The sequence below is a fragment of the Catellatospora methionotrophica genome, from assembly GCF_011297335.1.
GTDB lineage: Bacteria > Actinomycetota > Actinomycetes > Mycobacteriales > Micromonosporaceae > Catellatospora > Catellatospora methionotrophica.
This window is the reverse complement of record NZ_JAAOTJ010000012.1, coordinates 56,939-112,617: the sequence shown is the minus strand read 5'-3', so window position 1 is coordinate 112,617 and position 55,679 is coordinate 56,939. Positions and strand designations below refer to the sequence as shown.

Annotated in this window: 56 protein-coding genes and 1 pseudogene (2 of these 57 running past the window's edge); 34 read left to right on the top strand and 23 right to left on the bottom strand. The window is 71.2% G+C overall.

The window, feature by feature from the left end; all coding sequences use genetic code 11:
* Positions 1–189, bottom strand: the 5' end (the start) of a protein-coding gene (locus HAV40_RS24690) for an endonuclease/exonuclease/phosphatase family protein (protein ID WP_166385325.1). It extends 852 nt beyond the left edge of the window; the window shows 189 of its 1,041 coding nt (coding positions 1–189); its start codon is at positions 187–189; its stop codon lies off the left edge, out of view.
* A 247-nt stretch (positions 190–436) separates the two neighbouring features.
* Between HAV40_RS24690 and HAV40_RS24685 the strand changes: the two genes are divergently transcribed.
* Positions 437–1,153, top strand: coding sequence for an alpha/beta fold hydrolase (locus HAV40_RS24685; protein WP_166385178.1), 717 nt, complete (start codon positions 437–439; stop codon positions 1,151–1,153).
* Positions 1,154–1,222: 69 nt separating this feature from the next.
* Positions 1,223–1,882 carry a TMEM175 family protein gene (locus HAV40_RS24680; RefSeq protein ID WP_166385176.1) on the top strand — a complete coding sequence of 220 codons (660 nt, stop codon included), beginning with the start codon at positions 1,223–1,225 and terminating at the stop codon, positions 1,880–1,882.
* On the opposite strand, the gene HAV40_RS24675 is transcribed toward HAV40_RS24680, so the two are convergent.
* On the bottom strand, positions 1,822–3,174 hold the full coding sequence (locus HAV40_RS24675) for a flavin monoamine oxidase family protein (RefSeq protein WP_166385173.1): 1,353 nt from the start codon (positions 3,172–3,174) through the stop codon (positions 1,822–1,824). The genes HAV40_RS24680 and HAV40_RS24675 overlap by 61 nt on opposite strands.
* A 45-nt stretch (positions 3,175–3,219) precedes the next feature.
* Between HAV40_RS24675 and HAV40_RS24670 the strand changes: the two genes are divergently transcribed.
* From HAV40_RS24670 to HAV40_RS24660, 3 genes are read left to right on the top strand one after another with little or no spacing between them, the layout of a single operon-like run.
* Positions 3,220–3,591 carry an RDD family protein gene (locus HAV40_RS24670; RefSeq protein WP_166385171.1) on the top strand — a complete coding sequence of 124 codons (372 nt, stop codon included), beginning with the start codon at positions 3,220–3,222 and terminating at the stop codon, positions 3,589–3,591.
* Entirely contained in the window at positions 3,588–5,150 is a 1,563-nt protein-coding gene (locus HAV40_RS24665; RefSeq protein WP_166385169.1) for a hypothetical protein, read from the top strand. Before HAV40_RS24670 ends, HAV40_RS24665 begins: the two co-directional genes overlap by 4 nt.
* 43 nt (positions 5,151–5,193) lie before the next feature.
* Positions 5,194–6,396, top strand: a complete 1,203-nt coding sequence (locus HAV40_RS24660; RefSeq protein WP_166385167.1) for a hypothetical protein — start codon at positions 5,194–5,196, stop codon at positions 6,394–6,396.
* Between the two features lie 118 nt (positions 6,397–6,514).
* On the opposite strand, the gene HAV40_RS24655 is transcribed toward HAV40_RS24660, so the two are convergent.
* Positions 6,515–6,658 carry a GPGG-motif small membrane protein gene (locus tag HAV40_RS24655; RefSeq protein WP_166385165.1) on the bottom strand — a complete coding sequence of 48 codons (144 nt, stop codon included), beginning with the start codon at positions 6,656–6,658 and terminating at the stop codon, positions 6,515–6,517.
* Positions 6,659–6,743: 85 nt separating this feature from the next.
* Positions 6,744–7,271: a hypothetical protein gene (locus HAV40_RS24650; RefSeq protein ID WP_166385163.1), complete on the bottom strand. Its 528-nt coding sequence runs from the start codon at positions 7,269–7,271 to the stop codon at positions 6,744–6,746.
* A 147-nt stretch (positions 7,272–7,418) separates the two neighbouring features.
* On the opposite strand from HAV40_RS24650, the gene HAV40_RS24645 reads away from it, so the two are divergent.
* Positions 7,419–8,495, top strand: a complete 1,077-nt coding sequence (locus HAV40_RS24645; RefSeq protein ID WP_166385161.1) for a PHP domain-containing protein — start codon at positions 7,419–7,421, stop codon at positions 8,493–8,495.
* 1 nt (position 8,496) lies between these two features.
* Here HAV40_RS24645 and HAV40_RS24640 read toward each other — a convergent pair whose 3' ends face one another.
* Complete coding sequence (locus tag HAV40_RS24640) at positions 8,497–8,904, bottom strand: low affinity iron permease family protein (protein ID WP_239085725.1); 408 nt, start codon at positions 8,902–8,904, stop codon at positions 8,497–8,499.
* A 171-nt stretch (positions 8,905–9,075) separates the two neighbouring features.
* On the opposite strand from HAV40_RS24640, the gene sigJ reads away from it, so the two are divergent.
* Together sigJ and HAV40_RS24630 are read left to right on the top strand one after the other, a co-directional pair.
* Positions 9,076–10,020, top strand: coding sequence for an RNA polymerase sigma factor SigJ (gene sigJ, locus HAV40_RS24635; protein WP_166385159.1), 945 nt, complete (start codon positions 9,076–9,078; stop codon positions 10,018–10,020).
* Positions 10,021–10,111: 91 nt separating this feature from the next.
* Positions 10,112–11,296, top strand: a complete 1,185-nt coding sequence (locus HAV40_RS24630; RefSeq protein WP_166385157.1) for an NAD(P)/FAD-dependent oxidoreductase — start codon at positions 10,112–10,114, stop codon at positions 11,294–11,296.
* Positions 11,297–11,416: 120 nt separating this feature from the next.
* On the opposite strand, the gene HAV40_RS24625 is transcribed toward HAV40_RS24630, so the two are convergent.
* Positions 11,417–12,100 carry a DNA alkylation repair protein gene (locus tag HAV40_RS24625; RefSeq protein WP_166385155.1) on the bottom strand — a complete coding sequence of 228 codons (684 nt, stop codon included), beginning with the start codon at positions 12,098–12,100 and terminating at the stop codon, positions 11,417–11,419.
* Between the two features lie 311 nt (positions 12,101–12,411).
* Here HAV40_RS24625 and HAV40_RS24620 point away from each other — a divergent pair, with 311 nt between their 5' ends.
* Complete coding sequence (locus HAV40_RS24620; RefSeq protein ID WP_166385321.1) at positions 12,412–13,023, top strand: YdcF family protein; 612 nt, start codon at positions 12,412–12,414, stop codon at positions 13,021–13,023.
* Here HAV40_RS24620 and HAV40_RS24615 read toward each other — a convergent pair whose 3' ends face one another.
* From HAV40_RS24615 to HAV40_RS24605, 3 genes are all read right to left on the bottom strand, one after another.
* Positions 13,024–13,758 carry an XRE family transcriptional regulator gene (locus HAV40_RS24615; RefSeq protein ID WP_239085726.1) on the bottom strand — a complete coding sequence of 245 codons (735 nt, stop codon included), beginning with the start codon at positions 13,756–13,758 and terminating at the stop codon, positions 13,024–13,026.
* Positions 13,759–13,984: 226 nt separating this feature from the next.
* Complete coding sequence (locus HAV40_RS24610) at positions 13,985–16,507, bottom strand: DUF4132 domain-containing protein (protein ID WP_166385153.1); 2,523 nt, start codon at positions 16,505–16,507, stop codon at positions 13,985–13,987.
* Between the two features lies 1 nt (position 16,508).
* Positions 16,509–16,922 carry a hypothetical protein gene (locus HAV40_RS24605; protein ID WP_166385151.1) on the bottom strand — a complete coding sequence of 138 codons (414 nt, stop codon included), beginning with the start codon at positions 16,920–16,922 and terminating at the stop codon, positions 16,509–16,511.
* A 256-nt stretch (positions 16,923–17,178) separates the two neighbouring features.
* Between HAV40_RS24605 and HAV40_RS24600 the strand changes: the two genes are divergently transcribed.
* From HAV40_RS24600 to HAV40_RS24585, 4 genes are all read left to right on the top strand, one after another.
* Positions 17,179–17,325, top strand: a complete 147-nt coding sequence (locus tag HAV40_RS24600; RefSeq protein ID WP_166385149.1) for a hypothetical protein — start codon at positions 17,179–17,181, stop codon at positions 17,323–17,325.
* A 183-nt stretch (positions 17,326–17,508) separates the two neighbouring features.
* Positions 17,509–17,811 (top strand): putative quinol monooxygenase, encoded by a 303-nt coding sequence (locus HAV40_RS24595; protein ID WP_166385147.1) that lies wholly within the window; start codon positions 17,509–17,511, stop codon positions 17,809–17,811.
* Positions 17,812–17,842: 31 nt separating this feature from the next.
* On the top strand, positions 17,843–18,595 hold the full coding sequence (locus HAV40_RS24590) for an AraC family transcriptional regulator (RefSeq protein WP_166385145.1): 753 nt from the start codon (positions 17,843–17,845) through the stop codon (positions 18,593–18,595).
* A gap of 213 nt (positions 18,596–18,808) precedes the next feature.
* Complete coding sequence (locus tag HAV40_RS24585) at positions 18,809–18,955, top strand: hypothetical protein (RefSeq protein ID WP_166385143.1); 147 nt, start codon at positions 18,809–18,811, stop codon at positions 18,953–18,955.
* A 69-nt stretch (positions 18,956–19,024) separates the two neighbouring features.
* Here the strand turns inward: HAV40_RS24585 and HAV40_RS24580 are convergent, their stop codons facing one another.
* Positions 19,025–19,660, bottom strand: a complete 636-nt coding sequence (locus HAV40_RS24580; protein WP_166385141.1) for an NADPH-dependent FMN reductase — start codon at positions 19,658–19,660, stop codon at positions 19,025–19,027.
* Positions 19,661–19,770: 110 nt separating this feature from the next.
* Between HAV40_RS24580 and HAV40_RS24575 the strand changes: the two genes are divergently transcribed.
* Entirely contained in the window at positions 19,771–20,268 is a 498-nt protein-coding gene (locus tag HAV40_RS24575; protein ID WP_166385139.1) for a MarR family winged helix-turn-helix transcriptional regulator, read from the top strand.
* A 65-nt stretch (positions 20,269–20,333) separates the two neighbouring features.
* Complete coding sequence (locus HAV40_RS24570; protein ID WP_166385137.1) at positions 20,334–20,825, top strand: DUF4383 domain-containing protein; 492 nt, start codon at positions 20,334–20,336, stop codon at positions 20,823–20,825.
* A 21-nt stretch (positions 20,826–20,846) separates the two neighbouring features.
* On the opposite strand, the gene HAV40_RS24565 is transcribed toward HAV40_RS24570, so the two are convergent.
* The 5 genes from HAV40_RS24565 to HAV40_RS38965 form a co-directional block, all read right to left on the bottom strand.
* Positions 20,847–21,020 carry a hypothetical protein gene (locus tag HAV40_RS24565; protein ID WP_166385135.1) on the bottom strand — a complete coding sequence of 58 codons (174 nt, stop codon included), beginning with the start codon at positions 21,018–21,020 and terminating at the stop codon, positions 20,847–20,849.
* 105 nt (positions 21,021–21,125) lie between these two features.
* Positions 21,126–23,642, bottom strand: a complete 2,517-nt coding sequence (locus HAV40_RS24560) for a DUF4832 domain-containing protein (RefSeq protein ID WP_166385133.1) — start codon at positions 23,640–23,642, stop codon at positions 21,126–21,128.
* A gap of 74 nt (positions 23,643–23,716) precedes the next feature.
* Positions 23,717–26,389 carry a fibronectin type III domain-containing protein gene (locus HAV40_RS38970; RefSeq protein WP_166385131.1) on the bottom strand — a complete coding sequence of 891 codons (2,673 nt, stop codon included), beginning with the start codon at positions 26,387–26,389 and terminating at the stop codon, positions 23,717–23,719.
* Positions 26,390–26,497: 108 nt separating this feature from the next.
* Positions 26,498–27,862 carry a DUF4832 domain-containing protein gene (locus HAV40_RS24550; protein ID WP_203670959.1) on the bottom strand — a complete coding sequence of 455 codons (1,365 nt, stop codon included), beginning with the start codon at positions 27,860–27,862 and terminating at the stop codon, positions 26,498–26,500.
* Between the two features lie 68 nt (positions 27,863–27,930).
* Positions 27,931–30,819: a fibronectin type III domain-containing protein gene (locus tag HAV40_RS38965; RefSeq protein WP_166385129.1), complete on the bottom strand. Its 2,889-nt coding sequence runs from the start codon at positions 30,817–30,819 to the stop codon at positions 27,931–27,933.
* Between the two features lie 257 nt (positions 30,820–31,076).
* Between HAV40_RS38965 and HAV40_RS24540 the strand changes: the two genes are divergently transcribed.
* The 7 genes from HAV40_RS24540 (at position 31,077) to HAV40_RS24510 (ending at position 38,738) form a co-directional block, all read left to right on the top strand.
* A complete protein-coding gene (locus tag HAV40_RS24540) occupies positions 31,077–31,958 on the top strand; it encodes a carbohydrate ABC transporter permease (RefSeq protein ID WP_166385127.1) in 882 nt (293 codons plus the stop codon).
* A 14-nt stretch (positions 31,959–31,972) separates the two neighbouring features.
* On the top strand, positions 31,973–32,857 hold the full coding sequence (locus tag HAV40_RS24535; RefSeq protein WP_166385125.1) for a carbohydrate ABC transporter permease: 885 nt from the start codon (positions 31,973–31,975) through the stop codon (positions 32,855–32,857).
* A gap of 28 nt (positions 32,858–32,885) precedes the next feature.
* Positions 32,886–34,235, top strand: coding sequence for an ABC transporter substrate-binding protein (locus HAV40_RS24530; protein ID WP_166385123.1), 1,350 nt, complete (start codon positions 32,886–32,888; stop codon positions 34,233–34,235).
* Between the two features lie 82 nt (positions 34,236–34,317).
* Positions 34,318–35,814, top strand: coding sequence for a glycoside hydrolase family 36 protein (locus HAV40_RS24525; RefSeq protein ID WP_166385121.1), 1,497 nt, complete (start codon positions 34,318–34,320; stop codon positions 35,812–35,814).
* A gap of 172 nt (positions 35,815–35,986) precedes the next feature.
* The gene (locus tag HAV40_RS24520) at positions 35,987–37,156 is read left to right on the top strand and encodes an ROK family transcriptional regulator (protein WP_166385119.1); all 1,170 of its coding nucleotides are present in this window, start codon (positions 35,987–35,989) and stop codon (positions 37,154–37,156) included.
* A gap of 261 nt (positions 37,157–37,417) precedes the next feature.
* Positions 37,418–37,945: a GNAT family N-acetyltransferase gene (locus tag HAV40_RS24515; RefSeq protein WP_239085727.1), complete on the top strand. Its 528-nt coding sequence runs from the start codon at positions 37,418–37,420 to the stop codon at positions 37,943–37,945.
* A gap of 43 nt (positions 37,946–37,988) precedes the next feature.
* Positions 37,989–38,738, top strand: coding sequence for a DUF427 domain-containing protein (locus HAV40_RS24510; RefSeq protein WP_166385115.1), 750 nt, complete (start codon positions 37,989–37,991; stop codon positions 38,736–38,738).
* Between the two features lie 7 nt (positions 38,739–38,745).
* Here the strand turns inward: HAV40_RS24510 and HAV40_RS24505 are convergent, their stop codons facing one another.
* Genes HAV40_RS24505 through HAV40_RS24495 form a run of 3 tightly spaced genes read right to left on the bottom strand, consistent with a single transcriptional unit; the run spans position 38,746 to position 40,924 of the window.
* A complete protein-coding gene (locus tag HAV40_RS24505) occupies positions 38,746–39,603 on the bottom strand; it encodes a 5-oxoprolinase subunit C family protein (protein ID WP_166385113.1) in 858 nt (285 codons plus the stop codon).
* Entirely contained in the window at positions 39,600–40,223 is a 624-nt protein-coding gene (locus HAV40_RS24500) for a 5-oxoprolinase subunit B family protein (RefSeq protein WP_166385111.1), read from the bottom strand. Before HAV40_RS24500 ends, HAV40_RS24505 begins: the two co-directional genes overlap by 4 nt.
* On the bottom strand, positions 40,220–40,924 hold the full coding sequence (locus HAV40_RS24495; protein WP_166385109.1) for a GntR family transcriptional regulator: 705 nt from the start codon (positions 40,922–40,924) through the stop codon (positions 40,220–40,222). Before HAV40_RS24495 ends, HAV40_RS24500 begins: the two co-directional genes overlap by 4 nt.
* Before the next feature lie 199 nt (positions 40,925–41,123).
* Here HAV40_RS24495 and HAV40_RS24490 point away from each other — a divergent pair, with 199 nt between their 5' ends.
* Genes HAV40_RS24490 through HAV40_RS24475 form a run of 4 tightly spaced genes read left to right on the top strand, consistent with a single transcriptional unit; the run spans position 41,124 to position 44,730 of the window.
* Positions 41,124–41,918, top strand: coding sequence for a putative hydro-lyase (locus HAV40_RS24490; RefSeq protein WP_166385107.1), 795 nt, complete (start codon positions 41,124–41,126; stop codon positions 41,916–41,918).
* Entirely contained in the window at positions 41,915–43,171 is a 1,257-nt protein-coding gene (locus HAV40_RS24485) for an aldehyde dehydrogenase family protein (RefSeq protein ID WP_166385105.1), read from the top strand. Before HAV40_RS24490 ends, HAV40_RS24485 begins: the two co-directional genes overlap by 4 nt.
* Positions 43,172–43,186: 15 nt before the next feature.
* Positions 43,187–44,008: a hypothetical protein gene (locus HAV40_RS24480; protein ID WP_166385103.1), complete on the top strand. Its 822-nt coding sequence runs from the start codon at positions 43,187–43,189 to the stop codon at positions 44,006–44,008.
* Positions 44,005–44,730, top strand: a complete 726-nt coding sequence (locus tag HAV40_RS24475; RefSeq protein WP_166385101.1) for a hypothetical protein — start codon at positions 44,005–44,007, stop codon at positions 44,728–44,730. The genes HAV40_RS24480 and HAV40_RS24475 overlap by 4 nt, the downstream gene beginning before the upstream one ends.
* A 1-nt stretch (position 44,731) precedes the next feature.
* Here HAV40_RS24475 and HAV40_RS24470 read toward each other — a convergent pair whose 3' ends face one another.
* Positions 44,732–45,370, bottom strand: a complete 639-nt coding sequence (locus HAV40_RS24470; RefSeq protein ID WP_166385099.1) for an NAD(P)-dependent oxidoreductase — start codon at positions 45,368–45,370, stop codon at positions 44,732–44,734.
* 75 nt (positions 45,371–45,445) lie between these two features.
* On the opposite strand from HAV40_RS24470, the gene HAV40_RS24465 reads away from it, so the two are divergent.
* The 3 genes from HAV40_RS24465 to HAV40_RS24455 all read left to right on the top strand — a co-directional run bounded on the left by HAV40_RS24465 (position 45,446) and on the right by HAV40_RS24455 (position 48,825).
* Positions 45,446–45,922: a MarR family winged helix-turn-helix transcriptional regulator gene (locus tag HAV40_RS24465; RefSeq protein ID WP_166385097.1), complete on the top strand. Its 477-nt coding sequence runs from the start codon at positions 45,446–45,448 to the stop codon at positions 45,920–45,922.
* Positions 45,923–46,071: 149 nt separating this feature from the next.
* Entirely contained in the window at positions 46,072–48,066 is a 1,995-nt protein-coding gene (locus HAV40_RS24460) for a sulfatase (RefSeq protein ID WP_166385095.1), read from the top strand.
* Positions 48,067–48,129: 63 nt separating this feature from the next.
* A complete protein-coding gene (locus tag HAV40_RS24455) occupies positions 48,130–48,825 on the top strand; it encodes a hypothetical protein (protein ID WP_166385093.1) in 696 nt (231 codons plus the stop codon).
* On the opposite strand, the gene HAV40_RS24450 is transcribed toward HAV40_RS24455, so the two are convergent.
* Positions 48,819–49,394 (bottom strand): hypothetical protein, encoded by a 576-nt coding sequence (locus HAV40_RS24450; protein WP_166385091.1) that lies wholly within the window; start codon positions 49,392–49,394, stop codon positions 48,819–48,821. The two genes, HAV40_RS24455 and HAV40_RS24450, sit on opposite strands and share 7 nt — an antisense overlap.
* Before the next feature lie 109 nt (positions 49,395–49,503).
* On the opposite strand from HAV40_RS24450, the gene HAV40_RS24445 reads away from it, so the two are divergent.
* Positions 49,504–50,547 carry a questin oxidase family protein gene (locus tag HAV40_RS24445; RefSeq protein WP_166385089.1) on the top strand — a complete coding sequence of 348 codons (1,044 nt, stop codon included), beginning with the start codon at positions 49,504–49,506 and terminating at the stop codon, positions 50,545–50,547.
* A gap of 3 nt (positions 50,548–50,550) precedes the next feature.
* On the opposite strand, the gene HAV40_RS24440 is transcribed toward HAV40_RS24445, so the two are convergent.
* From HAV40_RS24440 to HAV40_RS24430, 3 genes are all read right to left on the bottom strand, one after another.
* Positions 50,551–50,730, bottom strand: a complete 180-nt coding sequence (locus tag HAV40_RS24440; RefSeq protein ID WP_166385087.1) for a hypothetical protein — start codon at positions 50,728–50,730, stop codon at positions 50,551–50,553.
* A gap of 69 nt (positions 50,731–50,799) precedes the next feature.
* Complete coding sequence (locus tag HAV40_RS24435) at positions 50,800–52,005, bottom strand: RNA polymerase sigma factor (protein WP_239085744.1); 1,206 nt, start codon at positions 52,003–52,005, stop codon at positions 50,800–50,802.
* Positions 52,006–52,064: 59 nt separating this feature from the next.
* On the bottom strand, positions 52,065–52,421 hold the full coding sequence (locus tag HAV40_RS24430; protein ID WP_166385083.1) for a YciI family protein: 357 nt from the start codon (positions 52,419–52,421) through the stop codon (positions 52,065–52,067).
* 378 nt (positions 52,422–52,799) lie between these two features.
* Here HAV40_RS24430 and HAV40_RS38960 point away from each other — a divergent pair.
* The 4 genes and pseudogenes from HAV40_RS38960 to HAV40_RS24415 form a co-directional block, all read left to right on the top strand.
* Positions 52,800–53,774, top strand: a pseudogene (locus tag HAV40_RS38960) (glycoside hydrolase family 11 protein); the annotation flags it as partial.
* A 75-nt stretch (positions 53,775–53,849) separates the two neighbouring features.
* Positions 53,850–54,707: a polysaccharide deacetylase family protein gene (locus HAV40_RS38590; protein WP_239085745.1), complete on the top strand. Its 858-nt coding sequence runs from the start codon at positions 53,850–53,852 to the stop codon at positions 54,705–54,707.
* 272 nt (positions 54,708–54,979) lie between these two features.
* Positions 54,980–55,417: a VOC family protein gene (locus tag HAV40_RS24420; RefSeq protein WP_166385079.1), complete on the top strand. Its 438-nt coding sequence runs from the start codon at positions 54,980–54,982 to the stop codon at positions 55,415–55,417.
* Between the two features lie 97 nt (positions 55,418–55,514).
* On the top strand, positions 55,515–55,679 hold the 5' end (the start) of the coding sequence (locus HAV40_RS24415; RefSeq protein ID WP_166385077.1) for an iron chaperone. Its footprint extends 288 nt past the window's final position; the window shows 165 of its 453 coding nt (coding positions 1–165); its start codon is at positions 55,515–55,517; its stop codon lies beyond the right edge, outside the window.

The window sequence follows — 55,679 nt, the reverse complement described above, 5'->3', positions numbered from 1 at the left end:
CTCCACCAGGCTGCCGAGGTTCCCGATCCGGTTCGGGACCAGGCCGTGCAGCAGCATGAGCAGACCCAGCAGCACCGCCAGCCCCGCTAGCACCAGGCCTCGCCGCCAGGCGTCTGGCCGACCGGCGGCGCGCCGCAACCGGTCGAGCCTTCTGCCCGAGCCGATCTCCTTCGGCTCGGCCGCCACCATGTCCACCTGCGTCATCGGCTGTCCCTGTTCACTTGCCCGGTCACTGCCGCCCACTTCATCACGCTGCGTGTTACCGGGCTGTGAGCAGCCCCGACAAGGGGGCTCGACGCACGGCTGCGCGACGACACCCGTTAACCGAACCTTGGACGCACGCACCGTAGTGATCGATGTCACGCTCTGTCACAGTCTTCGAGGTTGCCCTGTCTTAGCTGTTTGAGCAGGGCAAACCTTACGAACGGAGAAGCACATGTCCGACCAGAAGCCGACCGTCGTCCTGGTGCACGGCGCCTTCGCCGAATCCGCGAGCTGGTCCGGTGTCGTCGAGCGGTTGCGGGGCCGGTCCATCGACGTCGTGGCCGCCGCGAACCCGCTGCGCGGCGTATCGGGCGACGCCGCCTACGTACGCGACGTGGTGGCGGCGATCAGCGGGCCGGTGGTGCTCGTCGGCCACTCGTACGGCGGCGTGGTCATCACCGAGGCCGCCTCGGGCAGTGACAAGGTCCGGGGGCTGGTCTACGTCTGCGGGTTCGCGCCCGAGCACGGCGAGTCGGCGATCGCCCTGTCGGGCATGTTCCCCGGCAGCACGCTCGGCCAGGCGCTGACCGGCTACCCGGTCTCGACCGGCGGCAACGAGCTGGCGATCCGGCCGGACGCGTTCCACCAGCAGTTCGCCGCCGACGTGCCGGCCGCGCGGGCCGCCGTGATGTGCGCGACGCAGCGCCCGGTCACGGAGCAGGCGCTGGCCACGGGACTGCCGACCGCCGCACCGGCGTGGAAATCCCTTCCGTCGTGGTTCGTCATCGGCGACGACGACCGGTGCATCCCGGCGCAGCTGCAGCGGTTCATGGCGACGCGGGCGGGCGCGAAGGGCGTCAGCGCGGTGCCCGGTGCGTCGCACGCGATCGCCGTGTCGCAGCCCGACGTCGTGACGGCGGCGATCGTCGAGGCCGTGGAAGCGGTCTGACCTGATCCGGGGTGGGGCCGTGGCTGTCTCCTCGGGCCCCACCCCCTACCCGAAAAGGAGGGCAGTGCGGTGAGAACCAGTCGGGTGGAGGCGTTCAGTGACGGCGTGCTCGCCATCATCATCACGATCATGGTGCTGGAGCTGCGGGTGCCGGCGGGCCACGAGCTGTCCGACCTGCTGGGCATGACCGGTACGGGACTGCTGACGTACCTGCTCAGCTTCGTCTACATCGGCATCTACTGGAACAGCCACCATCACATGTTCCACCTGGTGCACCGGATCGGCGGCGGGGTGCTGTGGGCGAACCTGGCGCTGCTGTTCTGCCTGTCGCTGTTCCCGTTCACGACGGCGTGGGTGGACGAGTCGGGGTTCGCGCAGACCCCGGTCGTGCTGTACGGCGTCAACCTGTTCGGCGCGGCGCTGGCGTACGTCGTGCTGCAGAACGTGATCATCAAGGGCCAGGGTGCGGATTCGCCGCTGCGCCGGGCCGTGGGGAGCGACCGCAAGGGCAAGGGCTCGCTGGTGCTGGACGTCGCGGGCATCCTCAGCGCCGTGCTCATCGGCGGGCGGGTCGGGGTGTGGATCGCGCTGGCCTGCTACGTCGCCGTCGTGATCATGTGGGTCGTCCCCGACCCGCGCATCGACCGGATCGTGCGCGAGCACGCCGATCAGGCCGACAGCACCTCCGCCGCGGCCCGCTCGCCGGAGGAGATCGCCCCGTCGATGTAGCCGCACCACCGCTCGGCGGTCTCGGTCCCGGCCCAGTGGACGCGGCCGACCGGCTCGCGCAGGGCCGCGCCGACCTGGGTCCACGCGCCGGGCGGCAGGTGCGCGCCGTAGCAGCCGCGGGTCCACTCCTCGGCGTTCCAGTCGCGCTCCAGGAACGCGACCGGATCCAGGGCGCGCGGGCCGACGAAGCGGGTCAGCGAGCGCAGCACCTCGTCGCGCCGCTGCTCGGGCGGCAGCTCGCCGAGGCGCAGGGACTCGGGGCCGTCGAGGAAGGCCAGCAGGATGCCGGGTGCGCCGTCGCCGGGCGGGGTGGCGTCGAAGGCGACCTTCACCGGGCCCCGGTCGCTGGCGGCCTCGGCGGACAGGCCGTCGGCGCGCCAGAACGGCTCGGCGTACACCGCGTGGCACTTGATGATCCCGCCGTGTGGCGCACGCTGGGTGAGCTGGTCGCGGCGCGCGGGCATGGCCGGGGTGTACGCGATCCGCCCGGCCAGCGTCGGCGGCACCGCCACGACGAGCCGCGCGGCGGTCAGCTCGCCGGTGTCGGTGCGCACCCGCACCCCGTCGGCGTCGTGGGACACGGCCCGGACCGGCGTGTTCAGCCGGACCCGGTCGCCGAGGTGCGCGGCGAGCCGGACGGCGAGGGTGCCCATGCCTTCGGTGACCCGGTCCTGCTGCGCACCGCCCGTCGTGGTGATCAGGTTCTCCAGGCTGGTGCCGCTGGCGGCATAGAACAGCGCGTGCAGCAGCGACAGGTTCGACGGCAGCGTGGCGAAGACGGCCTCGCAGGCGGTGCGGAAGAAGTCGCGGCCGCGCTCGGTCCAGCAGACGCGGCGCAGCCAGGTCTCGAAGGTCTGCCCGTCGAGCTGCTCGGCGCGCGGGGTGCGCCACGGCGCGGCCAGGTCGACGGTGCGGGCGAGCCGGTCGAAGCGCAGCTGAGTCTGCCCGACGTCGGCCAGCGTCAGCGGGTCGAGCTTCGGGATGCGCCCGGTGTACCGGCGGGCCTTGCCCCGGAACACCACCACCGCCGCGCCCCCGCCGGACTGCTGGGCGTACGTGGTCAGCCCGAACCGGGCCAGCTCCTTGTACAGCAGGTCCTGGCCGGGTCCGGCCCACTGCCCGCCCTGGTCGACGACCTGGCCGGGGAAGCCGGGCACGTCGGCGGTGAGGGTGCGCCCGCCGACCCGGTCACGGGCCTCCAGCACCAGCACGCGGCGGCCCGACGCGGCCAGCCGGTCGGCGGTGACGAGCCCGGCGACACCGGCTCCGACCACGATCACGTCTGCGTCCATGGTGGGGGATGGTATGCGAAGCATTCTCGCTATAGGGTCCTCCGCGTGACCGAGTCAGTGATCATCCCTGCGGGCCTGGGCAGGCGGCTCGCCGGCTTCGCGCTGGAACTTCTGCTGTGCGCCGCGACCCTGGTGGTGGGCTGGCTCGTCTGGTCGGTGCTGGAGTGGCGGCACGGGCGCACCCCCGCCAAGCGGCTGCTCGGCCTGCGCGTCGTCGACGCGGTCACCGCCGAACCCGCCGACCTGCGGACCATGGCGCTGCGCCAGGGGGTGTACGCCATCGGTGTGGTCGGCCTGTTCGGCGCGGCGACCCTCGGCCTCGGCCTGGTCATCGCGGCCCTGTTCGCCCTCTCCCCCACCCGCCAGGCGATGTGGGACCGCCTGGCCTTCACCTCCGTCGTCCGGGCCGACGCGTGAGCAGCGGCGACGCCGCGGCTCGGCGGCGCATCTCCGCGCCTCTGGGCCGGGGCGGACGGTTCGCCCGGCTGCTGGCGCTGCTGGTCGTGGTGCCGTGGACGCTGGTCGCGCTGAGCAGCCACGGTCCGGCGCTGGTGTCTGCGCTGTCCGGGACCGCCACGGGCACGGGCCGCCCGAGTGCCGCCGAGTGCGCCTCCTACCGCTCGCCGGGACGGGTGCCGGTCACCGGGCACCAGGCGCCGGGGGCGAAGCTGCGCGTGTTCGCGGTCGGCTACCACCTGAACCTCGACCACGCGGCGTCGTACGCGACCTGGCGCACCGCGATGCGCTGCCTGATGGAGGACACCGTCGTGCCGCACCTGTCGCCGGGTGTGCCGACGCTGGTGGTGTTCCCCGAGGACATCGGTCTGCCCACGATCGGTGTCGGGGCCCGGGGCGCGGGTGTGCGCGCGCAGGCGGGCAGTCCCGCGCGGGCCGCCTCCGACGCCGTGCCGCTGGGCATGGCCGGGGCGCTGGCGCAGCTCAACATCGCCTACGCGCCGCAGATCGCGGCATACCAGCTGCGGTTCGGCGGGCTCGACCCGCGCAAGCAGGCGATGCTCGCCGCGACCGACACCTTCGCCCGCGCCTTCAGCCGGACCTTCTCCGAGATCGCCCGCGACTACGGCGTGTACGTCGTCGCGGGCAACAACCAGGCCCGCTACCGGGTCAGCCGCGACCCGGCCGAGGTGGCGCTGTTCGCCGACCCGGCACTGAAGAGCACCGGCGTCGCGTACGTGGCGACCTCGGCCCGGGTCACCAACAGCACGTTCCTGTGGGGGCCGCGCGACGTCGACGCCGCCGCGCCGCAGTTCGAGACCAACCTGCTGTTCCGCAACGAGAAGGTGCCGCTGACCGCGCTGGAGCTGGACCTGCTCGGCCTGGACGAGGGCCCGGCCACCGGGCCTGCCGCGCTGGCCAACGCGAGCGGCGTGGACGTCGCCGGGTTCACCGTCGGCTTCGCCACCTCGCTGCCCGCGTTCGCCTACGGCTACCCGTTCGGGCAGCGCCCGGCGGGCTTCGACCCGTGCGCGGACCTGCGGGTGTCCTATGCGGCCTGCCAGGACCACCTGGGCGTGGACCTGATGGTCCAGGCTGACGCCAATCCGGGCCGCTGGGCGACGGCGGCGCAGAGCGGCGGCTGGCAGCCGCTGGAGTGGATGGGCTCGACCTGGCGCGCGGTCGCCGACCCGACCGTGGGCTTCCGCTACAACGTGACGCCGATGATGACCGGCAACCTGTTCGACCTGGTCTTCGACGGGCAGAGCGCGATCACCGGACGCGGCGCGCAGGCCGTGCCGCGCCGGTATGTCGGCACCGCCGCGGCCGAAGCAACCGACCCGGCCGCGTACGGCGTCTACGCCGGCGCCAAACCCGAGTTCCTGGCCCTGTCACCGTGGGCGGCCCCCGACGGCGACCGGGCCGGGCTCGCCGCGGCGGCGGGCACGCTGGCGCCCGGTTCGGGGTCGGCGCGGGAGGACGGATACGCCGAATCCGTGATCTACGCCGATCTGACCTGACCGGGGCCTGCACGCCCGCCGCTCATCCACTACGTTGGCCGCCATGGGATTGCTGGGAAGGCTGTTCGGATCGCCCCGGGACCGGTTCGCGGCCGAGGCGCTCAGGATCACCCGGCAGGTTCCGGGCGTCCACCGGGTGCGCTACGACGCGGCCAAGTTCGCCGTCGCTGCCTGGCGGGAGGGCACCACCGCCCCGGTCTGGATCTACCTGTCGAACGTCTTCGCCGAGTGCGAAGGCTCCGCGGCGCCCGCCCGGCGCGCCCGGATCACGCAGCTCGTACGGATCATCCTGACCCCGCACGACGACGAGACCTGGGAGCAGGTGCGCCCCCGGCTGCGGCCGGTGCTGCGCGCGGCGACCTTCGGGCAGGGCGGCCCGATGGGCATGGTGCCGCCGCTGTCCCGGGCCGCGCTGCCGCACCTGCGGGAACTGGTCGTCGTCGACCGCCCCGAGTCCATGGCGTACGTGACCCCGCCGCGCCTGGACGAGTGGAAGGTCAGCGCCGACGAGGTCTTCACCGCCGCCCGCGAGAACCTCCAGCGCATCGCCGAGCGCTCGCTGAGCCGGAACTGGCCCGACGCGGGCGCGCTGATCCGCATGGTCGACACCGGCGACGGCTACTTCACGTCGCTGCTGCTGGCCCCGGGCTGGCTCGCCGGGATCGGCGACGCGATGGACGCCCAGGTGGTCGCGTTCGTGCCCGACGTGAACACGGTGCTGCTGTGCCCGGTCGGCGAGGGCGGCATGCCCGGCCTGTTCTCGCTCATCGAGAACGAGTTCAACGAGGCCGCCCGGGCCGTTTCGCCGGTCGGCTACGTCGCCGACGAGCGCGGCCGGGTCACCGCGTACGCCCCGCCGCCCGGCCATCCCGACCACGTGCCCGCCCGCCGGGCCGCGGTCGTGCTCGCCCACAACGAGTACGGCGCGCAGACCCGGTGGCTGTCCACCCAGTACGCCGAGCACGGCATCGACGTGTTCGTGGCGTCGCTGATCGCCGCGGCCCGCCCCGACGAGCCCGCGATCACCGTCACCACCTGGACCGACGGCATCACCTCGCTGCTACCCGAGGCCGACTTCATCTCGTTCGTCCGCGACGGCGAGGCCTGGGGCCGGGTGCCCTGGCGCGACGTCGCCAAGCTCGTGGACCTGGAACCCGAGCCGCTGCTCGCCCCCACCCGCTACCGCGTCACCGACTGGCCCCCGGCCGAGACCATGTCCCAGCTGCGCGCCCACGCCGTCGACTGACCACCGCCCCACCCGCCGAAGATCGCCGTTTCGGGTCAAAACCTCAGGTCTGACCTCGGGTTCTGACCGGAAACAGCGATCTTTGAAGCGGTCCGCGGCGAGCGGGACCGACGGCGGATCAGGTGAAGATGCTGACGCCTCCGGGGCCCACCAGCAGGCCGATGACGATCAGCACGATCCCCCAGAGGATCTCCCTGCGCAGCAGGGCGAAGATTCCCGCGACCACCAGCACGACCGCGAGGATCCACAGCAGCGTGGCCATCTTTTTCCCCCTCGTGTGACCTGCCCGGACGAGCCTGTACGACATTCGGGGTACCCCGGGGTGAAACATGTCAAACCGAGGGGCCTCAGGCGACTTCGACGGGGTCCAGGCGCAGGCGCTCGATGAGGTTCGCGCGGTGCATGTTGGCGACCTGCGCGACCAGGTCGGGGTGGCGCAGCAGGGCCGCGGCGCGGCTGTCCTCGGCGTCGGGGCAGGTGAGGCGGCTGAAGTCCCGCTGACCGGACTCCGCGTGCTCACAGTCCGCGGTCGCGGCAACGGCGTCGGCGGCCAGGCGCGGGTCGGACAGCAGGCAGGCGGCCCAGCTCGCGACGACCTCGTCGACCCAGCCGCGCCAGATCCGGTCGCTCGCCTCGTCCTCGACGTGGTCGTCGCGGCGCATGACCCGGTCCAGGCCGCCGGACCCGCCCGGCCCGACCATGGCCAGCAGCCCGGCGTCCAGCGACGTCGGGTAGCGCAGCCAGGCGGCGACGGTGGCGGCCTGTCTCGCCTGCGCGAGCAGCCGGGCCGACTGGGCCGGGCCGCCGTCGGACGGGTAAGCCCGGGTCAGCCAGTGGGTGGTGGCGGCGATCACGGGGGCAAGGCCTGCGGTCACGACTACCTCATTCGGGGTGGCACGAGGCCGCACCGATGCGGCCCGCCCCGCCGGGGCCAGCGAGGATCCGCAATGTTAGCCACCCTGCGGCCCGCAACAAGATCACGATCTTGGTGGCGTACGCTCACCGGCCCGCCCGGATGTGACATGTCCGATACGCCGGGGTACAACTCGGGGGTGAGCCGTGACCCCGCCGCCGACCTGCTGGCCATCGCCGTCGAGCTGGAACGCGCCGGGGAGGCGGCCTACCGCGTCCGGGCCTTCCGCCGGGCCGCCCAGACCGCCGCCGCCACCGATCCCGCCGACCTGGCCGATCGGGCCGCCCGGGGCACCCTGGCTGAACTGCCCGGCCTGGGCGAGGTGACCGCCCGCTGCGTCGCCGAGTCGCTGGCCGGGCAGGAGCCCGTCTACCTGCGCCGCCTGCTGGCCACCGCCGGGACCCCGCTCGACGAGGCCGTCGAGGCGCTGCACCGCGCGCTGCGCGGCGACTGCCACAGCCACTCCGACTGGTCCGACGGCTCCGAGCCGATCAGCGCGATGGCCGACGCCGCCCGCGCCCTGGGCCGGGAGTACCTGGTGCTCACCGACCACTCGCCGCGCCTCACCGTCGCCCGCGGTCTGACCGCCGAACGCCTCGAACAGCAGCTCGCCGAGGTCGCGCGCCTCAATGCGGGCTACGGCGACGGCTTCCGCCTGCTGTCGGGCATCGAGGTCGACATCCTCGACGACGGATCCCTGGACCAGACCGATGAGCTGCTCGGCCGCCTCGACGTCGTGGTCGCCAGCGTGCACAGCAAGCTGCGCGCCCCGACGGAGGTGATGACGCCGCGGATGCTCGCGGCCGTCGCCGACCCGCACACCGACATCCTGGGCCACTGCACCGGCCGGGTGCTGCGGCGCGAGGGCGGCGGCAGCGCCACCGAGACCCGGCCGGAGAGCACGTTCGACGCCGAGGCGGTGTTCGCCGCGTGCGCGGACCGCGGCGTCGCCGTCGAGATCAACTCACGGCCGGACCGGCTCGACCCGCCCAAACGGCTGCTGCGGCTGGCCGTCGAGGCGGGCTGCCTGTTCGCCATCGACTCCGACGCGCACTACAGCGTCCAGCTGGACTGGCTGCGGTTCGGCTGCGAGCGCGCCGCGCGCTGCGGCGTGCCGGTGGACCGGGTGGTCAACACCTGGCCGCTGGACCGGCTGCTCGCTTGGACGCACCGCGAGCGCTCCTGAGTCAGCGGGTGCCCTCGCGGTGCTCCAGCCCCACCGCGTCGCGCAGCTCCACCATGTCCTGCACCAGCTGCTCCTTGTCCTCGCTCTGCGCCTCCATCAGGTCGGCCAGCCCGTCGGCGATCGCGTTCAGCTTGTGCTGCACCGCCTCGTTGGCCCGCGTCTGGCTGTTCTGAAGCAGCGCCACCATCAGGAACGTGACGATGGTCGTCGCCGTGTTGATGATCAGCTGCCAGGTGTCGACCTTGCCGATGAAGATGATCGACGGGGCCCAGACCAGGATCAGCAGCACGCACAGCGCGAAGAACCACGCCTTCGACGCGAACTCGCTGGCCGCCTCCGCGAAGTGGTCGAACAGCGACATGTCCTTCCCGGACACCGATGACGGCATGTCCCCCTTGCGCCCGGTCATGGCCGGTCCTCCCCTCGTCGTGACACATCCGGGTATTGCCCACCCGCCGCGCTTTCCATACCTGGGCCGCCGCCGCAATGCCGGAGAAAGCCGAAAAATCCGGTTCATGGCCCGTCGGCGCACGCTCCGCCGCACGGCGGTCGGCGCACGCTCCGGCGCTAGGATCTGCCCATGCCACTGACCCCGGACGACGTCGACCGGTTCGTGGCTGCCAGGCCGCGCCTGGAGGCCATCGCCTACCGCCTGCTCGGCTCCGCCGCGGAGGCCGAGGACGCCGTGCAGGAGACGTTCCTGCGCTGGCAGGCCACCAACGCCGACCGGATCGAGGTCCCCGAGGCCTGGCTGACCAAGGTCCTCACCAACCTGTGCCTCAACCAGCTCACCTCGGCGCGGGCCCGCCGCGAGACGTACGTCGGCGAGTGGCTGCCCGAACCGCTGCTCGCCGGTGACCCGATGCTCGGCCCCGCCGACACCGCCGAGCAGCGCGAATCGGTGTCCTACGCGGTCCTCACCCTGATGGAGCGCCTGTCGCCCAACGAGCGCGCCGTGTACGTGCTGCGCGAGGCCTTCGACTACCCGCACCGGGAGATCGCCGAGATCCTCGACCTCACCGAGTCCGCCAGCCAGCAGCTCCTGCACCGCGCCAAGCAGCACGTCGCCGACGGCAAGACCCGCACCGAGATCGACGCGGCCGCCGCCCGGCGCATCGTCGAGGAGTTCCTGGCGGCCGCCGTCAGCGGCCACACCGCGCCGCTGGTACGCCTGCTGACCGCCGACTCCCTCGCGATCGGCGACGGCGGCGGCAAGGTCCCCGCCCGCGCCAAGGCGTTCGAGGGCGCGGTCGCGGTCGCGAAGTTCCTGCGGGGCCTGTTCAAGCCCGCCGAGGCCAAACGGGCCATCATCGGCGGCTCGCCCGAGGTGTACGCGTCGACCGCCAACGGCGACCCCGCCGTCGTGGCGGTGCTCGACGGCCGCGTGGTCGGCATCATGTGCCTGCAGGTCACCCCCGACGGCATCGCCGCGTTCCGCAACCAGGTCAACCCCGACAAGCTGGTGCGCGCGACCGCGCACTGGGCGACCGCCGACCACGGAAAGCCGCTGCTCCACGCCTTCTGAGCGTCAAGTGAGGTGCTTCACAGCAAGTCCTGTCAGGAAACGGCGGGCCGCCCGGTTCAGGAGGCGAACCCGCGAAGGACAGGAGCCAGAAATGAAGCACCGCATCGTCGTCCTCGGCGCCGGATACGCCGGAGCCATCGCCGCCGGCCGCCTCGCCAAGCGCCTGCACCGCGAGGACGTCGCCATCACCCTCGTCAACGCCGACCCCGACTTCGTCGAGCGGGTACGCCTGCACCAGCTCGCCGCCGGCCAGGACCTCAAGCCCCGCCCGCTGGCCGACATGTTCTCCGGCACCGGCGTGGCACTGCGACTCGGCCAGGTCACCGCCGTCGACCCCGACCGCAAGGCCGTCACCGTCACCGACGGCACCGGCGAACTGCCCTACGACACGCTCGTCTACGCCCTCGGCAGCGGCTGGAACAGCCAGAATGTGCCGGGGACAGCCGAGTACGCGTACCAGATCGCCAGCCGCACCGGCGCGCTCCGGCTGCGCGAACGCCTCGCGGGGCTCGCCGCCGGGCAGACCGTGGTCGTCGTCGGCGGCGGCCTCACCGGCCTGGAGGCCGCGACCGAGATCGCCGAGGCCCGCCCCGACCTCGACGTGGCCCTGGCCGCCCGCGGCGACCTGGGCGACTGGCTCTCCCCCAAGGGCCGCGACCACCTGCGCAAGGTCCTTGGCAAGCTCGCCATCACCGCGTACGAGCACGCCGCCGTAACCGAGGTGACCGCCGAGCACGTCGCCACCGCCGACGGCCGGATCATCCCCGCCGCCGTCACCGTCTGGACCACCGGCTTCGCCGTGCACCCGATCGCCCAGGCGAGCACCCTGAAGGTCACCGGCACCGGGCAGATCGTCGTCGACGGCACCATGCGCTCGGTCTCGCACCCCGACGTGTACGCCATCGGCGACGCCGCCCTGGCACTGGGCGCCGGGGACAAGCCGCTGCGCATGTCGTGCGCGTCGGGCACCCCGATGGCCTGGCAGGCCGCCGACACCATCGCCGCACGGCTGACCGGAGGCAAGCTCCCGACCGGCCACCTGCGCTACTTCAACCAGTGCATCTCGCTGGGGCGCAAGGAGGGCCTGATCCAGTACGTCACCGCCGACGACGTCGCCAAGCCCGCCGTGCTGACCGGGCGGCTCGCCGCCGCGTACAAGGAACTGATCTGCAAAGGCGCAGCCTGGGGCGTGGCCAACCCGACCCTCGGGCTGCCCGCCAAACGCCACCACGTCACCCGGGAGCACACCGGTCCGGCCGTCGCCGCGACCGCGTAGCCGCACCCGGCGAGCGGCTTACCAGCCATGATCACTGTTTCGGGTCAGAACCTGCGGTCTAATCCGAGGTTTTGACCCGAAATAGCGATCATCGGCCTGGCGTGGGGCGTGGATCAGCCGTCACTCGCCCTGGCGACGGACCATCTCTTTGATCCACTCCGGCGCGAACGGGGAGGTGCAGCCGCGTGGGGTCGGATAGTCCTTGAGCACTTGCAGGCGCTCGCCGATGTCCAGCGCGCGGGCACGGTACGCGGGGTGCTCGATGCCGATCTGGGCCAGGCAGTGGTTCATCGCCCACTGCAGGCGCTCGGGGGCGTCCCCCATCTCCGCCTCGATGGTGTCGAGCAGGCCGGGCAGGTCCAGGCCGTCGGGCTGCTTGGCCACCCGCTCGACGGTCAACGCCCAGCCCGCGCTGGCGACCACCGGATCCGGGTCGGCGAACCAGGCCCGACGCAGGTCCTCGGCATGCGCGCCCTTCTTCACCACATAGTTCACCAGCCAGTCGTGCACCTTCGGGGCACGCGCCTCGCGCAGCATCGCGTCCAGCTCGTCGCGGGTGTACGCCTTCGGGCGGCAGACCAGCAGCGCCAGCAGACGTGCTGCGGTGTCACCGGTGGCCCAGAGGTCGCGGGCGAGATCCTGCTGCGTCTTCAGCCGCTTCGCGATCCCGCGCAGCTTGCCGAGGTTCACGCCGTGATCGTCACCGTGCTTGGCGTTGATCTCTCGCGCCCTGGGTTCGTCGAGCGTGGCCAGCTCGGCCATCAACTCGGCGACCGTCGTCCCGGCCAGCACCGCCTCGGCCATGTCAGCTCCCTGTCCCTCGTCTGGCGCGCCCAGCCTACGACGGCCGCCGTGCCTGGATGCCGGGCGCCGTGATTTGTGGCAGCCTACGGCCCGCAAGCACCGTCGGGCCTCCCGCTTCGCCGGACAGGCGCGGATCAACTCGCTTCCCTCGAACACCGCCACACCAACGGCGGCTAGGTGTTCCGTAGGCTGGTGCCAGGCAAGCAGCCGCGACGAGTCGTCGCCTACCGGATCATCGCCCGGAGCACGCATGAGGGGAAGCCGGCGTGACAGAGACGAGCGTGCCGCTCGACGTTCGCGAGGACGTCGAGATGCTGTGGGACTACCACGACCTGCACCATGCCGCCCGTCGATGTGACGTGGGGATCGGCCTGGGCAGTCACGACCTGGGCGTGGCCGTGGTCGCGGTCGACCTGTTCCACCGAGGGATGTTCCCACATCTGGTCTTCACCGGGGCGAACGCGCCGACCACCGTGGAACGGTTCCCGCAGGGTGAGGCCGTGGCATACCGCGAATACTCCGTCGCCCACGGGGTGCCCGAGAACGTCATATTGATCGACACCATGGCGGCCAATACCGCAGAGAACCTGACCTTCTCCCGCGCGCTGCTGGCAGCCAACGGCATCGAGGTGCGCTCGGTGCTGCTCATGTCCCGCCCGTATCAACAGCGGCGGGCTTATGCGACGTGCCGGAAGATGTGGCCCGAGGTGGATGTCGTGTGCCGGTCACAAGCACTGGGGCTGGATGATTACCTGACGAGTATCGGCGATCCGAAGAAGGTCGTCGACATGCTGGTCGGGGACACACAGCGCGTCGAGGTGTACGCCGATCGCGGCTTCGCCATCCCACAGCCGATGCCCCCGCAGGTCAGGAAAGCTTTCGATCGTCTTGTGGCGAAGGGATACACCAGTCGGCTGGTGTAGTCACCAGGGCGTCGAAGAACTCACGCCCATGCGACAGGCGAGGTCGACGGCCACCCGTGGCGGCCGGGGCCTGGTCAGTATTTCCCTGACGACCATGCGGGAGAGCTGGTGGTATCGAACTTGGTCAGGTGAGATCAGTTCAGCTTCAAGCAGGTGCCTCAGCGACTCGTCCACCCGGTTGTGCCGGACGAACGCACGGGCGAGCTCAATCGAGTGCCTTACTCGACGTTCCACGGGCAGGGCGCTGGTGTCGAGATCGGGACCGATGGCAATGGCACGCTGCACGTCCCCGAACTCCAGCGCCACGCATACCTGATGAATGGTGACGTTGGTAGGGCCGAACGCGGTCCATACGTGGTTGGCGTCACCGCCCAGACGGAAGGCAGAATCGCCTGCTTCGGCGAGATGTGTGTTGGCCGACTGGCGGTCATCATCACGTGCTGCCGAGAGCGCGCACATCAGATGAAGGCTGCCGTAGACCGACAGCAAACGTGGCGTGGGCCGCGACGTCCAGGGCTGGAGAAACTCAGCTGCGGCGGCACCGAGGGCACGCGCCTCCCGGTACTCGCCATTAGTCGTCAGAGCATGCGCTGCCGAACGGCTCAATGACCCGACCACCACAATGTCCTCGCTGGCGTTCGCGGCGGTCAGGCCACGGCTTGCGGCGATCCACGCCAGATCAGCCTCGCCCAGTTTGGTCAGAAACAGCGTTGCCACCTGATGGGTGTAGGCCACGAGCGCATGGGCACGCAGGCGCTAATCGCCAACCAGGTGGTGTTCTGCCGTGAGGCAGTCGGCTATACGCAATTGCTTCCGACCTACTCGCTGATACGGCCGTACACACAACGGAATGGCGGCTGATCCACGCTCCTGACCCCCATCTCCCATGGACACGGTCAGGAAGGAGAGACCGGGCGACGAAGGATCGCATCACCTTCCGGAGCTCGGTCTCTCCCGGCGTTCACCGCGCCGCGAGCACCGCCAGCTGGGCCAGGATCGACGGGTCGGTGATCTTCTCGTCCTCGGCCAGCAGCAGCACCTTGCTGAGCACGACACTCGTCATCGGATCATCGTCGGCGAACGGCAGGAACAGCCGCCGGTGCGGCTTGCCGCCGAACCCGGCCGGAACCACGCACAGGTAACCGCCCGGCTCGACGTGGATGCTGCCGCTGGTCAGGTGCACCCGGTAGACGGCCCGCGAGCCGCGTACCACCGCGGTCGTGCCCTCGACGGTGACCCGCCGCAGGCCCAGGTCGTCGATGAGGGCGGCGAGCACCTCGGCGCGGCTCTGCGCACGGGCCGGGGAGTCGAACCGCGCGGGGCCGGTGCCCGCGACCGAGACGACCAGATCCAGGTCCCGCATGACCTCGGAGAACACCACCGGCGGCACGTCGGCCAGCGGCACGGTGTCACGGCCCGACAGGAACCGCAGCGCGCCGATCTCCACGTCGCCCATGCCGAAGTAGCCGTGGAAGTCGCAGCTCAGGGCCGCGGTCAGCTTGCCCGCCGGACGGGTGGCCTGGTGGTCGGCGTAGTCGTCGTGGGTGCGCCAGCCGCGCCCGGACAGCAGCTGCCCGGCGACACGGCCGGTCACGGTGTGACCCGCGAAGCGCTGCGAGGCGTCGACGGCCTCACGTTCGGCGGGCGTGAGCACATACAGCTCACGGAAGGCCTGCTTGACGGGCTGTCGCAGGCGGCGGCGGACGACCTCTGCCTGCCAGTGTGCGAGCTGCGCCGTGTCGTAGAGGTCGTACGGGTGCACCGCGTTGACCGGGCCGGTCGGATCGACGTCATCGAGCAGTCCCACTGCTCCGTTCCGGTCCCGCCACAGCAGCGCGGGCAGCATCGACGCGCCAGCGGGCAGCCTGCGCAGACCGGCGAGTTCATCGGGCGTAACCGGCGCGCCGGTGGCGACGAGCCGTTCGATCACGCCGGTCCGCAGCCGCCTGGCCTGGTCGCGCAGCAGGTCCTGGTATTCGCGGCTGGCGGTGTAGCGGGCGTCGGCGCGTACCGCTGCGGGCACGGTCTTGAGGGGTTTGGCGCTGCTGGAAACGGCGATGACCGGGTCGGGGCCGTCCATGACGACCGCGACGGTGTAGTCGCCGCACGTCCACGGGGGCGGGGTGGCCTCGGCGAGCTGGATCTCGCACTCGGTCTCCAGGCGGCTCGCGTCGGGCAGGCCCGCGACCTGCGCGAGGTGTTCGAGAGCGACCTCGACGGCGGCGGCGTGGCTGTGCCGCCGGTTCGGGCCGAGCTTCGGTCCGCGCTTGGCGACCTCCCGCAGCGTGGTGTAGCGGTCGGGCACCGTCTCGCCCTCGGCGAGCGGCAGCATCCCGTACGCCGCGATGCCAGCCAGGGCGTTGTTCTTGACGCGTTTGAGCACCGCCGCGCGGTTGCCACCCAGGGCCGCGCTGACCAGCTCCGACGGTGTCAGTTTCAGCAACTTCGCGGTCACATCGGGTCCGGCTGTCGCGGCCGCCGCCAGGATCTGCGCGCGGTCGTGGCGGGCCACCCCGGCCGCCTCGATCTCGTCGATCAGCCGCAGCAGCGCCACCGCCGGGGCGAGCCCGAGCACGGGCAGCAGCGCCTCGGCGTCGCCGGCCGGGCGGCGCAGCGCGAAGGCGCGCAGCTGGACCTCCAGGGGCTGCCCGGCGAGGTGTGCCGCCAGTTGGGCCCGCTCGGCGTCGGACAGCTCGGCTGCGCCGAGGCGCTGCCCGGTCCGGTCCTCGCCGGTCCAGTCCAGTGCCCGCAGCACGAACCGCAGCCCGCGCGGCACGATGACCTGCGGCAGCTCGTGGTCGGGCACTCCGGCGGCGGTCATCCGCCACAGCATCGCGTCGACGTACGGCCGCACCGCGTCGGCGCAGGCCGCGGGCGAGGGCGGCGGGCCGCCCGACGGGTCGCGGCCCACGATGGTGTTGCCCAGCCACCGGTCCACGGTGAAGGCGTGCTCGATGAGCGGCGCGTCGAGCGCGTCGTGTGCGTGCAGCGCGTCGAGCAGCCGGGTCACGGCGGGCCGGGTGACCCGACCGAGCGGGGTCAGCACCAGCACCCGCATCGCGGCGGCGTCACCGGCCGCGATGAACGCGTCGGCCACGTCGTCGAGCTGCGGCGTGACCCAGATCGAGCAGCCCAGCAGCGCCCGCAGCGCCGCGTCGCGCGAGGCGGTCGGCCACGGCGTGTCCAGCACGGTACGCAGGTCGGCGTCGGGCGGCAGCGGGAAGGCCTCGTCGTAGGCGTCACTGAACGCCTGGTCGAGGTCGGCGGTGCGGCGTTCCAGGTTGCCGCCGGTCCGGTCGTCGCCGCGCCGCCGCTGCTCCAGGACGAGCGGGCCGAGTTCGCGCAGCAGCCCCAGGTCGCCGTCCTTCAGCGCAGCGCGCACCTGCTCGACGCGGTCCGCGAGCGCGGCGCGCTCCTGCGCGAACGCCTCGCGGTAGATGTCGTGGATCGGGTCATGGCGCAGCAGCCGGTGCGGTTCGGCCATGTCAGCCGCCGACCAGGGCGGTGAGGCGCACGAACACGACCGGCTCACCCAGGCGGAGCACGACCTGCTCGTCCAGCAGGTCGACCTGCCGCCCGCCGATGAACAGCGCGAACGTGCCGCGTTCGAACGCCCGCCAGGCGCGGGTGACCTCGGCGTCGGCGTCGGGCACCCCGTGCTGCCGGTCGGGCAGGCGGACCACACCGGTCGCGGCCTGGGCGCGGATGTCGTCATCGGTCAGGTACTGCCGGTCCAGTAGCGCCCGGCACCGGGAACTGTCGGCCTGCCAGGCACGGACCTGCTCGGCGACGGCGGCGCGGATCAGCTCACGCACCGTCGTCCGCTCCTGCGCCAGTTCCACCAGGACATCGGGCAGGCGATCCCCGCCGGGGACCCTGCTGCGCACCTCGACCCGCACCCGCGCCTCCTCACTAAGACGGCCCCGACCCTAACCGGGCCGTCCGACAACAGCGGATCACTCCGAAACGGACGTATCACCGTCCAGCCGGTGATGGCGGTCACCGTGCGTAGGCATACCTAGGCGGTCCCGGACACCCGTCTAGGTAGGTCTCGGGCAGGCAGGATACGCCGTCGCTGCGGATGGAACGGCGGTCGGGAAGGACGAGTATTTACCTCGTCAGCAAGAGGGAAAGTCAAGGACTGAGGAGTCTGCGATGTTCGGATCACCCGAGATGTACTTCGATCTCGCGAAGCTGCATCACCGAGAGCTCATCGACGAGGCCGCGAAGGAGCGGGTAGCCAACAGGCTGCATCGCCACGGCCGCAAGCGCGGCCAGGCGCGCGACAACACGACACGATGAGCACGACCAGACAGGCCCGGAAGCCGGATCACGGCTCCGGGCCTGTTCTTCTGCCCGGATGACCTGCCTGCCGCTGCCTGAGGCGTCCGCTACGAGCGTGAACGCGTCCGGCTGGCGGGAGCCGACCGGCGTCGCGGCGACCAGGATCGATCCTGACAGTCGCCACCGACCTGGAGGTCTCCCATGCTCATCGCCATCCTCGACTTCCGCACCGCTCCCGCCGACCGCGCCGCGGCCCTGGCCCAGCTCGACGCCGAGAGCGACGCGGTACGCGCCATGGCGGGCAACGTCGCGTTCCGGGTATACGCCTCCCGCGAGGACGCGTCCGCGATCGCCGTCGTGCACGAATGGGACGACGAGCAGTCGTTCGCCCGCTACCTCGCCTCGGACGCCTTCACCCGCTCCGGTGAGGTGATCCGCCCGCTGATGACCGCACCGCCGGTGAGCCGCCGCTTCCACGCCGAACTGCGGGAGACGGTGGCCTGACCACCTACGATGTGTCCGTGCGAGGCAGCCGATGACCCGCGAGGCGTACAGCTTCGTCCGCACGTTTCCTGCGGAGCCCGCCCGTGAACTGCGCGTGGACCGCCACTACCTGCTCTGCGCCTCCGCGGGCACGCTGCGGCTGGAGGCGCAGGGCCAGGCGTGGCTGCTGCCCCCGGCGCGGGCCGCCCTGATCGAGGCGGGCCGCCCGATCCAGGTCAGCATCCCGCAGCCGGTCACCACGGCATCGGTGCTGTTCGACCCGGCGTTCACCGCCGCCCCGCCGTCGCCGCTGACGGTGTTCGACCTCGATCCCCTGGCCCGCGCGCTGGTCGGCGAGTGCGCGGCCTGGGGCGAGAGCGACGAGCCCCTTCCGGCGTACGCCAGGACGATGTTCGCCGCACTCGCCGCCGTGACCTGGCGGCTGGCCGAACGCCCGAGCCCGGTCGTCGTGCCCGCCGGACGATCGCCGGAGCTGCGCCGGGCTCTCGCGGCGACCGAACGGCTGCTCGGCGGCGAGGTGACCTTCGAGGACATCGCGGCCGAGGTCGGCCTCGCGCCGCGCTCGCTGGCCCGGCGGTTCGCCCAGGAGACCGGCCTGACCTGGCAGGCGGTGCTGCGCCGGATGCGGGTGCTGCGCGCCGTCGAGGAACTCGCCGGCGGCGACGCCCCGGTGACCCGGATCGCGTACGCCGTCGGCTACACCTCGCTGTCCGCGTTCAACACCGCTTTCCGCGACCTGACCGGCCGCACCCCGACGCAGTACCGCGCCAGCTTCCGCCCCTGACGGGCCTCAACGGATCACTCCGAAAGGGACGTATCGCCGTCCCGTCGGTGATCGCGGTCACCGCGCGTAGGCATACCTAGGCGGTCCCGGACACCCGTCTAGGTAGGTCTCGGGCAGGCAGGATACGCCGTCGCTGCGGATGGAACGGCGGTCGGGAAGGACGAGTATTTACCTCGTCAGCAAGAGGGAAAGTCAAGGACTGAGGAGTCTGCGATGTTCGGATCACCCGAGATGTACTTCGATCTCGCGAAGCTGCATCACCGAGAGCTCATCGACGAGGCCGCGAAGGAGCGGGTAGCCAGCAGGGTGCACCGCCACGGGCGCAAGAGCCGCCAGGCGCGCGACCACACGGCGCGATGAGCACGACCAGACAGGCCCGGAAGCCGCACGACGGCTCCGGGCCTGTTCCTTTTGCGTCTGCTGTGGCGGTCAGGCCTTGGCCATGGCGGCACGGGCGCGCATGAGGCCGGGGATCAGCTCGCCCTCGGCACGGGCCCGGTCCAGGATGCGCGACCACCAGGCGAGATCGTCTAGCATAATCTTCATGCTGACGTCGGCGGCCGGGTTGACCGGCGCACCGGCCGCGTCGAAGGCGGCGTTGACGAACGGCAGCACCACAGTGTTGCGCAGGGCGACCGTCTCGGTCTCGACGAACACGTGCGCCAGGTGCTCGATGGCCCGGATCGCGCCGCTGATGCCGTTGCTGTAGCCGACCGTGCCGACGGGCTTGTTGCGGAAGCCGAACGACAGCCACACGCTGTCGATCGCGTTCTTCAGGCCGCCGGGGATGCTGTGGTTGTACTCGGGGGTGACGACGAGGAACGCGTCGGACTCCTTGATCTTCTTGTTCCACGCGCGGACGACCGGGTCGGAGTAGGTCGGGTCGCTGATGTCGCCGATGGATCCCATGTGCTCGGCGAAGATCGGCAGTGGCCAGTCGCGCAGGTCCGCGACCTCCACCTCGAAGCCGCCGTGTTCGCGGGCGCGGGACACGACCCACGGGGTGACCAGATCCGCGGCCCGGTTGGGGCGGACGCTGCCGACGATGACCAGAAGCTTCGACATGAGTGTTCTCCCTGGTGAAACGGTGCGCATGCAGACCTCGACCGGCCCGATAAAGTCAACGTAGCATACTGTACGTGCCACGTACTATCGCCACCGTGTACCGTAGAGCCGTGAGTGAGACGGCACCGGTGGCGACCGGCACCCGCGCGGCCATCGGCCCTCATCTCGCCGCACCCGGCACGCTCGACCTGGCCGCCGGGCTCATCCAGCTCACCGCCAGGGTCCAGGCCGTCTACGCGCGTATCTCCGAGCGCCACGACCTCACCCCGGTGCAGGCGAAACTCCTGTGCACCCTGCTCGCCGGCCCCCGGGGCATGGCCGAGCTGGCCCAGCGCCTGGGGGTGGAGAAAGCGGCGATGACCGGCCTGATGGACCGGGCCGAGCGGCGCGGCATGGCACGCCGGTCAGCCGTGCCAGGCGACCGGCGGTCCCTGCAGGTGAGCCTCACCGACGCCGGACGGGACGCCGCCTCCGCGTTCCATGCCGAGGTCGGCGCGGAGCTCCAGGAGCTGGTTGCGCCCCTCGCACCGGCATCCCGTGAGCAGTTCCGCGCGGCGCTGGCGGAGATCGTCGGCACCGGCTGCGGACCCGCGCCCAACTGCCGCTGACGCGGGCCGGGATCGCGCGAGGCTCCGTCCGGTTTCGCCAAGAGTCCGGTGGGCACCTGTATGCCATGCATCTGCCCATCAATCATCGCAAGCGGCCCCTGTGGCGACTGCTGGCCGGTTTGTCCAGCCTGTACCTGCTGGCGTTCGGCCTGCTCGGCGTGATCGCCACGGCCGGGCTGGGCTTCTTCGACGACAGCGACACCCGGATGCTCGGCCTGCGCGTCAATCCCGCCCTGGCGTGGCTGTGCGCCGTGCTCGGCGCGGTCGCGCTCGCCGCGACGATCATCGGCCGTGACGCCGCGATGATCGTCCACCTCGGCGTCGGCGGAGTGCTGATCCTCGGCGGACTGGCGGCGCTCGCGCTGCTGTCCACATCGGCGAACAAGCTCAGCCTCGACCTGTCCACCTGCGTCGTCGCGTTCCTCGTGGGCTCTGTCCTGCTGACCGCCGGGCTTTACGGCAAGACCGGGCCGCCCCGCGAAGCCGTCGTCGAGGAGGTGCTGCGCCACAGCACCCGTCCCGGTGACAAGTTCGCCGTCGAACCGAACGCCGAATAGTCAGGCGTCTCCGTCGGGCGTTCACCGGGGCGAGGTCCGTAGCCAGAGACCTGTGCCCCGGAACCCGCCGGACAGGAACGCCAGCGCCACCGCCAGCACTGCGAAGGTGAGTGCGGCGCGGCCGAAGCGCTCGGACGACAAGGCGTCGACCGCCAGCGGGCCGAGGGCCTGCCCCGCCAGCAGCACCACGGCCACGCCGATCCGGGCTGTGCGTACGCCCCGTCATGAGGCCCGATCGTGCCACGTCCCCGGCCCACCGGCCAGGCTCCACGTGGATGGAGGCCTGGCCGGTGGTGTCGGTTACTGGAACGAGATGTGGTCGATGACGACCGTGGAGTTGCCGCCGTACCAGAAGCCCATGGCGAGCTGGGACGGACTGTTGCGGTTGATGCCGTTGGCGACCATCGGGATCTTGATGTCCTGGTAGGACGTCGTGATCACCGGGTGCGCGCCGCCGTCGAGGGTGAAGTCGGCGAACAGCTTCGTCGACCCGCCCAGGCCCAGGTTGAAGTGGTTCTGCTCGCCTCCGGCCGCGCCCTTGACGCGTACGACGAGGTAGGTGCGGGTGCTAAGGTCCACGCCGACGTCGGAGCCGAACCAGCCGCAGGCGTTGTAGCGCAGGCTCAGCGCCCCGCCGGTGACGACGCCGGAGCCGCCGCCGTCGAGGAAGCAGTTCGCCCCGGTCCACTTGCCGAGGTCGTTCTGCGTCGCGGAAGGGTACGCGGGGGTGCCGTCGAAGTTGTCGAGCACCAGCCCGGTCGGCGGCGGCGGGGTCGCGTCGGTGGTGACCGTGACGGTGTTGCTGGCCGCCGACCGGTTTCCGGCCGTGTCCCGGGCCTTTACGGTGTAGCTGTACGCCGTCGACGCGGTCAGGCCGGTGTCGATGTACGACGTGCCCGTCGGGCTGCCGACCAGCGTCGACCCGCGGAACACCTCGTATCCGGTGACGCCCACGTTGTCCGTCGACGCCGTCCAGGACAGCGACACGCTCGTGTCGGACTTCGACGGCGAGGACAGGGTCGGGGTGCTGGGCAGGGTGCAGTCGCCCGAGCAGCCGGTCGTGGTCGCCGACACCGTCGCCGAGGAGCCGGAGGCGTTGCCCGCGGCGTCGACCGCGCGGACCGCGTACTGGTAGGTCTGCCCCGGTGAGCGGCCGGGGTCGGTGAACGTGGTGCCGGTCGGGGTGCCGACCTGCGTACCGCCACGGAACACCTGGTAGCCGGCGACCCCGACGTTGTCGGTGGACGCGGTCCAGGACAACGACACGCTCGTGTTCGTCACCCCGGACACGGTCAGGCCCGACGGGGTCGACGGGGCCGTGCAGTCGCCGGTGCAGGAGCCGACGGTCACCGAGGAGGCGAGCACGTTGTAGCCCTTGGCCGCGTCCCAGATGCCGGTGTTCGCCAGCCGGATCGCGTACTCCGGGCGGGCCTGCAGCGCCGAGGCCGGGTCCGGCAGCCACAGGGCCAGCTTGTAGCTGCCCGCCGCCGCGCCGCCGGGCACGGTGACGCTGCCGGTGACGGTGCTCGCGCCGGCCAGCCAGGTGCGCGGGTCGACGCTGCTCAGGGGCAGGTTGTAGCGGTTGGTGCCGTTGTCGAGCACCAGGTACGCGGTGCGGCCTTTGACGAGGCCGGACCAGCCGTCGTTGGACAGGTGCGCGGTGAGGGCGAGGCTGCCGCCGGGGGCCACCGTGGTGGGGAAGGTGGCGTCGAGCAGCCTCAGCCGATACCCCATCTTGCGTTTGATGCGGGTGAAGCAGGTCTCGGCCGGGTCGTTGCCGCTCGCGGCGAGGTTGGCGGCCTTCCACTTGTCGGTGTTGACCGCCGCGTAGTCCTCGTTGATCTCGGTGAAGTTGAGCTTGTTCATCTCGGTCTGCGCGTTGACGCAGGCGGCGTCGTTGTAGCCGTCCGCGCCGCAGGTCTCACCGCCGACCATCTTGTTGAACCCGGTCGAGGTGGCCAGGTCGTACATCCACTGCTTCTTCTGCTCGATGTAGAACCAGCCCATCCACGACGGGTTGTCGTAGGTCCCCATGTCGTTGAGGTCGGCCAGGAAGCAGTCGTTGTGGAAGCTGATCCGGTCCTTCTGCGCCTGGGTCAGCGTGCAGCCCTCGGGCACCACGCAGGAGGTCGGGTCGATCATCTCCTTGATGTAGATCGGGTAGCGCATCGCCAGCGGGATGCTCGCCGGGGTGGTGTCGGCGATCTTCTTGACGATGCGGTACCGGGCGGGGGCCTCCTCGGCCGAGGACGGGTTGGTCAGGGTGCCGGTGTGCCACTCCCCCCACGCCCCCAGGTAGCCGGTCTCCAGGTGCAGCACCACGTCGGCGTTCGCGGTGATCACGGCGTTGAGCTGGGCGATGTGGGCGAGGATCTGGGATTCGGCGACGCTGGCGTAGCCGTCCCAGGTGTACGCCGGGCGGAGCACGATCTTCATGCCCGCGGTGCGGACCGCGGCCAGGCCGGAGGTCAGGTTGTCCAGCAGCGCCTGCGGCAGGGCCTGGGTCTTGTACTTGTCGAGGTGAACGTAGCTGTGCACCAGGGTGTTGCCGTTGGCCTTCGCGCGGGCGAAGGTGCGGTCGAGCAGGTCGGGGTTGAAGCCGGGGATGGTGGCGGCGTTGACGTAGTCGTTGACCGCCGGGTCGTTGATGATCTCGTAGCGGTTGTGGTAGCCGCGTTCCGGGTTGGCGAACGCGGTGGACAGATCCGCCTGGTAGGTGACGGTGGCGGCCTGGGCGGGCGCGGCACCGACCGTCACGACCGCGAGCGCGGCCAGTAACGTTGTCGCGGTGAACATCCGCAGACTGCGGGTGGGCATGGATGGCCTTCCTGTGCGTCGGGAGGGTAGGCCGCCTGGCCGGGTCGGGAGCCCTGCCAGGCGGCCGGCTTGTGTTACTGGAACGAGATGTGGTCGATCGAGACCGTGGAGTTGCCGCCGTACCAGAAGCCCATGGCGAGCTGGGACGGGCTGTTGCGGTTGATGCCGTTGGCGACCATCGGGATCTTGATGTCCTGGTACGCCGTCGTGATCACCGGATGCGCTCCCCCGTCGAGGGTGAAGTCGCCGAAGACCTTCGTCGACCCGCCCAGCCCGAGGTTGAAGTGGGCCTGCTCGCCACCGGCCGCGCCCTTGATCCGCACGACGAGGTAGGTGTACGGGCTGAGGTCGACGCCGACGTCGGAGCCGAACCAGCCGCAGTTGTTGTAGCGCAGGCTCAGCGCGCCGCCGGTGACCGCGCCGTTGCCGCCGCCGTCGAGGAAGCAGTTGCCGCCGGTCCACTTGCCGAGGTCGTTCTGGTTCGCCGACGGGTATGCGGGGGTGCCGTCGTAGTTGTCGAGGACCAGGCCGGTGGGCGGCTGCGGTGCGCTGCTGGTGGTGACGGCGACGGTGTTGCTGGCCGCCGACCGGTTCCCGGCCGCGTCCCGGGCCTTGACGGTGTAGCTGTACGCCGTCGACGCGGTCAGGCCGGTGTCGGTGTACGACGTGCCCGTCGGGCTGCCGACCAGCGTCGAGCCACGGAACACCTCGTAGCCGGTCACGCCCACGTTGTCCGTGGACGCCGTCCAGGACAGCGACACGCTCGTGTCGGACTTCGACGGCGAGGACAAGGTAGGTGAACTCGGGGCAGTGCAGTCACCCGCGCAGCCCGTGGTCGTCGCGGACACCGATGCGGACGAATTGGACACGTTTCCGGCGGCGTCGACCGCTCGGACCGTGTACTGGTACGTCTGCCCCGGCGACCGTCCGGAGTCCGTGAACGTGGTCCCCGCCGGCGAACCGGCGAGCACCCCGTCGCGCAACACCTGGTAGCCGGTCACACCGACGTTGTCGGTGGACGCCGACCACGACAGCGACACGCCCGTGTTGGTCACCCCGGACACGGCCAGGCCGGACGGGGTCGACGGGGCGGTGCAGTCACCCGTGCAGGTGCCCGACGTCGACACGTTGCCCAGGTTGACCCAGCCGTCCGCGCCCTGGTTGCTGTTGGCGAACGACAGCGGCAGGCGCGGCCGCCACTGGTCGATGATCCAGTCGGTGAGCCGGCTGGCCGCCGGGCGGGCGCGCAGCACGTCGGCAGTGACCGCTTCCAGGGGGTTGCGCACCTTCAGGACCAGGCTGTACGCACCGGCGGGAACGCCCGCCGTGCTGACGGTCGTGGAGAAGTTCACCGGGCGGCCGAAGTCGAGGTACTTCGGGTCGGCGCCCACGTTCCAGTCCGGGAACGCGCGGATCTTCAGCGGCTGCACGGTACGCAGGTCCCAGCTGGTGTCCCAGGTCTTCACCACCGAGCCGGCGCTGTTGCGCAGGCCGAGCTGCACCGTCCACGGGTAGTAGAACGGGGCGACGCCGTCGTTCTGCATCGTGACGCCGACCTTGAAGCTGCCCGCGGCGGTCGCGTTGAAGTTGGCCTGCGGGATGTGCAGGTTGTAGCCCATCTTGCGGACCCCGGCGGAGACCTTCGGGTCGCTGGTGCTGTAACCGCCCGCGCCGGTCTGGTTGATCATCCAGGTGATGTGGGTGAGCTCGGTCGCCGCGAGCACGTCGTCGACCTGCCCGGACCCGCCCGGCCAGTTCGCGTAGAGGGTGCCCTGGATCTCGGGCCGGGCCTCGCCGCCGATGGACTGGGTCACCCACCGGTTCTCGGTGCCGGTGTTGAGCTGGAGCTGCAGGAACGCGTCCTCCCAGCCGTTCATCGACATCGGCAGGGTCATGCTCTTGAGCTGCCCGCCGTTGCGGAACTCCTTGTACGGCCAGGAGTCGTCGTGGAAACCGATGTTCGCGGTCTCCGTGCCCGCGAGGGGGTAGCGGACCTCCAGCTGGATGTTGTCGAACGCCGTGTCGTACGCCCCGATGATGGTGCGGATCGTGGCGTCGGTCGGCATCAGGTCCGGGTAGCCGTCGGCCAGGTCACGGTCGTACGGCCAGGTGTGCCACTCGCCCCACAGGCCGACCAGGCCCAGCGACATGAACCCGATACGCGGGTCGGCGGTGCCGCCCGGCCCCGCCTTGTCGTAGCGGGCCGCGAACGCGTTGATGAAGGTGACCAGCGCGTTGATGACGTCCGGGTCGTCGTAGTCGGGGCTGATGGTGCCCCAGAACCCGTTGTTGCGCAGCGCCATCTTGCCGTTCAGGCACGGCGGGATGCCGTTGCCGGGGTGCGTGCCGCTGCCGCCGGGATACTCCAGGTAGAAGCGGAACGCGGTCTGGCGGCTCCAGACGGCCGCCTCGTCGAGCGCCTTGTCGAACACGCTCCAGTCGATGTTCGCGCAGTTGGCGGGGTCCTTCATCACCTCGTTGAGGGCGAAGTAGCTCCAGACCAGGCCGCCGGGGTACTTGGTGGACAGGTTGTCACCGGGGAAGAGGTAGGGGGCGAACCCCTTCAGCGGCTGGCCGAGTGCGGCGTCGGCGTAGGTGTAGGAGTGGGTGGCCAGGCTCGTGTCGGGGCCGGGCCCGGCCGCCGGGCGCGGCGGTGGGCCCGCCGGTGCGGCGGCCGCGCTGGTGGCGACCAGCGCGAGGGTCAGCGCTGCCGCCGTGGTGGCGAGCACTGTGCGCAGAGTTGGCATGAACCGTTGTTCCCTTCGGGGACGAAGTTCAGGAACAGGAAAGGGTTCGGTGCGGGGTGCCGTCGGCGGGCTGCCGACGGCACCCTGGTGCGGTGGTGCGGGGTGCCGTCAGCGGGTGGTGACGGCGCCGAGGTGCAGCCAGCCGGTGTGGGTGTCCTGGCTGGTGTTGGCGAACCGCAACGGGATGCCGTTGGGCAGCGGGTTGGCCACGCGCAGCACGATGTCGTAGCTGCCGGGGCGCAGGCCGCGGGTGTCGATGCGGGCGGTCAGCTCGGTGGGGTCCTGGCCGGGCTGGATGCCGGTCACGGTCCAGTCGGTCTTCCAGCGCTTGACGGTGCGGCCCTGGCTGTCGACGGCGGCCAGCTCAGCCCGCCAGTCGTAGTAGAAGGGCGCGGTGCCCCGGTTGGCGACGCGCACCGACACCCGGTCGCGCGACAGCGCGGCCTCGGTGACGGTCAACTCGTAGCCCAGCGACTTGGCCGCGGCCAGGGCGCGGAAGTACTCGTCGCCGGTGTAGCCGTCCGGCGCGAACGCCGCGTGGTTGATCATCCAGCTGATGTGCGTCTGGTCGACCGAGGAGGTGAAGTCCTCGTACTGGCCGCAGCTGACCGGCTGCTCGAACAGGCAGGCCTGGACCTCGGGGCGCAGCTCGCCGCCGATCGGCTCGCGCTGCCACTTGTCGGTGACGCCCTCGTCGATGAGCCGCTGCACGAAGTGCCACGACTGCACGGGCAGCGTCTCGAAGGCGAACGAGTCGTCGTGGTAGCCGATGCCCAGCTCCTTGTTCTGCGGGCTCGGGTAGCGGGCCAGCAGCCGGGTCCTGTCGAACGCGGTGTCGAAGGTGTTCAGGATCCCGGCGAGGACGTCGGTGGAGGGCATCCAGTTCTCGGGCTTGGTCCAGCCGTCGTACGGCCAGGTGTGCCACTCGCCCCAGAAGCCGATCAGGCCCAGGGTCAGGAAGCCGATGCGCGGGTCGCCGTCGTACCTGCGCCCGAGCGCGGTGATGAAGTTCTGCACGGCGCTGACCAGGCGCGGGTCGCTGTAGTCGGGGGCGACGCTGACGCCGTTGTTGCCGAAGTCGTCGTAGGCGTGCGTGGCCAGGCCCTGGTCGAGCAGGTACTGCGGGATGCCGGTCGGCTTGCCGGGGTAGTCGAGGTAGAACCGGAACACGGCCTGGTGTCCACGCGCGGCGATGGCGTTGAGCTGGCGTTCCACGGCGTCCCAGCGGAACTGCTGCGGGCCGGTCATCACGTCGCGGACCGGCAGGTAGAACCATTCCATGCTGTACGGGAAGGTCTGGTAGCTGCCCGCGTACGGCATGAAGCCCTTGAGCGGGTTGTCGGCGGGCGCGGAGGTGTACGTCAGCGGCGTCCACTGCGGCGCGGTGGGCGCGGGCCGGGCCACGGCGGGCGTGCCCGCCGCGAGGGTGAGCGCCGCCAGCACGGCGACGGTGAGGCGGACTGTTCTTCTCATGGTGGCTTTTCCTCGGTCGAGGGTGGCCGGCCGGGCGCCGTTGCCCGGCCGGTGCGGGACGGAAGGGGTCAGCTGACCGTGATGCGGTCGATGTCCGCGGTCCAGTTGGCGGAGTTCGAGATGGTGACCGTGTTGTTGCCCGCGCCCAGGTTCACCGTGACGGAGGCCGTGCCGACGGTGCTCCCGTTGGCGAGCGCCGGGAAGGTCACCGCCTGCCCGTTGACCGACGCGGTGCGCGCCACGGTCGACAGGTAGTGGAAAGTGATCGTCCGGTTGCCGCCCGAGCCGCCGGCGACGTTGTTGAACGACAGGGTCGCGCCGTTGCCGACGGAGCCGACCTTCGACCCGCCGGAGCAGGTCGCGCAGGAGACGACCACCGCCGTGCCGGTCCGGGTGTTGCCGGAGGACTCCGCCTCGTAGCTGACGGGCGTGGTGCCGCCCGCGTTGGTCGTCACGGTCAGCGATCCGGAGACGGCCGAGTAATTCCCGGCGGCGTCATAGGCCTTGACCGTGTACGTGTACGCGGTCGACGCCGTCAGCCCGGTGTCGGTGAAGCCGGTGGTCGCCGACGTGCCGACCGGGCTGCCGCCGCGCAGGATCTGGTAGCCGGTCACCCCGACGTTGTCGGTGGAGCCGCTCCACGACAGCGTGATCGCACTGGCCGTCTTGCTCGGCGAGGCCAGGCCGCCGGGGATGCTCGGCGCCGTGGTGTCGCCACCACCGCCGCCGGTCCCGGACACGGTGATCCGGTCGATGTCGGGAGCCCAGCCGCCGGGGTTGGCGATGGTGATGCTGTTGCTGCCGGCGGCGAGGTTGAGGGTGACAGTGCTGGAGCCGACCGTGGTCCAGCTGCCGGTCGACGGCAGGTTGACGGACTGCCCGTTGACCACGGCGGTGCGCGCCTCGGCCGACAGGTAGTAGATCGTCACGGTGCGCGAGCCGCCGGTGCCCCCGGCGACGTTGGTGAAGGCCATCGAGCCCCCGTTGCCGAGGTAGCCGACCTTCGACCCGCCCGAGCACGTGCCGCAGGACGCCACGACAGCGCCGCCGGTCAGCGTGTTACCCGACGCCTCAGCCTCGTAGGCCACCGCACCGCCGCCGCCCGCCGAGGTGGAGACGGTGACCGTGCTACTGGCCGCCGACCGGTTACCGGCGGCGTCACGGGCCTTGACCGTGTAGCTGTAGCTCGTCGACGCGGCCAGACCGCTGTCGGTGTACGACGTCCCGGTCGGGCTGCCGACCAGCGTTCCACCACGGAACACCTCGTAGCCGGTCACCCCGACGTTGTCCGTCGAAGCCGACCAGGACAGCGACACCGACGACGACGTCTGCCCCGTGGAGGTCAGACCGCCGGGCACCGACGGTGCCGTGGTGTCGCTGCCGCCGCCGGTGCCGACGGTGACCGCGCCCATGCCGAGCCAGCCGTCGGCGTTCTGGGTGGCGTTGGCGAACCGGAGCTTCTTGGCGTCGGCGTCGACGGTCTCCAGCGGGTTCTTGACCCGCAGCACCCACTGGTAGCTGCCCTGCGGGACCGCGGAGAGGTTGACGCTGGTCTGGAAGTACTGCGGGTAGCCGAAGTTGCGGTAGGTGGGGTCGGCGCCGACGTTCCAGTCGGGGAACGCCCGGATGGAGAGCGGCTGGACGGTACGCAGGTCCCAGGGGGTGTCCCAGGTCTGCACCACGGCACCCGAGCTGTTCTTGAGCCCGAGGGTCATGGTCCAGGGGTAGTAGAACGGGGCGACGCCGGTGTTGCTGATCTGCACGCCCACGTTCGTCGTACCGGAGGCGGTGTCCTTGAAGTAGGCGTTGCCGACGGTGAGGTTGTAGCCCATCAGCCGCACCGCGGCCGAGACGTTCGCGTCGCCGGGCGAGTACGCGGCGCTGCCCTCGTTGATCATCCAGGTGGCGTGCGCGAGCTCGATACACGCCTTGAGGTTGTCGACGCTGCCGGAACCGTTCGGCCAGGACTGGAACGCGTAGGTCTGGATCTCGGGGCGCAGCTCGCCGCCGATCGAGCTGTTGATCCACTTGTTCTCGGTGCCGGTGGCGATGTTGCGCTGCAGGTGGGCGTAGGACGCACCGCCCAGCGACGTCGGCAGGGTCACGCCCTGCAGGGGTGAGCCCTCCCGGAAGCAGAACGAGTCGTCGTGGTAGCCGATGTCGCGGCTGTTGGCAGCACCACCGGCGGCGTCGGCGTACCGGATCTCGACCTTGGTGGTGTTGAACGCGTTGTCGAAGGCGGCGACGAGCTGCGCCCCGTTGGCGTCGGTCGGCATGTAGTTGGGCAGCCCGTCACCGGTGTCGGTGTCGTACGGCCAGGTGTGCCACTCCCCCCACAGGCCGACCAGGCCCAGGTGGATGAAGCCGAGGCGGGGGTTGCCGTCGTAGCGGGCCCCGAACGCGGCGATGAAGTTCTTCAGCGCGTTGATCAGGAACGGGCTGTCGTAGTCGGGGTGCGAGACGTTCCAGGTGGCGTCGGCGCGGGTGGCGACGTTGCCGTTGAAGCACGGCGGGATGGCGTTGGCCGGGTGGCTGCCGGTGCCGCCGGGGTAGGTCATGTAGATCCGGATGGCGGCCTGGTTGCCGTAGCCGGCGGTCTCGGCCAGCATGCTGTCGATGATCGACCAGTTGTAGCTGCCGCAGTTCGAGGCGTTGTTCATGATCTCGGAGAGGCCGAAGTAGCCCCAGGTCAGCGAGTGCGGGAAGCCGTTGTTCTGGTCACCGCCGGGCGAGTAGAACCTGGCCCAGCCCTTGAGCGGGTTGTCGACCGGCCCTGCGGCGGCCGACAGCGGGTGGACCTGCAGCGTCGCGTCGGGACTCGCGGGCGCGGCGGGGCGGGGCGGCGGCCCGGCGGGGGCGGCGAGCGCGGCGGCCGGGCTGACGAGGGTCAGCGCGGCGGCCACGGTCGCTGCGGCTAGTGCGGCCAGGACGATCCTGCCGCGTGAACGGGTTTTCATGCAGCTCTCCATCGGGAGTGGGGCGGTTCTCCGGGTGGTTCAGGTGCGCGTGCTGTGCGGGCATACCGCAGCGCCGTTCCGTCAGGTACGCATAGACCCTGGTCGGAGCGTTGGCACTGCGGTTCACAGCGGGTCGGCCTCCTCGTCGTTACCGAAGTAATACGAAGAGGTGTTGACAAAATTTCGAAGGTCTACATCATTATTCGAGAGCGGGGCGGCTGGCAAGAGCCGACCGATAGACGGATCCGAGGACGTGGATGATCACGACAAAACCGCGAGACGACCGGCGGGCGGCATGGCTGTTCCTGCTGCCGGTGCTGGTCGGATTCGCCGTCTTCTACGGCTACCCGGCCGCCCGGGGCGTGTGGTACTCGGTCACCGACTACAACATGCTCAACACGGCGACGTACGTCGGCGCGGAGAACTACGCCAAGCTGCTGGCCGACGAGGCCTTCTGGAACTCCATGAAGGTCACGGCCTGGTACGTGGTGCTCAACATCGGCTCCCAGACGCTGCTGGCGCTGGGCATCGCGACGCTGATGCACCGGCTGACCCGCTCGGTGATGCTGCGGGCGACGCTGCTGCTGCCGTGGCTGGTCCCCAACGTCACCATCGGCCTGCTGTGGATGTGGCTGCTGGACACCAACCTCGGTTTCGTCAACCAGCTGCTGCACGCCGTCGGCCTGGGCCCGGTCGGCTTCTTCACCGACGAGACCTGGGCGATGCCGACCGTGGCGGGCATCAACACCTGGGCGTACACCGGCTACACGGCGCTGCTGCTCTACGCCGGGATGCTGCAGATCCCGCAGTACCTCTACGAGGGCGCGTCGATCGACGGCGCCGGGGAGTGGCGGATGTTCCGCGGCATCACCCTGCCCCTGCTGCGGCCGGTGCTGGCGCTGGTGCTGGTCGTGTCCCTGATCGGCTCGTTCCAGATCTTCGACACCATCGCGGTGACCACCAAGGGCGGCCCGGTCTCGGCCACCCAGGTCATCTACTACTTCATCTACCTGCAGGCCTTCAAGTACTTCCACCTGGGCTACGCCGCCGCGGCGGCGGTCTTCCTGGCTCTGATCCTCGGCGTGCTCACCGCGATACAGATGCGCCTGCTGCGCGCCTCGCGCTCGGACCTGGCGTGAAGGGGACGACAGACATGACCCGCAGAACCTTCAACCCCGGACGCGCGCTGGCCTGGGTGGCGATGACCGTGGTCATCGTGGTGACGGTCTTCCCGTTCTGGTGGATGATCCGCACCGCGCTCACCCCGGCCGCCGACATCTACACCGACAACGCCAGCCTGCTGCCCGAGCACCCGACAATGATCAACTTCCTCCGGGTGCTCGGCCTGACCAGCGAGGCCGAGGCCCGCGCGGCGGGCGGGTCCGGCGCGCACCTGAACTTCGCCGGGTACCTGTGGAACTCGATCGTGTACTGCGGCCTGATCGCCGGGGTGCAGACCCTGTTCTGCGCGATGGCCGGGTACGCGTTCGCCCGGCTGCGCTTTCCCGGCCGCGACCTGGTGTTCGCCATCGTGATCGCGGCGCTGATGGTGCCGCCGATCTTCACGCTGCTGCCCAACTTCATCCTGGTCAAGGACCTCGGCTGGATGAACACCATGGCCGGCATGGTCGCCCCGACGATCCTGATGACCCCGTTCGCGGTGTTCTTCCTGCGCCAGTTCTTCCTGTCGCTGCCGCGCGACGTGGAGGAGGCGGCGATCCTCGACGGCAACGGGCCGTGGGGCATCTTCTGGCGCATCGCGCTGCCGATGAGCCGCGGCCCGCTGATCACCATCGGGCTCACCACCACCGTGTGGGCCTGGAAGGACTACCTGTGGCCGCTGCTGGTCGGCCGCGACGAGGAGAACCGCCTCGTCACCGTCGCCCTCGGGGTGTTCCTGCAGCAGTCCCCCAACACCCAACCCGACTGGACCGGCCTGATGGCCGCCTCGACGCTGTCGGTCCTGCCCGTGCTGCTCCTGCTGGTCTTCGTGGGCAAGCGGCTGGTCCAGTCCCTGAACTTCACCGGTAGCAAGTGAAAACACCCCCCTCAGAAAGAAGGATCGAATGAACCGCAGATCACGGGCCGGAGCAGCGCTGCTTTCCCTGGCCGTGGTGGCCGGCCTGGCCGCTTGCAGTGGTGCCACCGAGGAGCAGGCGGGCGCGCCCGTCACCCTGAACTACTGGCTGTGGGACGACAACCAGAAGGCGTCGTACCAGCAGTGTGCCGACGAGTTCACCAAGGCCAACCCGAACATCACCGTCAAGATCAGCCAGGCCGCGTGGAACGAGTACTGGCAGAACCTGACCACGCAGATCGCGTCGGGTGACGCGCCGGACGTGTGGACCAACCAGGGGTCGTACTACCCGCAGTTCGTCAGCTCCGGCCAGATCCTCGACATCCAGCCCTTCGTCGAGGCCGACAAGGTCGACCTGTCGCAGTACCAGGGCGGCCTGGCCGACCTGTTCACCAAGGACGGCAAGCGCTTCGGCCTGCCGAAGGACTGGGACACCATGGCCCTGGTCTACAACACCGAGCACCTCAAGGCGCAGGGCATCGACGCGGCCGGCCTGGCGAACCTGACCTGGAACCCGACCGACGGCGGCTCCTTCGAGCAGGCCATCGCCAAGGCGACGGTCGACGAGAAGGGCCGCAACGGCCTGGACCCGGCGTTCGACAAGACCAAGGTCAAGGTCTTCGGCTTCCTGCCGGAGTGGGCCGACGGCTCGCAGGGCCAGAACGGCTGGGGCAACCTGGCCGCCAGCAACGGGTTCACCTACCTGGACAAGAACCCGTGGGGCACCCAGTACAAGTACGACGACCCGAAGCTGGCCCAGACCATCGACTGGTTCAAGTCGCTGAGCGCCAAGGGTTACGCCCCCGCGCTGGACAAGGCGTCCACGCTGAGCCGTGACTCCCTGCTCAACGCGGGCAAGGGCGCGATCACGTTCGCGGGCTCCTGGATGATCAACAGCTACCTGGGTGACGGCGCGAAGCTCAAGTTCGCGTTCGCGCCGCTGCCGACGGGCCCGCAGGGCCGCAAGACCGCGATCAACGGCCTGTCCGACGCGATCTGGGCCGGCACCAAGCACAAGGACGAGTCCTGGAAGTGGGTCAAGTTCCTGGGCTCGGCCGACTGCCAGAACATCGTCGGCGGCAACGGCGTGGTCTTCCCGGCCATCAAGTCCGCCAGCGAGAAGGCCCTGGCCGCGCACACGGGCAAGGGCCGTGACGTGAAGGTGTTCGTCGACGAGGCCGCCGCGCCCGGTGGCACGTTCTTCGTGCCGATCACCGAGCACGGCAACGAGATCAGCCAGCTCGTGCAGGACGCGATCCAGGCCGCGATCCTCGGCCAGACCGACTCGGCCACCTCGCTGAAGAAGGCCAACGACCAGGTCAACGCCCTGTTCAAGTAAGCCGCCCCACCGGTGCGGCGGGAGTGATCCCGCCGCACCGCCGCATTCGGACACCGCTGCGACTCACCTGCCAAGGAGAACCATGGCACTGCTCATCGAGCTGGCCGGCCACACTTTCGCCCTCGAACACGACGGCCCCGGCAGCCCGCAAGCAGCCGACGGGGGCCTGATTCTGCCGCCAGGACGCGTCGCCCTGCTGCACGGACTGGGCGACGCCCTGTTCTACCGGCACGGGCAGAACTCCTGGAGCCCTTGCGGATGGCGGCGGCTGAGCGAAGCACCGCTGCGCATCGCCAACCCGCAACGGCGCCTGACCGCCGACGACACCGTGTGGGACGACCCGTCGCACCACCACTCCTCCGCCGTGGCCGCCGTCGACGCCGGTGACGGGAACATCCTGCTGCTCGGCGCGCTCGGCCTGGGCACCCCGCGGCTGTCGGCCGACCGCGACACCCTGGCCGGCTGGTACGAGCACGGGGCGCAGCCCTGGTTCGCCGCGTACGGGCCCGAGGACGAGGTGTTCGCCGCGTACACCCGGCACCTGGCGCAGCGGCTGGGCAGCAGCGCCCGCCGCGCCGGCAACGTCTGGTGCTCCTGGTACGCCTACTACGAGACCATCACCGAGCAGCAGCTCGCCAAGGACGTCGACGACCTGCGCGGGCTGCCCTTCGACGTGGTGCAGGTCGACGACGGCTGGGAGCGGCTGGTCGGCGACTGGCAGCCCAACCACAAGTTCCCGTCCGGCATGAAGGCGCTGGCCGACCGGATCACCGACGCGGGCATGACCGCCGGGTTGTGGCTGGCCCCGTTCATCGCCCTGCCCGGCTCCGAACTCGCCCGCGAGCACCCGGAGCTGCTGCTGCGCGACGACCGGGGCGAGCACGTGATCGCCGGGCACAACTGGGGCACCGGCTACCACGCCCTGGACCTGTCCCGGCCCGCCGCGCGCGACTACCTGACCGAGCTGACCCAGCGGGTGGTGCACGAGTGGGGCTTCAAGTACCTGAAGCTCGACTTCATCAACGCCGGGGCGGCGCCGGGCGTACGGGCCGACGGCGGCGAGCGCGAGCAGTCCTACCGCGACGCCCTCGCGCTGATCCGCGAGGTCGCCGGCGACGACGTGTACCTGCTGGGCAGCGGGGCGATCCTGCTGCCGTCGCTGGGCATCCTCGACGGGCTGCGCAGCGGCCCCGACGTGGCACCCATGTGGCAGAACTACGCCAGCGACGACCCGTCCGACGCGATGGCCCGCAACGCGGTCGTCAACACCCTGCACCGGCTGTGGCACCAGCCGCTGGCCGAGGTCGATCCCGACGTCGTCTACTTCCGCAGCCGCCTGAACCTGCTCACCGAGCAGCAGTTGGCGTGGCTGCGGGACCTGGCCGACATCTGCCGGTTCCGGGCCGTGTCCGACCCGCCGAGCTGGCTGTCGGCCACGGAGCTGGACGACATGGTCGGCTACCTGTCGGCACGGCCCGACATCGCGCGGCTGGGCCGGTACGAGTACACCGTCGACGGGCGGACGGCCGACTTCACGCCGACCGTCACTCCCGCGGCGCAGGCCTATCCCATCTCCTGACATGGTCGCGGCTGTCGATGGCAGGCCCGGTCGCGCTCCCCCGCTCGGGGGCGGCGCGGCCGGGCGGCGGCGTCTGCGACGTCACCGTCTGTGGGCTTGCCATCACTCGGCGATTTTGTAAAGATCAAAGCGTATTGTGCGGCACGTCTCGCACGCAAACAAGGGACAGAACGTGACAGAACTAGCTACCACCGGCACGGATCTGCCGCGGCTGCGCGAGCTCAACTCGTTGAGCATCGTGCGCGCGCTGCGCGACCACCCGCCGTCGACCGTCACCGAACTGTCCCAACGCACCGGGCTGTCGCGGCCCGCCGTCGACGTCATCGCCCAGGGACTCGTCTCCGACGGGTGGGCCACCGTGCTCGAACCCGGAGCCAGCAGCGCCGTCGGCCGTCCGGCCCGCCGCTACCAGTTCCGCGCGGGTGCGGGCTACGTGCTCGGCGTCGACGTGGGCGTCCACAAGATACTGGCGCTGCTGGCCGACCTCGACGGCAACATCGTGCAGACCGTACGCCAGTCCGTGACCGCCGAGGCCGCGCCCGCCGAACGCCTCGCCGTGCTCGACGAGGTCGTCACCGCCTGCGTGGCCGGAGCGGGCAAGACGCCCGGCGACATCTGGGCCGTCACGGCCGCGGTCACCGGCGCGGTCGACGCCTCCGGACGCACCAGCTTCTTCACCCCGCTGCCCGGCTGGAAGAGCGTCAACCTCGCCGCGCACCTGGGCACCCACTTCTCCTGCCCGATCGTGGTGGAGAACGACTGCAAGCTGGCCGCCCTGGCCGAGCAGTGGAAGGGCGCGGCCCGCGACGCCGACGACATCGTCTACCTGCTCGCCGGTATGCGCACCGGCGCGGGCCTGATCATCGACGGCGTGCTGCGGCGCGGCTTCGGCGGAGCGGCCGGTGAGATAGGCGCACTCAAGCACGTACGCTGGCTCAACGCCCCCGAGCACCTGCAGAACTGCCCCGGCGTGCCCGCGACCGTCAGCCCCGACGACGCCGCGGCCTGGGTCTTCAACGCCGCCCGCGAAGGCGACCGGGCCGCGCGCGCCGCGGTCAACCGCTACGTCAAGGACCTGGCCGTCGGCGCGGCCGCGCTGGTGCTCACCCTCGACCCGCAGGTGGTCGTGTTCGGCGGCGGCTTCTCCCGGTCGGCCGACCTCGTCCTGGACCCGCTGCGCAACGAACTCCAGCGCCTGTGCCTGCGCATGCCCGACGTGCGGGCCTCCACGCTCGGCGCGGACTCGGTCGCCCTGGGCGCGCTGAAGCTGTCCCTCAACGAGGTCGACGTCCGGCTGTTCAGCGCGGGCCTGTCCGCCCCGGTGGCCCCCCGCCGCCAGTAGGGCCGGTTCGGCGCGCGGGTGGGGTCGGATCGCGCGCCGGTTGCGGATGGAGATCGCTGTCTCTGGTCACAAGCCGCGTTCCTACCAGAGGTTCTGCCCACAAACAGTGATCATGCCCCGGCGCAGCCGGACCGATGGGAACAGACGGTCACCGCAGGGTGAGAATGAGGCGTGAGAGCGACCCTTTCCACGCCTGCGGCCATCCCCGCCGGAACACTGTCCGCCCACCCTCAACCGGTGCTCTCCGGCCCAGGTGATCTGGTGCTGAGGCCGTGGGAGGACGACGACGCGCCGGTCTTCCTCGCCGCATACCAGGATCCCGCGATCCGGCACTGGCACACCCGCCAGCCCAGCTCCGCCGACCAGGTCCGCGAGTGGTTCGCGCAGTATCGGCAGGCGTGGGCGGAGGAGACCGCCGCGAGCTGGGCGGTGACCCGTGGCGGCGGCGAGGTGCTGGGACGGCTGGCCACGGGCTCGTGGAACCTGGACGACGGTGTCGCCGGGTGCGCGTACTGGGTGCTCCCTGCCGCCCGTGGCGCGGGGGTGGCGTCGCGGGCGCTGAACGTGCTGAGCGCGTGGGCTTTCGGCGAGGCCGGTTTCCATCGGCTGCACCTGGATCACTCGACCCGCAACGAGGCGTCCTGCCGGGCCGCGGTCAACGCCGGGTTCCTGCTCGAAGGCACCAAACGCAGCGACGCGATCCACGCCGACGGGCGGCACGACATGCACCTGCACGGGCGCGTCCGCGGCGACGCCGCACCGGCCGAGCGCGTGCCGCGCGACGGCTGACCATCATCGGAATGCGGGCACGGATCGCCTGGTTGATGCTTGTATGAGTGTTTCCGCGCGCACCCGGATCGAGCACGGCGCCAAGCGCGTACGCGTGTACTTCAACGGCCAGGTCGTGGCCGACACGAGCAGTCCGGTGCTCGTCTGGGAGGTGCCCTACTACCCGGCGTACTACCTCCCGGTCGCCGACGTGCACAGCGACCTGCTCGCACCGTCGGGCCACACGGCCGACTCGTCGACCCTGGGCACGGGAACGCTCTACACGGTGCGGGTCGGCGACCGCAGCGCCGAGGACGCCGCGCTGCGCTACGAGAAGTCGCCCCTGCCGGAGCTGCGTGACCTGGTGCGGTTCGAGTGGGACGCGATGGACGCCTGGTTCGAGGAGGACGAGGAGGTCTACACGCATCCGCGCGACCCGCACACCCGCCTCGACATCCTGTCCAGCTCCCGCCACGTGCGCGTGGAGGTCGACGGGGTGACCGTGGCCGAGTCGCACCGGCCGACGATCCTGTTCGAGACCGGACTGCCGCCGCGCTGGTACCTGCCCAAGACCGACGTACGCGCCGACCTGCTGACGCCCACCGACACCGTCACCCACTGCCCGTACAAGGGGCAGGCGGCGTACTGGTCGGTGCGGGCCGGGGACACGGTGCACGAGGACCTCGCGTGGACGTACCGCACGCCGCTGCGGGAGAGCCAGAAGATCGAGGGCCTGGTCTCGTTCTACAACGAGAAGGTCGACCTGTACGTGGACGGCGTGCTGCAGAAACAGCCCCGGACCAAGTTCAGCTGACCACCGGTCACCGCAGCGGCCGGCGGGCGGGGGCGAAGGTCAGCCGCATGCCCGGCCGCGCCTGCGCGACCAGCCAGAAGTCGTCGGGATGGACCACCCCGGCCACCGGGTATCCCCCGGTGGTCGGGTAGTCGGCGAGCAGGACCACCGGCTGACCCGAGGGCGGGACCTGCACCGACCCCGCCGTCATCGCCTCACTGGGCAGCTCGTCCAGCCGGGTCCGCTGGAGCACGGGCCCGTCCAGGCGCACGCCGACCCGGTTGCTCTCGCCGGTGACCATGTAGGCCAGGCCGTACGGGCTGGTCGCGAACCAGTCGTCGCGGGGGCCCGGCAGCAGGCGGATCGTCGCATGGGCGGGAATGGCGGGCGCGGGCGCGACGTCGACCGCCGCGGGTCCGCGCTGGGGCGGGCCGAGCGGCAGCGCGCTACCGGCCTGCAGCGGGTCCGGTCCCAGGCCGGACATGATGTCGGTGGACCGGCTGCCGAGCACCGGCGCGACGTCGACGCCGCCCGCGACGCCGATGTAGACACGGGCCCCGCTGGTGGCAGCGCCGACGCGGAGCACCGACCCCGCGCCGACGAACACCGGCGCGTACTGGGCTGCCGGGCGGTCGCCGACGAAGACCGGGCTGGGCGCGCCGGTCACGGCGATCCAGCGGTCGCCGGTGAAGCGGACGTCGACGCCGAGCAGGGTCGCCTCCAGGCCCGCCCGGTTCTCGTCGTTGCCGACGAGGCGGTTGGCCAGCCTGAGGCTGGGCTGGTCGGCGGCTCCGGACCGGGGCACGGCCAGGCGCGCCCAGCCGTGGCGGCCCAGGTCCTGCACCGTGGTCAGCAGACCGGGGCGGGTGATCACCACATCGGTCATACCGCCGTGAACCTCACTCGTGAGCCCGGTGCCAGCAGCGTGGGCGGCTCCCGGTCGGCGTTCCAGAACAGGGTGTCGGTGTGGCCGAGCAGGCGCCAGCCGCCGGGCGAGCGCCGCGGGTACACGCCGGTGAACCCGCCCGCCAGCGCGACGCTGCCTGCGGGCACCGCGGTGCGCGGGTGCTCCAGCCGTGGCAGGTGCAGCAGCGGGGGCAGGCCGCTGATGTACGCGAACCCCGGCACGAAGCCGCAGAACGCCACCTGGAACTCGGAGCCGGTGTGCGCCTCGACGATCGCGGCCTCGGACACGTCACGCAGCCGCGCCACCTCGGCCAGGTCGGGCCCGTCGTAGCGGACCGGGATCTCGACGACGTCGGCGGCGGTCCGGCCCGACGGTGTTCCGGGGTGCCACCGGTCGAGCAGCGCGGCGACCTCCACCCGGCTCAGGCCGGGCCGGTCCAGTTCGAGCAGCACGGTACGCGCGCCGGGGATCAGGTCCGTGATCAGCGCCGCCGCCCCTGTCGGCCGCAGGGCGTGCAGGTAGTCGTACAGCGAGGTCGCCTCGGCGGTGGTGTCCACTTCGACCAGCCAGCTGACCAGGCCGTACGGCAGCAGCCTCATGCGGGGGTGACCGCCGCGACGATCTCGCCGCGCGCGGTGTGCAGATAGTGCCGCAGCATCTCGCGTGCCTCGGCGAGCTGCCCCGCGCACACGGCCGCGCAGATCCGGCCGTTGAGGTCGAGGTAGGGCTCGTGCAGCGACCGGGGGTCGGCCACGGCGAGGAAGCCCAGCCGCATCTCGGTCATGACCCGCTGGAAGAACTCGTCGAGCCGGGGGCTGCCCTGCAGCGCGACGATCTGCGCGTGGAAGCGCAGGTTCGCGGTGCCGACGGCGACCCAGTCGCCGTTGTCGGCGGCGTGCCTGCCCTCGGCGACCGCGGCCGTCAGCAGCGCGGTGTCGAGCTCGGCGGGCGTGGACGTGATCAGGTCCAGGGACGACAGTTCGAGGATCTCTCGGATCCGGTAGATGTCGGCGGCGTCGGCGGGGGTCAGCCGCCGCACCGAGACGCCCTTGTTGACCTCGTAGTCGAGCAGATGTTCGGCCTGCAGGGTGCGGAACGCCTCCCGGACGGTGTTGCGGGAGATGCCCAGCGCGTCGGCGAGGTCGGTCTCCGGCAGCGGGGTGCCGGGCATGAAACGGCCCTCGAAGATGCCGTCGCGGATCACCTCGGCGGCGCGTTCGGCGGCGGTGGGCTGCGGTTTCAGGCTCGGCAGGTCGGCCAGTGCCGCGCGCTGCGGGCGTACGCCTCTAGGGTTGCCCATGGCTCCTCGTTCAACAATCGACAGCAAAACGTGCCACAATCCTTGCGATCACGCTGCGCTACTACTTACACTCAATCCACATTGTTCAACAATCGACATCTCGCGGTCGGCAGTATATCTTGCCTCGCCGCGCGCTCCCCCGTACCGGCACCACGTCCCAGGTCGTGTTCCGAACGCAGCAAGAGGGAGTACACCCGCGATGAACGACCCCCGCACCGCCCGGATGCGTTTCCGGACCGGGCTGAAGGCCAGCACCTCGGGCTTCGCCCCCGGTTTCACCCAGGCCAACCTGATCGCCGTCCCCGCCGGGCTCGCCGCCGACGTCGAAGGGTTCATGCACGCCAACGCCCAGGCCTGCCCCCTGCTCGAACGGACCGAGCCCGGAGCGTGGACCTCGCTGCTGGCCCCGGACGCGGACCTGCGCACCGACCTGCCCGCTTACCTCGTCCGGCAGCACGGCGAGCTCGTCGCCGAGGTCACCGACGTGCTCGCCTGGTGGCGCGAAGACCTCGTCACGTTCCTGCTGGGCTGCAGCTTCACGTTCGAGAACGCGCTGCTCGCGGCGGGCGTGCCGGTGCGCCACCTCGCGCGGGGCAGCACCGTCCCGATGTACCGCACCAACGTGGACTGCATGCCGGTCGGGCGCATGCGCGGGCCGCTCGTGGTCTCCATGCGGCCGATCCCCGCCGACCTGGTCGGCCTCGCCGAGCAGATCACCGCGCGGTATCCCGAGATGCACGGCGCGCCCGTCCACGTCGGCGATCCCGCCGCGATCGGCATCGCCGACCTCGACCGGCCCGACTACGGCCAGCCGGTCACCGCCCATCCGGGCGACGTACCGGTCTTCTGGGCCTGCGGCGTCACCCCGCAGGCCGCGCTGCTGGCAGCGGCACCCGACCTGGCCATCTCGCACGCCCCCGGCCACATGTTCATCACCGACCTACCCGACGAGCGGTTCCGCACCGCGTCGCCCGACGAAAGAGATCCCGCATGAGCACCGTCACCACCGCCGAGCAGGCCGTCGAGACCGCCGCACGGGCCGCCCACCGGGCCGCGCCGCAGCTGGCCGGCAGTTCCGCCGAGATGACCGACCGCGCCCTGCGCGCCATGGCCACGCGCCTGGCCGAAGCCGCCGCGCCGCTGCTCGCCGCCAACGCCGACGACGTCGCGGCGGCCCAGGCGCGGGGCGACGGCCCCGGAGTGATCGACCGGCTGCGGCTCGACAGTGGACGCCTCGCCGCCATGGCGGACCAGTTGAACCAGCTGGCCGCCATCGACGCCCCCGCCCACCGGGAGGTGGTGCGCACCCTCGACGGCGGGCTCGTCGTCGAGCTGCGCCACCGGCCGGTGGGCGTGATCGGCGCGAACTTCGAGGCGCGGCCCAACGTCGTCGTCGACATCGCCTCGCAGCTGATCAAGTCACGCAACGCCGGTGTCCTGCGTACCGGCACCGCCGCGCTCGCCTCGGCCATCGCCCTGCACGACCACGTCATCGCACCCGCGCTCGCCGAGGCCGGGCTCCCCGCCGAAGCCGTCCAGCTCATCCGCGTGCCCGGCCGCGAGGCCGCCACGGCGCTGGTCACCCAGGGCGCGCTGATCCCGCTGGTGATCCTGCGCGGCAGCGGCGACAGCACCCGCAGCCTGGCCGAACTGGCCGCCCGCAACGGCGTACGCACCCTCGCCCACGCCGACGGCGGCGCGGTCCTCTACCTGGACCGTGCCGCCGACCCGGCGAAGGCGACCGCGCTCGTCGACGCCGGGCTGGATCGCCTGGGCGTGTGCAACCGGCTCAACCTGCTGCTCGTCCACCGTGAACTCTGGGACGACCTCGTGCCGCGCCTCGTGGAGCGGCTGGCCGCGCGCACGCCCGCGATCCGCGCGTCGCTGCCGCCGCACGAGCACGCCCTCGGCTACGAGTGGGCGCTGGACTCGGCCGCCGAGGCCACCGTCACCATCGCCCCCGCCGACGGACCCCTGCACGCGGCCGACCTCGCCAACGAGCAGACCTCGGGGCTGGCGGCGGGCATCGTCACCGAGGACGGCGCGGCCGCCGCCGCGTTCCTCACCGCGTACAGCGGCACGGGCGCGTTCTGGAACGCGACCACCCGGCTGCTCGACGGGTTCAAGCTGCTCGGCATCCCCGAGACCGGCATCAACATCGACAAGGTCCCCGGCCCCCGCGGGCCGGTGACGTTCCGTGACCTGGTGCTGCGCCAGTACGTCGTCGCAGAAGAAGGCAGACTCTAACCCCCTGGAGTTCTCATGACCCTCGCCGGCATCCTGCTCCGCCGCGACCCGGTGGCGCTGATCGGCACCCTGCTCTCCCTCGGGCTCTCCCTCGCCCTGGACGTCACCGGCGCCGCCAGCGGAGTCGAATCGCTGCTGGCGGCGCTGGGCGGCATCACCCTCGCGTTCGTCCTGGACTCGATCGTGCGCGCGGAGCGCCGCTTCCAGCTCCGGGAGACGGTCGAGGCCACCCCGTGGTTCGGCGACGCGATCCACCCGCTCGCCGCCAGCGCCCGCAAGATCGATCAGCTGTATCCCGGTTCGCACGTCAGCGCCGAGGCACGGCTGCGGTTCGAGCAGCTCGCGGAGAACCTGGCCGACCTCACCCGGGGCCGGTTCGAGCGCGAGGGCTCCGACTACACCTACCTCATCCAGCCGACGCTGCAGGCGCAGCTCACCATCGAGGCGGTCACCAACATCCTGCCCGGCAACAACCGCCTGGATTGGTGGGAGGCCTCGGACGGGCGCGAATACTGGCAGGCCAACCTGGACGCCATCGCCCAGGGCGTGCGGATCACCCGGATCTTCACGCACGCCGGGATGTCCCACCGGCTGGAGCAGCTGATCGAGGCGCAGCGCGCGGCGGGCGTGCACGTCGTCGTCCTCGCCCGCGCCGAGGTCCCCGAGGCGCTGCAGATGAACTTCACGGTCTGGGACGGCAGGCACGCCTGGGAGGCACGCCTGAACGCCGCGGGCACGGTCGTGGCCAACATCTACACCGTGAACCCGACCGACGTGTCGCGGATGCGCGCGGCGTTCGACAGGCTCGTCCACGCGTCGGGCCAGCTGCGGCGATGACCCTCGTCTCGTGCCTGGTAGTCACCCTCATCGTGTGGACGATCAGCCTGATCAGGTCGGTCCGGCTACGCGCCGTCGTCTACAGCCTGCCGATCCCGATGACGCTGGTGCTGCTGGCGACACCGACCGTCGTGGACGGCGCGCAGCTGCTGGGCGTGGTGGCGCTGAACCTGTTCTTCGTGGTGGTCGCCGTCGCCCACCACCGGTTCGGCTGGCCGATCCTGGTCGCCGACGCGGTGGGCGTGGCGACCTACGTCGCGCTCGGCGCGTCGATCGCCGCCGTCGCGCCGTGGCCGCTGGCGCCGACGCTGGTGGCGGTGGTGCTCGGGTGGATCGCCGTCAACGCGGTGCTGGCCCGCCGCCCCGGCGACGACGCGCCCGCGCGGCCGGACCTGCGCCCGGCCGCGGTCAAGCTGGCCATCGCGTTCGGCGGTTCCGTGCTGACGATCGCGCTGGGCGGCGTGCTGCACGGGCTCGTCGTCACGTTCCCGTACGCCGGGGTGCTGGTCGCCGTCGAGTCGCGGGCCGACCTGCCGCAGTTCTGCCGGCACTTCGCGTACAGCTGCCTGGGCATGATCGCGTTCGTGGCGACGTTCGCGGTCGCGCAGACGTCCTCCCGGGCGGCCGCGCTGGCGCTGGCGTGGGCGGCGTACGCCGTCTGCGCCGGGCTCCTGCTCGTGCTGCGTGCCGCCGGTGCCCGGGTGGCCCGGCGGCGGCCGTGACTCAGTAGGCGATGCCGACGGCCCGGCCGATCGTGGCCGGGTCGCCGAGCGCGGCCAGCATGGCGTGCGCGACGTCGGCCCGCGAGATCGTGTGCCCCCGGGGCACGTTCCCGCCGAGGACGGTCCGGTAGTGGCCGGTCAGCGGCTTGTTCACGAGCTTGGGCGGCCGGAACACGGTCCACTCGGCACGGCTGTCGCGGATCAGCCCCTCCATCACCGTCAGATCGCGGTACACCTCGGCGAGGACCGCGCTGATGATCGGCAGCAGGATGCGGCGGTTGAACAGGTCGTCGCCCTCGGCGGGCGGGCCGACCGGGGCGGCGCTGACCGCCACGAAGCGCCGGGTCCCGCTCGCGGCCATCGCGGCGAGGATGCCGCGCGTCGCGTCGGAGGCGATGGTGCCCGCCTTGCGGCCGCGCGGGCCGACGCCCGACAGCACCGCGTCGCTGCCCGTCACCGCGGGCAGCAGCGCGTCGGGGTCGCTCAGGCCCGTGACCGTCGCGACTTCAAGCGCGGGATGCCGCGGCTCGAAGCTCGCCGAGCGGCGGACCACGGCCGTCACCTGGTGCCCGGCGTCCAGCGCCTGGCGCACGATGTGCCCGCCGATGCCCCCGGTGGCTCCGAAGACCGTGAGTTTCATCGGTTGTCCTCTCCAAATACGGCACGTTGGTGATTGTTACCGTACACGACAATTTCTCGGCCGTACAATATCGGGGTGCCAGAGAATCGACCGCTGGGTGAGCGGACCAATTTCCTGCTGTCGCAGCTGGGCTTCCACACCGCGGCGCGGTTCACCGAGCGCCTGGCCGACCTCGGCATCCATCCGAGCCACTTCGGCCTGCTCATGCACCTGTCCCAGGGCGAGGGCCGCACGCAGCAGCAGCTCGCCGAGGCACTGGGCATCCACCGCAAGGTGATGGTCGGCCTGCTCGACGACCTGGAGCAGCGCGGCCTGGCCGAGCGGCGGCGGCATCCCGCCGACCGGCGCGCCCATGCGATCTTCCTGACCGACGCCGCCCGCACCCTGCTGCCCGACGCGCAGGCCAGGGCCGATGCCGAGGAGGAGGATCTGCTGACCGGACTGGACAGCGCGGAGCGGCGGCAGCTGCTGGGACTGCTGCAGCGGCTGGCCGAGCGGACCGGCAACCCGCGCGGCGTACACCCTGGTCTGCGTCGCCACCCCGGCCGGTAGCAGGCGGGCGCTCGACCGGCCCCGCCCAGCTGAGCGCCCCGCGTTCACAAGTCAGCAACATATTTCGATTTTTCGCTCATTGACGGAGGAATCGGCCGGCTATAGCGTCGCCTCGCGGCACCACGGCCGCGGGGAACGGGGGCCACGCCATGTCCGACACCAGGATCGAACGCCGCACCGTCCTGCGCGGGCTCGGGGCTGCCGGGCTTGGCGCGGCCGCGGGCTGGGCGGCGGGGGCGAACCCGGCCGGGGCCGCCGCACCGCTCAACGTCATCGTCGTGCTCATCGACGACCTGGCCCGTCGTGAACTGGGCTGCTACGGCAACACGTTCAACGAGACGCCGCACATGGACCGGCTGGCCGCCGACGGCACCCGGTTCACCAACGGATACGCGGCCGCGCCGGTCTGCTCACCGACCCGCGCGAGCATCATGACCGGGCAGTATCCGGCCCGCGTCGGCATCACCGAGTTCCTCGGCCCCTCCGGCGACGACTTCCTGCCGACCACCTTCCGGACGCTGCCCGCGACACTGCGCGACGCCGGCTACCGGACCTGCCTCATCGGCAAGTGGCACCTGTCGGAGACCTACACCGGCCCGGTCCGCGACCGCCCCGGCAACCCCTGGTCGCACGGGTTCACCGACGTCATCGCCTCGGAGCAGAAGTACATCGCCGGCGGCGACTACTTCCACCCGTACTTCATGCTGCCCGACCTGCCGCAGCGCAAGCCGAACGAGTACCTGACCGACCGGCTCAACCTGGAGGCGGTCGACTTCATCACCGCCGCCCACCAGCAGGGCACCCCGTTCTACCTGCACCTGGCGCACTACGCCACGCACACCACCCTGGCCGCCCCGCAGGCGCTGGTCGACAAGTACGCGGCCAAGCCCGGCGCGGGCCAGCCCGGCCGCAACGCGACGCTGGCCGCGATGCTGGAGGTCATCGACGACGGCGTCGGCGCGATCCGGGCGAAGCTCGACCAGCTCGGCATCGCGGACAACACGCTGATCCTGCTGCTGTCCGACAACGGCGGCGACGGCGGCGTGGCGACCAGCACCCCGCTGCGCGGAGCCAAGGCCACGTTGTACGAGGGCGGCGTGCGCGTCCCGATGATCGCCTACCACCCCGCAGGTCCGAGCGGGCGCGTCGTCGACGCCCCGTTCAGCACGGTGGACTTCATGCCGACGCTGCTCGGCGCGACCGGCGTCGCCGCCCCAGCGGGCGCACGGTTCGACGGGGTCAGCTTCGCCGGGCTGCTCACAGGCGGCACGGCACCGCAGCGCGACACCCTGTACTGGGTGTACCCGCACTGGCACAACCCCGGGGCGCCGACCGCCTCGGTGCGCCGCGGCAACCACAAACTGCTGCGCTACCTGCACGACAACCGCACCGAGCTGTACGACCTGGCCGCCGACCCCGGCGAGACGGCGAACCTGGCCGCCACCCAGCCCGCCAAGGTTCAGGAACTGCAGGCCGCCCTCGACGCGCACCTGCGCGACGTCGACTTCTTCCCGCCGGCGCCGACCCCCGCCAACGTGCCCGTGGTGGTGACCGAGCAGGAGTTCGACACCGGCCTGAGCGGGTTCACCGTGCTCGCGCCCGCCCCCGAGAGCCGGGCCGGGACGGTCCAGGCGGGCGGTGGCGTGCTGACCGTCGCGGCCGGGGGCGCACCGGCGTTCGCGCTGATGCGGTCGAGCGTGGCCGCCACGCACACCGACGTCGCGATCATCGCGAGCCAGCGCTCCTGGGCCAACAGTGCCGCGCCCGGCCAGGACACCCTGTTCGCCGGGCTGGTCAAGGACGCCGCCAACTATCTGCTGGTCTGGTACAACCACAAGACCAAGCGCGCCGGGTGGGACGTGCGGATCGGCGGCGTGCTGACCGCCAACCGGGTCACCCAGCTCGACGGGAAGATCGACTATCCGGGACCGAACGCCCGGCTGGCCTGCATCGTGCACCGCGACGAGCTCACCGCGTACGCGATGGGCAACAACGGCGTCTACCAGTACCTGCTCACCGCCGACGTCGGCCGCCACGCCCGCCTGGACGACCCGGCCGTGCGGGCGCAGTACCGCTACGGCTTCGGGGTGCGCGTCGACGGCGGCACGGTCACCGTGGAGCGCTTCGCCGTCCGCCGGAGGTAGCCTGCCGCCGGTACCATCGTCGGCGCATACACCGGCGCGGCTGTCGATCGGGAGGGGTGGCCCGTGGCAGACGCAGCACCGCCCGGTGACGGGAGTTCGAACAAGGTCGCCTGGACCATCGCCGGCACCGCCGTCCTGCTGCTGGTGGGCTTCCTCGCCGACTCGGCGGGTCTGACCGCCTTCTTCACCGGCAAGCAGGGTCCGCAGCTGTTCGGGTCGTCGCCGAGCGCGTCGGCGCCGCCCGCGCAGCCGTCGGTCGCGCCGTCCCCGCCGCCGGGCAGCACACCCGTGCGGCCCGCGGCGACGCCGTCGCGCGACCGCCCGCGGATCTCGCCCAAGGGCCCGCCGAACGCCGCCCTGTCGGTGTCGGTGAACCCGGTGCGCTTCGCCAATCGGGGCGTCAAGCACGACGTGACGGTCACCGTCCAGGGAGCCTCACGCGGCGAGTTCATCGACATCGACCTGTTCTACCCCGACGACGTGCCGTTCAGCGGTGGCGTCTGCTCCCGCATCAGGGACTCCGACCGGTGCAGCGTCTACGTCAGCAGCGGCACGACCGCGAACAACCTCGGTGTCGCGACGCTGGACACCGAGTGGTTCCCGGCGGTGGCCTACCGGTCGGCGGCGACCGACGTCGTCGGAACCTACCTCGTGTACGCGAAGGACCGTGTCACCGGCAAGGTCGCGCACACCACGTTCACCATCTACAACGACGCCGACACTCCCCCGGTCGAGGAGTGGGACCTGCCGCCTCAGTAGACCTCGAACGCGCGCCGTACCCGTTCGACACGGCCTGTCCGGTCGTCGTAGGCGACCACGTCGTACCAGCCCTTCTCGTGGCCGCCGCCCTCCCACGGGAAGTAGATCTCGCAGACCCCGGCCGCGTCGGCCACGTAGTTGTCGGCGTACGCGACCGCGCAGGGCCCGGCCGTCAGCTTCGGGCAGGCCCCCGAGCCGTCCCGCTTGCCCGGCAGGATGACCTCGACCGCCACCTGCCCGCCCGGGGTGGCGTTGCGGACGGTCACCTTGAACGACAGCACACTCTCCCAGCTGCCCGGATCGACGGCGACCGACAGCCGCACGGTCTTCGCACCCGGCGTGGCGGGCTTGGCCGCAGCGGTCGTACGCGCCGGTCGGCCGACAGGTGCGGGGCTGGTCACGGCAGTCGGCGCGGCCGATCCGGCGACCTGCGGCCGATCGAAGAAGTCGGGAAAGTTCAGCCCCGTCGAGAAGCTGACCAGACCCGCCAGGTCCGCCGCCACACCGACCGCGGCCAGCACGAACAGCACGATCGCGGCAGGCAGCGCCTTGTTACGCTGAGCGCTCATCCTCGGCTCCGATCAGCAGTGAGGGTCGGCGGCATCGACCGCCACTACTGTATCCGCAGATCATGCCTCGCTTGACTTCAAGCGTTGTTGAGGTTGCAAGCTCGTGAACATGACAGACGGGGTTCTCGACGAGGTATACCAGCGACTGCAGCAGACCGGCCCGGAGCGTGACGGCTGGCTGTCCAATCACGCCCCGATGGCCGCCGAGGCGCTGGTCCGCCACGGGCACGGGGCGCGGGTGCACGCCTGGATCGACGGCTACGCCGACCGGCTCAGCGAACGCCCGCGCGGCATCCAGCGCATCTCCGCCGGGCAGTGGCGTGAGCCGCTGGGCGACCCGGTGCGCACCGGCGACTGGCTGACCTTCTTCGCACGGCAGCTCACCGAACGCCCCTGGCGCGAGGTGCTGGTCGAATGGTGGCCGAGGCTGCTACCAGGTGTGGCGGCCGGGGCCACCCATGGTGTGATCAGGGTCGGGCACGCCGTCCGCGCCCTGCTCGACGCCGAGCAGGACGGCTCGGCCACCCCCGCGCGGGTCGCCGAGCTCGGCGCGGGCCTCGGTTACTGGGCCGCCCGCTGGCAGCCGCTGGCACCGGCGGGCAAGGGCCCGTACCGGTCGACCGACCCGCGCTCGGCATTGGACGCGGTCCCCCGCGTGCCGCACCAGTGGTCGGGCATCCGCACCCGGCTGGCGCAGCTCGCGGACCTGCCCGGCTGGGCAGCGTCGGCCGGGGCGGTCCCCGGCGCGGGCACGGCCGAGCCTGCCCGGCTCGCCGCGATCGTCGAGGCGGCCGTGCTGCGCTTCGGCACGCACGGCCACGGCAACCCGGTGATGCTGGTGCACGCGGCCACCGCGCCCAACGCGATCGCCCGCGTGCTGCCGGTGCTGCCCACGGCGCTGTGGGAGCCGAGCGTGCAGGCCGCCTGGGCCGCCACGGCCGCGGTGACGAGCGCGTACTCGCCCGCGACGGCGCAGCCGATGCCGGACCGGGCCGCCGTCGACGCCGCCGACCTGATGGCACGAGGGCTGCACGACCAGGACTCGCACGGGATCAAGTTCATCGACGCCGCCCTGGACGTGCACCGGCGCACCGGCGAACAGGCGGTGCTGGACGTGGCCGCGTACGCCAACGACCTGATCGTGCGCGGCTGAGCCCTACTGCTCGGCGGCGAGCTGCGCGGCGTCCTGGATCTGCTGGGCGTTGGCGGCCACCGGGCACGGCGCCAGCTCGCCGCAGCTGCCGCAGTACGGGCCGCCCGCCATGACCGGCTGGTGCACGCGGAGGAGTTCGGCGGCAGTGCTCACGACCACGCTGTCAGCATCGAACAGATACACGGATAGCTCCCTGGGACCCGCACCGGCTGAACTAGCCGCTTGGCCGTTGATATCCACGCGGGCCGCCGTTCAAACCAGGCCGGGCCGCCCGGCCGGGTCCAGCTCTGCCAGCTGTTCGGACAGGAACGCCCGCTCGGTCTCGTTCGCCGCGAGCGCCAGTGCACCGGCGTAGGCCTGCCGCGCCAACGCGAGCTGTCCGGTGCGCCGCAGCAGATCCGCCTTGACGGCGGGCAGGTAGTGGTAGCCCGCGAGGACCGGATCGGATTCCAGCCGCTCCACCTCGGCGAGCGCGGCCTGTAGCCCAGCGGCCATGGCCAGCGGCACCGTGCGGTTGAGCGCGACGACGGGCGAGGGCCAGACCTCCAGCAGCCGGTCGTACAGCGTCACGAGCTGCGGCCAGTCGGTCCGGTCGAAGGAGGGCGCCTGCGCGTACAGCGAGGCGATCGCGGCCTGCAGCACGTAGCGCCCGGCGCGGCCGCCGCGCAGCCCGGCCACGATCAGGTCGTGGGCCTCGGCCATCGCCGCGCGGTCCCAGCGGGACCGGTCCTGTTCCGGAAGCCGTCGCAGCCGGCCGGTGTCGTCGAGCCGGGTGGCCCGGCGCGCGTCGGTGACCAGCAGCAGGGCGAGCAGGCCACGCGCCTCGGGCTCGTCGGGCATGAGTTCGTGCAGCATCCGGGCCAGGTGCAGGGCCCGGTCGACCAGGTCGGCGCGGACCAGGTCCGGGCCCGAGGGGGCGGTGTGCCCGGTGGTGAACAGCAGGTGGACCACGGCGAGGACGGCACGCAGGCGGTCGGGCAGTTCGGCGGGGCGCGGCACGCGGTACGGGATGCGGGCGCCGGTGATCTTCTTCTTCGCCCGGGTGACGCGGGCCGCCATGGTCGTCTCCGGCACCAGGAACGCCTTGGCCACGTCTGGTGTCGGCACGCCGCAGACCAGCCGCAGGGTCAGCGCGACCTGGGCTTCCTGTGCGAGCGCAGGATGGCAGCAGGTGAAGATCAGCCGCAGCCGGTCGTCGGGCACGGCGTCGGCGCCGTCGTCCCGCGCGTCGGTCACGGACTCCTCGGGCTCCACCAGCAGCGGGAGCTTCGACCGCAGTGTCCCCGCGCGCCGTAGCGCGTCCACGGCACGCCGCCGAGCCGTGGTCGTCAGCCACGCCGCGGGGCTGCTCGGCACACCGTCGCGGGGCCAGCCGCGCAGCGCGGCCGCGTACGCCTCCTGGACGCACTCCTCGGCCAGGTCCAGGTCACCGGCGACGCGCACCGTCGCGGCGAGCACGCGGGTCCACTCGCGACGGTGCGCGTCGGCGATCGCCGCGGCGACGGCGGCGTGGTCGCTCATGCCGCCGGGCGCTGCACGAACCCGCCACCGGCGACCGGGCGCACCTCGACGCCGCCGCCGAGCCGGCAGGCCGGGTTGAGCCGGGCGATGGCCAGCGCCTCGTCGAGGTCGGCCGCTTCGAGGATGTAGAACCCGGCGACGATCTCCTTGGTGTCCACGAACGGGCCGTCGGTGACGGCGTCGCCGCGCACCGAGGTCGCCAGGTCCCGGGGCGTCAGGGCGTACGCCGCCACCACCGCACCGGAGCGCTCCAGCTCCTGCGCGTGCCGATCGTGCACCGCGGTGTCCTCGGCGGTGGCGTCGGAACTGTGGGCGGAGTCGCCCGCGTAGATGAGAACCGCGTACTGGGCCATGTCGGGCCGCCTTCCTGTTGCCGCGTTGTCGGTACACCTGTACGTCGAACGCCCGGTGCGCATTCGACAGCATGCGCGGCGGGATTTCCAAGAACTTCGGCGACGCGCCCAGAGCGTTACCCTCGAAAGTTCCGAGACTTCTTGGTGAAGGCGCTGCTGCTTGTCCTATAGAGACAACGGCGAACCGTTTCCATCAGCATCCTTATCAGCTCTTTAGCGGTCAAGCATCAACCGAAAGTTCCCGGAAGTCGTTGACTTGACGATCGGCGCTGGTGACGATGCATCTATCGATGGACGTGAGCGTCACCGCCCCGGCGCTCCGGCCGTCGCCCCCGCACCCGCCCTGGCGATGCCAGGCCTCCCGAGTAGGTGGATCACATGCCCGACGCCCCCGCCAGCCTGAACCGCCGCAGACGCGGCCGGATCAGGCTGCTCCTCAGCGCCGCCTGCGCGGCGGCGCTCGCCGTCACCATGCTGGCCCCGAGCGCGTACGCCGACACGACCGTCACCACGAACCAGACCGGCACCGACAACGGCCACTTCTTCTCGTTCTGGAAGGACAGCGGCAACGTCTCCATGACCATGGGCTCCGGCGGGCAGTACAGCACCCAGTGGAGCAACGTCAACAACTTCGTCGCCGGCAAGGGCTGGAAGCCCGGCACCCGCCGGACGGTGACCTACTCCGGCAGCTTCAACCCGTCGGGCAACGCCTACCTGACGCTCTACGGGTGGACCCGCAGCCCGCTGATCGAGTACTACATCGTGGACAACTGGGGCACCTACCGGCCCACGGGCACGTACATGGGCACCGTCACCAGCGACGGCGGCACCTACGACATCTACCGCACCCAGCGCGTCAACCAGCCCTCGATCGACGGCACCGCGACGTTCTACCAGTACTGGAGCGTCCGGCAGGCCAAGCGCACGGGCGGCACCATCACCGCCGCCAACCACTTCGACGCGTGGGCGGGCAAGGGCATGAACCTCGGCACCCACGACTACCAGATCATGGCGACCGAGGGCTACCAGAGCAGCGGCAACTCGAATATCACCATCAGCGAAGGCGGCGGTGGTGGCGGCGGCGGCGGCGGTAACGGCTGCACCGTCAGCGTCTCGCGCGCCGACGAGTGGTCCGACCGGTTCAATGTGAACTATGCGGTCAGCGGCAGCAGCGCCTGGACCGTCAGCATCGGGCTCAACGGCGGGCAGAGCCTGCAGAGCAGCTGGAACGCCACCGTCAGCGGCAGCACCGGCACGCTGACCGCCCGGCCGAACGGCTCGGGCAACAACTTCGGCACCACCATCTACAAGAACGGCAACAACACCACGCCGACCGCGAGCTGCTCAGCCACCGGCGGCGGCAACCCCACACCGACGCCGTCCCCCACCGGCGGTGGCGGCGGTGGCAACGGCTGCTCAGCCGGTTACGTGGGGCTCACGTTCGACGACGGGCCGACCTCCGGCAACACCACCCAGCTGATCAACACGCTGCGCCAGTACAACGGAACCGGCACGGTGTTCCCGACCGGGTCGAACGCGCAGGCCAACGGTTCGCTCATGCAGGCGTACCGCAGTGCGGGGCTGCAGATCGGCAACCACAGCTGGGACCACCCGCACCTGGTCAACCTGAGCTCCAGTGAGATCCAGTCCCAGCTGACCCGGACTCAGCAGGCCATCCAGCAGACCGCCGGGGTCACCCCGAACCTGTTCCGGCCGCCGTACGGCGAGACGAACTCGACGCTCCAGCAGATCGAGTCCTCGCTGGGGCTGCGCGAGATCATCTGGGATGTCGACTCGCAGGACTGGAACAACGCCAGCGCCAGTGCGATCCGCCAGGCCGCCTCCCGGCTGACCAACGGCCAGATCATCCTCATGCACGACTGGCCGGCCAACACCGTCGCGGCGCTGCCCGGCATCCTGCAGGACCTCCAGGCCCGCAACCTCTGTCCCGGCCACATCTCCGCCAGCACGGGCCGCGCCGTCGCGCCGTCCGGCGGTGGCGGTGGCGGCGGGGGTGGCGGTGGCAGCTGCACCGTCAGCGTGTCGCGCGCCGACGAGTGGAGCGACCGGTTCAACGTGACCTTCGCGGTCAGCGGCGGCAGCAGTTGGACGGTGAGCATCAACCTCAACGGCGGGCAGAGCCTGCAGAGCAGCTGGAACGCCACCGTCAGCGGCAGCACCGGCACGCTGACCGCCCGGCCGAACGGCGCGGGCAACAACTTCGGCGTCACCCTCTACAAGAACGGCAACACCAGCACCCCGACCGCGAGCTGCGCGGCAGCCTGATCACCAGAGGTGGGGGCACCGGATTACGGTGTCCCCACCTCTGTCCCCACTGCATCCACGTGCGCTCCCCACACCAGGCTTGATCACTGTTTGCGGTCAAGATCTGCGGTTACACCCGAGGAATCGACCGCAAACAGCGATCTTTCTCCGATGCGGGCTCGGACCACACCGCCGCTTCGGTCGTCGGGGGGCGTGGTGTTGGCGGTCAGGCAGGCGTGGGACTGCTTTGGCTTGACGCTGGGTTGTCGGCGGTGCGGTGTAGCGTCGGGCCGGTGACGTTCTGGCAGCTCACCATCGATGCGAACGACCCGGCGCGGCTCGCGCGGTTCTGGTCTCTGGCGCTGGGCTACCAGCCCGTGCCGCCCGACGGCCCAGCCCCCTGGCACGCCCACTACCGCCACAGGCTGGGCGATGAGGCGGCGTTCGACAACCGGCTGTTCGACCCGGAAGGGCTGCGCCCGCCGCTGTGGTTCCAGCAGGTGCCGGAAGGCAAGGCCGGCAAGAACCGGCTGCACCTGGACCTCTATCCCACCGGCCGCGACGACACGCTCGGCCTGGCACAGCGGATCGCGATCGTGGAGGCCACGGTCACCGCGCTGGTCGCGGCGGGCGCGCAGGTCCAGCAGCGCACCCGCGGCGACGAACCCGACGACCCCTTCTACTTCGTGACCCTGCACGACCCGGAGGGCAACGAGTTCTGCGTCAGCTGACGTCGCGCTACGTGGCCGGTTCCGTGCTCACCACGGATGCCCGGTGGACGGCCCGGCGGGATGCTGGAGGCACGACATCGAGGTGAGGAGTACGACCATGAAGAGCTCGAAGCCCGCGGCGGAGAAGTACGACGGGTTCACCGAGGAGGAGCGGGGCGCGATGAAGGACCGCGCCGGCGAGCTGAAAGCCGCCGCCCGCCGCCCCCGGGGCGCCAAGGCCGACGAGGAGAGCGCCGTCCTGGAGAAGATCGCCGAGATGGGC

Bases quoted from the DNA above. Each gene is read 5' to 3' on its own strand.
- HAV40_RS24475 (WP_166385101.1), top strand. From the start codon at position 44,005: ATGACCCTCGTCTCGTGCCTGGTAGTCACCCTCATCGTGTGGACGATC.
- HAV40_RS24645 (WP_166385161.1), top strand. From the start codon at position 7,419: ATGTCCGATACGCCGGGGTACAACTCGGGGGTGAGCCGTGACCCCGCC.
- HAV40_RS24535 (WP_166385125.1), top strand. From the start codon at position 31,973: ATGACCCGCAGAACCTTCAACCCCGGACGCGCGCTGGCCTGGGTGGCG.
- HAV40_RS24540 (WP_166385127.1), top strand. From the start codon at position 31,077: ATGATCACGACAAAACCGCGAGACGACCGGCGGGCGGCATGGCTGTTC.
- HAV40_RS38970 (WP_166385131.1), bottom strand. From the start codon at position 26,389: ATGCCAACTCTGCGCACAGTGCTCGCCACCACGGCGGCAGCGCTGACC.
- HAV40_RS24485 (WP_166385105.1), top strand. From the start codon at position 41,915: ATGAGCACCGTCACCACCGCCGAGCAGGCCGTCGAGACCGCCGCACGG.
- HAV40_RS24500 (WP_166385111.1), bottom strand. From the start codon at position 40,223: ATGAGGCTGCTGCCGTACGGCCTGGTCAGCTGGCTGGTCGAAGTGGAC.
- HAV40_RS24505 (WP_166385113.1), bottom strand. From the start codon at position 39,603: ATGACCGATGTGGTGATCACCCGCCCCGGTCTGCTGACCACGGTGCAG.
- HAV40_RS24495 (WP_166385109.1), bottom strand. From the start codon at position 40,924: ATGGGCAACCCTAGAGGCGTACGCCCGCAGCGCGCGGCACTGGCCGAC.
- HAV40_RS24625 (WP_166385155.1), bottom strand. From the start codon at position 12,100: ATGGCCGAGGCGGTGCTGGCCGGGACGACGGTCGCCGAGTTGATGGCC.
- HAV40_RS38965 (WP_166385129.1), bottom strand. From the start codon at position 30,819: ATGAAAACCCGTTCACGCGGCAGGATCGTCCTGGCCGCACTAGCCGCA.
- HAV40_RS24595 (WP_166385147.1), top strand. From the start codon at position 17,509: ATGCTCATCGCCATCCTCGACTTCCGCACCGCTCCCGCCGACCGCGCC.
- HAV40_RS24685 (WP_166385178.1), top strand. From the start codon at position 437: ATGTCCGACCAGAAGCCGACCGTCGTCCTGGTGCACGGCGCCTTCGCC.
- HAV40_RS24655 (WP_166385165.1), bottom strand. From the start codon at position 6,658: ATGGCCACGCTGCTGTGGATCCTCGCGGTCGTGCTGGTGGTCGCGGGA.
- HAV40_RS24560 (WP_166385133.1), bottom strand. From the start codon at position 23,642: ATGCCCACCCGCAGTCTGCGGATGTTCACCGCGACAACGTTACTGGCC.
- HAV40_RS24470 (WP_166385099.1), bottom strand. From the start codon at position 45,370: ATGAAACTCACGGTCTTCGGAGCCACCGGGGGCATCGGCGGGCACATC.
- HAV40_RS24600 (WP_166385149.1), top strand. From the start codon at position 17,179: ATGTTCGGATCACCCGAGATGTACTTCGATCTCGCGAAGCTGCATCAC.
- HAV40_RS24585 (WP_166385143.1), top strand. From the start codon at position 18,809: ATGTTCGGATCACCCGAGATGTACTTCGATCTCGCGAAGCTGCATCAC.
- HAV40_RS24580 (WP_166385141.1), bottom strand. From the start codon at position 19,660: ATGTCGAAGCTTCTGGTCATCGTCGGCAGCGTCCGCCCCAACCGGGCC.
- HAV40_RS24675 (WP_166385173.1), bottom strand. From the start codon at position 3,174: ATGGACGCAGACGTGATCGTGGTCGGAGCCGGTGTCGCCGGGCTCGTC.
- HAV40_RS24620 (WP_166385321.1), top strand. From the start codon at position 12,412: ATGCTGTGGGACTACCACGACCTGCACCATGCCGCCCGTCGATGTGAC.
- HAV40_RS24530 (WP_166385123.1), top strand. From the start codon at position 32,886: ATGAACCGCAGATCACGGGCCGGAGCAGCGCTGCTTTCCCTGGCCGTG.
- HAV40_RS24610 (WP_166385153.1), bottom strand. From the start codon at position 16,507: ATGGCCGAACCGCACCGGCTGCTGCGCCATGACCCGATCCACGACATC.
- sigJ (WP_166385159.1), top strand. From the start codon at position 9,076: ATGCCACTGACCCCGGACGACGTCGACCGGTTCGTGGCTGCCAGGCCG.
- HAV40_RS24450 (WP_166385091.1), bottom strand. From the start codon at position 49,394: ATGAGCGCTCAGCGTAACAAGGCGCTGCCTGCCGCGATCGTGCTGTTC.
- HAV40_RS24510 (WP_166385115.1), top strand. From the start codon at position 37,989: ATGAGTGTTTCCGCGCGCACCCGGATCGAGCACGGCGCCAAGCGCGTA.
- HAV40_RS24445 (WP_166385089.1), top strand. From the start codon at position 49,504: ATGACAGACGGGGTTCTCGACGAGGTATACCAGCGACTGCAGCAGACC.
- HAV40_RS24480 (WP_166385103.1), top strand. From the start codon at position 43,187: ATGACCCTCGCCGGCATCCTGCTCCGCCGCGACCCGGTGGCGCTGATC.
- HAV40_RS24550 (WP_203670959.1), bottom strand. From the start codon at position 27,862: ATGAGAAGAACAGTCCGCCTCACCGTCGCCGTGCTGGCGGCGCTCACC.
- HAV40_RS24590 (WP_166385145.1), top strand. From the start codon at position 17,843: ATGACCCGCGAGGCGTACAGCTTCGTCCGCACGTTTCCTGCGGAGCCC.
- HAV40_RS24430 (WP_166385083.1), bottom strand. From the start codon at position 52,421: ATGGCCCAGTACGCGGTTCTCATCTACGCGGGCGACTCCGCCCACAGT.
- HAV40_RS24630 (WP_166385157.1), top strand. From the start codon at position 10,112: ATGAAGCACCGCATCGTCGTCCTCGGCGCCGGATACGCCGGAGCCATC.
- HAV40_RS24660 (WP_166385167.1), top strand. From the start codon at position 5,194: ATGGGATTGCTGGGAAGGCTGTTCGGATCGCCCCGGGACCGGTTCGCG.
- HAV40_RS24460 (WP_166385095.1), top strand. From the start codon at position 46,072: ATGTCCGACACCAGGATCGAACGCCGCACCGTCCTGCGCGGGCTCGGG.
- HAV40_RS24640 (WP_239085725.1), bottom strand. From the start codon at position 8,904: ATGACCGGGCGCAAGGGGGACATGCCGTCATCGGTGTCCGGGAAGGAC.
- HAV40_RS24525 (WP_166385121.1), top strand. From the start codon at position 34,318: ATGGCACTGCTCATCGAGCTGGCCGGCCACACTTTCGCCCTCGAACAC.
- HAV40_RS24490 (WP_166385107.1), top strand. From the start codon at position 41,124: ATGAACGACCCCCGCACCGCCCGGATGCGTTTCCGGACCGGGCTGAAG.
- HAV40_RS24570 (WP_166385137.1), top strand. From the start codon at position 20,334: ATGCATCTGCCCATCAATCATCGCAAGCGGCCCCTGTGGCGACTGCTG.